The sequence below is a fragment of the Amycolatopsis sp. NPDC004079 genome (assembly GCF_040610415.1).
GTDB lineage: Bacteria > Actinomycetota > Actinomycetes > Mycobacteriales > Pseudonocardiaceae > Amycolatopsis > Amycolatopsis halotolerans.
This window is the reverse complement of the sequence record NZ_JBEXMH010000003.1, coordinates 114,522-172,192: the sequence shown is the minus strand read 5'-3', so window position 1 is coordinate 172,192 and position 57,671 is coordinate 114,522. Positions and strand designations below refer to the sequence as shown.

Genomic DNA, 57,671 nt, shown 5'->3' with positions numbered 1-57,671 from the left:
CCTCGCGCTGCGCCGGCTGCTTCGCTGCGGCCCGTGGACCCCGCCCGGCCGCGACCCGGTGCCCGAGAAGTTCTCGTGGCGACACCGCACGCCTGAAACACCGATCGAGGAGTAGCTCAGTGCTCGATTTCATCTACTACCCCGTGTCCTTCATCTTGTGGTGTTGGCACAAGGTCTTCGGGTTCGTCTTCGGGGAAGCGACCGCGATCTCGTGGATCCTCGGCATCATCTTCCTGACGTTCACCGTCCGCGGCATCATGTTCAAGCCGTTCGTGAACCAGGTCCGGTCGATGAAGAAGATGCAAGACTTCGCGCCGGAAATGAAGAAGATCCAGAAGAAGTACGCGAACGACCGGCAGCGCCAGGCGCAGGAGATGCAGAAGCTCCAGCGCGAGCACGGCGTCAACCCGCTCGGCAGCTGCCTTCCGATGATCCTTCAGATCCCGGTCTTCATCGGCCTGAACCACGTGCTGCGCGCGTTCACCATGCCGCCCGCCGGCGGCGGCGCGAAGACCGAGAACTACTTCTTCAACGCGCAGGACGTGTTGTCGTACACGAGCGCCAAGCTCTTCGGCGTCAACATGGGCGAGGCGGTCAACAACGGCGTCGGCGCCGTCGCGGGCCACGTCGCGAACGGCGGGTGGCACTGGGAGGTCCTCCCGGTCGCGCTGCCGCTGATGATCATCGCCTCGATCGCCACGCACCTCACCGCGCGCCACTCGGTCTCCCGGCAGAACGCGTCGGCCGCGGGCACCGCGCAGACCGCGATCATGAACAAGCTCACCATGTACGTCTTCCCGCTCGGCGTGCTCGTGTTCGGTGCGTTCTTCCCGCTCGGCCTTCTCTTCTACTGGCTGGCGAACAACGGCTGGACGCTCATGCAGCAGCGCCTCGTCTACACGAAGATCGACAAGGAAGAGGCGGCTCGCAAGGAGGAGGCGGCGGAGAAGCGCGCGTCGCTCGGCCCGAAGCCGGGCCAGAAGCCGACCGCGCCGAAGGTCGGGCAGAAGCCGGTGCAGCAGAAGAAGAACCAGCAGCAGGGTCAGCAGGGCAAGGTGACCAAGGCGGGTTCGGCGCACGGTTTCGCGCAGACCTCCACCGGCGGCAAGTCGGGCAACGCGAAGTCCGACAGCGCCGCGTCGTCCGAGACGAAGGCAGCCGAACCGGCGGAGAGCGCGCCGGAGCAGACGTCGAACCAGAACGGATCGAAGGAGAACGGCACCGGAGTGCCCGGGCTCCTCAAGGACTCGAACAGGAAGTCGGGCCGGAAGCGTCGCTGACGCTTCGGGTTCGGAGAGGAGACTAAAGATGTCGGAGACGGTCGACACGATCGACGCCGATCAGGAAGAGACGAGCGCACCGGCCGAGCCGAAAGCGGGCGGTGACGACGCTCTCGTGCAAGAGGGCGACATCGCCGGCGACTACCTCGAGCGCCTGCTGGACCTGCTCGACTACGACGGCGACATCGACCTGGACGTCGAGGCGGGCCGCGCGATCGTCAGCATCGACGGCGGTGACGACCTGGAGAAGCTGGTCGGCCCCCGCGGCACGGTGCTCGAAGCGCTGCAGGAGCTGACCCGCCTCGCGGTCCAGCAGGAGACCGGTTCGCGCAGTCGGCTGATGCTGGACATCGCCGGCTGGCGCGCGGACCGCCGTGAGGAGCTCCGCGAGCTCGGCCGGTCCACCGCCGAGTCCGTGCTGTCGAGCGGCGAGCGGGTGCGCCTGCAGCCGATGAGCCCGTTCGAGCGCAAGGTCGTCCACGACGCGGTCGCGACGGTCAAGGGCGTCACGAGCGAGAGCGAGGGCGAAGACCCCAAGCGGCGCGTGGTGATCTTCCCCGAGGACTGAGCCTCTCGGACGCGTTGAACCGCGCAGAGCACTGAGCCGAAGCGGCCCACCGGAGTGATTCCGGTGGGCCGCTTCTTTTGTGCCTGCTTCGCGCTCCGGTTCCGGAGGCGAGTCACGCCGAGTTTCTCGACTGCCGCGATCGGTCCCTCGACGAGCACCGGCATGGTGCCTTCGCTGAGGAGAGTCTTCCCCGCCGCCGGAGTACGACCGGCCCCGGTTCGGCAGTCGACCGTCGCTCAGTTGCTTGGCTGCTGTTGCCGCCGCCTCGATGCCGCGGGATGCGAAGGCGAAGTTCTCGTCCTCATCCGGACGGCCGCCCGGGACGTCGTTGCGCCGGTGTCGCCCACCCCGACTCGCGCGCTTCGGCCCCACCGCCGAGATGCGGATCGTCGGCACGGTGGAGCGTCAGTAGTCCCTGTGTCTCTGATGAGATGTGCGGGCTGTTGGTGTGCCGGTCCTGCGGAGCGAATTACAAGCGTGGCGTTTCACGTGAAACTCGCCGCCCCTCTCACCCGGGTCGCCGGGTTTCACGTGAAACGACCTGTGGATCGCTCGGCGACTCGAGTGGAGTTGTCCACAGTTGCGGTCTGTCGACTCGATTTGGCGTCGGCATCAGGGACAATCAATCGAGCGCGTTTCACGTGAAACGCGCGGAGCGAGGAGTGGGAGTAGTGAGCTTGGACGGCGCCACCGGGACGGTCCGGACCGCGGCGGTGGAGGTGTTCGGGGAGCGCGTCGAGCAAGCCGCCGGGTACGTGGAGCTGCTGGCGACTCATGGGGTCGAGCGAGGGTTGATCGGTCCGCGAGAGGTGGACCGGCTGTGGGAGCGGCACGTGCTGAACTCCGCGGTGATCGGCGAGCAGGTCCCGTCCGAGGCGCGCGTGGTCGACGTTGGGTCGGGCGCCGGGCTTCCGGGAGTACCGCTGGCGATCGCTCGACCGGACCTCGATATCGTGCTCTTGGAACCCATGGCTCGCCGGGTTGACTGGTTGGCCGAGGTCGCCGAGAAGCTGGAACTCCCGATCACCATCGTCCGTGGACGCGCCGAGGAGCGGTCCGTACGCGAGCAGTTGAGTGGCGCAGACGTCGTCACCGCCCGCGCGGTTGCCCCTCTTGCTCGGCTCGCGGGCTGGTGCCTTCCCCTGGTTCGTCCCGAAGGTCGACTGGTTGCCCTCAAGGGTGCCAGCGCCGCTGAAGAGATCTCCCGTGACCGCGACGCGGTGCGCAAGGCCGGTGGTGCCGAACCACAGGTCGCTGAATGCGGGAAGGCAGTACTCGAAGTCCCCAGCACGGTGGTCCTGATCCGTCGCCTGCCGCCGAAGCCGACCCGGCCACGCGGCAGACGGAGTTAGCGAACGACAAGAGCCGCGCCGTTCCACGTGAAACATCGCGGTGTGAACGCCCCGAATCGTCTACCAGGAGGAGGTGTCGAGACCGGTGAATCCCCCGCCGTCCGACTCCGCGCAGGCCAGCCAGGAGATGGGCTGGACGCCGATCGCTGAAGAAGCCGTTCGCGCCGCGAGCGTGCTCCACCCCAAGGAAGGGGTGCTCCCCCGGCCGTCTCGCCGCCGGGTGCTGACCGTCGCCAACCAGAAGGGCGGGGTCGGCAAGACGACCAGCACCGTCAACCTGGCCGCGGCGCTCGCCGTGCACGGGCTGAAAACGTTGGTGATCGACCTCGACCCCCAGGGCAACGCCAGCACCGCGCTCGACATCGACCACCGCTCCGGGACGCCCTCGATCTACGAGGTGCTCATCGGCGAGGTCTCGATCGCTGAGGCAGCGCAGCAGAGCGAGCAGTCCCCCAACCTGTTCTGCGTGCCCGCGACGATCGACCTCGCCGGCGCCGAGATCGAACTCGTCTCCATGGCGAACCGCGAGACGCGGCTCAAGGAGGCGCTGTCGGCCGACGTGCTCGACCAGATCGGCGTCGACTACGTCTTCATCGACTGCCCGCCGTCGCTCGGTCTCCTGACCGTCAACGCGATGGTGGCGGCGCAGGAAGTGCTCATCCCGATCCAGTGCGAGTACTACGCACTCGAAGGTCTCGGGCAGCTCCTCAGCAACATCGAACTCGTGCAGCAGCACCTGAACCGCGAACTCAGCGTGTCGACGATTCTGCTCACCATGTACGACGGTCGCACCAAGCTGGCCGACCAGGTGACCAACGAGGTCCGGAACCACTTCGGCGACACGGTGCTGAAGACCGTCATCCCGCGCAGCGTGAAGGTGTCCGAGGCACCCGGCTACGGCCAGACCGTCCTCGCCTACGACCCCGGTTCACGTGGTGCCATGAGCTATCTCGACGCGGCGAAGGAGATCGCCGAGCGGGGTGTGAACGAGAGGAGCAGCACCACATGACTGAGCGCAGAGGAGGGCTCGGCCGCGGGCTGGCGGCCCTGATCCCGACCGGACCGGCGACGCCTCCTCCGAACGCGACCGAGGCCACGCCTTCGGAGCAAGCGGTGCGCGAGGACAAAGGCTGGTTCGCGGCGAACGGTGCCGCGGGCCAGCCGGTCGCGGGCGGCGAGGTCGCCGGCGCGGTGTACCGCGAAATCCCGGTCAGCTCGGTCAAGCCGAACCCGAAGCAGCCTCGCCAGGTTTTCGACGAGGAAGCGCTCGCCGAACTCGAGCATTCGATCCGCGAGTTCGGGCTCATGCAGCCGATCGTCGTCCGCGAACTCGGCGACGACGAGTACGAACTCGTCATGGGCGAGCGCCGGCTGCGCGCCTCGCAGCAGGCGGAACTCGAGGCGATCCCCGCGATCGTGCGGCAGACCGCCGACGAGTCGATGCTGCGGGACGCGTTGCTGGAGAACATCCACCGCGTGCAGCTGAACCCGCTCGAAGAGGCGGCCGCTTACCAGCAGCTGCTCGACGAGTTCGCGGTGACGCACGAGGAGCTGGCCAGCCGCATCGGCCGCAGCCGTCCGGTCATCACGAACACCATCCGGCTGCTCAAACTCCCCCTCGCCGTGCAGCGGCGGGTGGCCGCGGGCGTCCTGTCCGCCGGGCACGCGCGGGCGCTGCTGTCGCTGGAGGATCCGGAAAGCCAGGAGGAACTGGCGGCGCGGATCGTCGCGGAGGGCATGTCGGTGCGCGCCACCGAGGAAGCCGTCACGCTGAAGAAGAGCGAGAAGCCGGCCAAGCCGAAGGCCGCTCCCCGCAAGCCGATTCAGGCGCCCGGATTGCAGGAACTCGCGAACCGGCTGTCCGATCGGTTCGACACCCGGGTGAAGGTCGACCTCGGCCGGCGCAAGGGGCGCATCGTTCTCGAGTTCGGCTCGGTGGACGACCTCGAGCGGATCGTCGGGATCATCGACGCGAATTCCGGGGAAAAATCGGCGGATCAGACCGACGAAACCGATTAGGGATCACCCAGGGTCGTTTCGTCACGGTGATGATTGCGGATCGAGGCGGCCATGGTCACCCGGAGTGGCCGCCGGAATCGACCGGCGCGGGGAGGGGCGGCAGACCGCCGCCCGCCCCCGTCCGCCAGGTTTTAGTTCGCGCGAGCGACGGCGCGCGCGACGAGGTCCGCGAAAACTGAACCGAGGGTGGTGCCGGCGGCTTCGACGGCCATCGGCACTGTCGAGGTTTCGGTGAGACCCGGCGAGAGGTTCACTTCGAGGAAGTGGACTCCCCCGTCCGGCGTGATCACCGCGTCGGTGCGCGAGATGTCGCGCAGCCCGAGCCACCGGTGCGCACCAACGGCGAGTTCGCTGACCGCCTTCGCGGCTTCGTCGGAAATCCGCGCCGGGGTGAAGAAGTCAGTAAGACCGGCGGTGTAGCGCGCGGTGTAGTCGTAGACGCCGCTCTCCGGCACGATCTCCACCGCGGGCAAGGCCTCGGCCCCGTTCTCCCCTTCGATGACCGTGACGGCCACTTCAACGCCGTCTACGAACCGTTCCGCGAGCACGGTGTCGCCGTAGGCGAAGCAGCCGACCATCGCCGCGGGCAGCTCGGATGCCTCCCGAACCACCTGCGTGCCGAGCGCGGACCCGCCCTGATCCGGTTTGAGGATCAGCGGAAGACCGAGCCGCTCGACCATCGCGTCGAGCACCGACTGGGCACCCAGCTCGCGGAAAGTGCTGTGCGGCAACACAACCCAGTCGGGCGTGGAGAAACCGGCCTGCTGCACGAACGCCTTCGCGGTCGGCTTGTCCCAAGCCCGGCGGCAGCCCTGCGAATGGGTGCCGACGAACGGCACGTCGAGCATCTCCAGCACGGTCTGCACCGAGCCGTTCTCGCCCTCGCCGCCGTGCAGGGCGACGACAACCGCGTCCGGACGCTGCGTGCGCAGCCGTTCCAGCAGTCCGGCGTCGGTGTCCCACTCCTCCACCGTGAGGCCCTCGGCCCGCAGCGCGGCGGACAGCCTGCGCCCGGAACGGAGCGAAACGTCGCGTTCGTGGGAAAGCCCGCCGGCGAGCACGGCAACGGTACGGTCGACCACCGTGGGAACTCCTTAGTGTCGCAGGGCCGGTCAGACCGTGTCCGGAGACGGGGTCTCGGGCCCCGGGATGGTGCGCGCCTTCACGCTACCGAAGGTGCGGCTGAGGTCCATTTCGGACTCGAGCACCGCGGCGAGGCGGCGCACGCCTTCCCGGATGCGCTCCGGCGTCGGGTAGCAGTACGACAACCGCATCTGGCGGGAGCCGAAACCGTCGGCGTAGAAACCGGTGCCGGACGCGTACGCCACCCGAGCGGTGACCGCACGCGGCAACATCGCTTTGGTGTCAACGCCTTCCGGCACGGTGACCCAGACGTAGAAGCCGCCGTCGGGGTTGGTCCAGGAGCAGCCGGGCGGCAGATACTGTTGCAGCGCCGACAACATCGCGTCGCGGCGTTCGCGGTAGTTTTCCCGGAACTTCTTGATCTGGCCCTTCCAGTCGTGCGTCGCGAGATAGCGCGAGACGATCATCTGGTTGAAGGTCGGCGGGCACAGCGTCGCGGATTCCGCTGCCAGCACAAGCTTTTCGCGCACCGCGTGCGGCGCGAGCACCCAGCCGACGCGCAGCCCGGAGGCGAACGTCTTCGAGAAGGAGCCGAGGTACACGACGTTGTCCGGGTCGAGCGAGCGCAGCGCCGGGTAGGCCTGGCCGTCGAAACCGAGCAGGCCATACGGGTTGTCCTCGATGATCAGCACGCCGTGCTCGCGGCAGATCTCGACGATCTCCGGACGCCGTTCGACGGACAGGGTCACGCCAGCCGGGTTGTGGAAATTCGGGATCGTGTAAAGGAATTTGACCCGCTGTCCGGCCTTTTCGGCCTGACGCAAGGCTTCCCGCAACCCTTCGGGCACGAGACCGTGCTCGTCCATCGCGACGTGCACGACGTTCGCCTGGTACGCGGAGAACGATCCGAGCGCGCCGACGTACGACGGGCCTTCGGCGATCACGACGTCGCCGGGGTCGCAGAAGAGCCGGGTCACCATGTCGAGGCCCATCTGGGAACCGACGGTGACCACGACGTCGTCGGGGTGCGCCTTGATGCCCTCGAGAGCCATGATTTCGCAGATCTGGTCACGCAGCGCCGGAACTCCGTGCGCGGACCCGTACTGCAGGGCGACGAGCCCCTCCTCGGCGATGATCTCGCCGACCTGAGCCGAGAGCGTGTCGAGCGGCAGCGCGGCGAGGTTCGGCATGCCGCCGGCGAGCGAGACGACCTCCGGCCGGCTTGCCACTGCGAAAAGCGCGCGGATCTCGGATGCGGTCATCCCCGCGGTACGGGCTGCGTACCGGTCGAGATGCGGGTCGAGATTGTGGCGGCCGGTCTGCGGCTTGGCTGGGCGGTTCTCGGTCATCGGACACCTGAGGGCTCGGTGGGTACCTGCTGGTAGATCCATCGAGTGTAACCGCGGCCTCTTCCGGCTCCCCGCTCTTCCGGCGCTTGTCACATCGGCCTATCCTCGGTGAGGTTCTTCCGGTGCTGCCTGCGCTCTTGCGGGCGCTGAGGCCGGAGTTGCGGGGTCCAGGGAGGTTTCAGGTGTCACGTCGCGTGGTGGGCGTCACCCTGGACAATCTCGAGCACCTGCCCAAGAACTGCCGGCAGTGCGTGTACTGGGAGCTCGCGCCGCACCTGAAGGCGCAGGCCGAGGAATACGGCTCCACCGAGGTCGAGAAGGAAGCCTGGGTGTCCAGCGTGCTGCTGGAATGGGGTTCCTGCGGCCGCATCGTCTACAGCGACACGCTGCCGGTCGGGTTCGTGCTCTACGCCCCGCCGAACGCGGTGCCCCGCTCGCTCGCCTTCCCGACGTCGCCGCCCAGCGCCGACGCCGTCCTGCTCACCGCGGCCCAGATCCTGCCGGAATTCCGCGGCGGCGGCCTCGGCCGGATGCTGGTGCAGGCCGTGGCGAAGGACCTGACCAAACGCGGCGTCCGCGCGATCGAATCCTTCGGCGACGCCACTCCTGACGAACAGGACCCGCTTGGCCAGCACTCGTGCGTGCTGCCCGCGGCGTTCCTGCAGAGCGTGGGCTTCAAAACGGTGCGTCCGCACCCGAAGTACCCGCGACTGCGCCTGGAACTGCGCTCGGCGATCACCTGGAAGGAAGACGTCGAAGCGGCCCTGGAACGGCTGCTCGGCCAGGTGACGATCACGACCGCGGAGCCGAGCCTCGGCCGCGCTTGACCCTTCGCCTCGCTGCTTACGCCATTCCAGGTCTGTTCAGATCAGCCAGAATGACCTTGCTGGCACCCACCATGAACAACCCGCCTGACTCGCTCGCCGCGATCCGTAACCCCCGGCCCCGCTCTGGCTCCACGGTCACTCTCCGTGCCGATCGCCCGGTGTCCTCGGCTTCCCGCCGAACTTCCCAGGGGCTCCCACCCCTCGCTACGAGCGCCGCGATCAGCCCTCCCTGACCCGCCTCGCAGCCGCCTGAACAGCATCGACCGAGGTCAGCCCGCGCCCGATCCCCCGCCGGTTCGCTCCGCATCCGGACGTGGCCTGCCGGTGCTCGACGCACCCCATACCACCTCCGGATCGCCGCGAAAACACCCACTCCCGGTACCTGTGCACAACTGTGGAAGAACCCCCGAGTTATCCACAGATTGCAGATAGAGGCCGTGGAAAAGCTGTGGATGGATAGAATGGATCTGGGGACGCCCCCCGGTGAGGGTGGGGGCTGCCCCCAGGGGTGGTGGCGGCTGGAGCGGCTGGGCGCAAGTTCTTGTGGCGCCGGTTAAGCGGTGGGGTGGCTCCGGTTGTTAGGTGCTGGGGCCGCGGTTGGTGGCGTGTGGGGTGGGGTGCAAGACGTGGGGTGGGGCTGGGGAGTGCTGGTCCGGGGGTGCGCCGGGCGGTGGTGACTGTGGGTAGTGGGTGGCTGAGGTGAGGTCGGGTCAGCACGGGTAAACGGGAGGGGGCGCGGAGGGCTGAGACGGGCACGAGCCGGTTGGGGCGTGCCGAGTGGGGCCCTGGCGGTCTTCGGCGGGGAAAGTCCGGTTCAGGGCGACTCAGGGCTCAGGCAGGGGTCAATGACGAAAGGCCGAGGTCTCGCGAAGGAGCGCTATTCAGCCTTCGCGAGTTCGTGGGCCAGGACGTCGGCGAAGGTGAAGGTGCCGGTCGGCTGGTCGCCCTCGCCCAGGAGGTAGAGGCGCTTCACGGCGATGAGGATGCCTTCGGCCACGACGTCGCGGAAGGCGGGGTCGCCCAGGCGGGCGGCGTCGTCCGGGTTGGTCAGGTAGCCGATTTCCACTCGGACGGCTGGGCAGCGCGTGCGGGTGAAGATTTCCCACGTCTTGTAGTGCGTGCGGCAGTCCAGCAGACCGGTGCGGGCGGCGACCTCGCGCTGGATGAAGCCGGCCAGCAGTTCGCCGACGGTGGACGTCGTGCCGTTGCCGGTGCCGAAGTGGAAGCTCGCCACGCCCTGGGCGCGCGGGGACGGGTTGCCGTCGCTGTGCAGCGACAGGAACAGGTCCGCGCCGGCGTCGTTGGCGAAACGGGCGCGTTCGAAGTCCGTCGGGCTGTGGTTCGGGCCTCGGCTGATCAAGGCTTCCATGCCGGTGGCCTGCATGCGGCCTTCGAGCCGGCGCGCCAGGTCCCAGGCGATGTCCGCTTCGCGCAGGCCGCCGGCGACGACGCCAAGGTCCTCGCCGCCGTGGCCCGGGTCGATCACGATGCGCTTGCCGCGCAGCCGCGGGCCTGCCTGGCGCACCTGCTCCTGCTCGCGCAGGAAGACCGGGCGGCCGCCGCGGGCGCGCGGGGACGACAGGCGGTGCAGTTCGCGGATGGTGGCCGGGCCGCAGATGCCGTCCGACGTCAGGCGCATGTCGCGCTGGAACGTGCGCAGGGCGCGCTCGGTCTGGGGGCCGAAGTAGCCGTCCGGGCGGCCCGCGTCGAAGCCCAGCTCGGTGAGCCGCTCCTGAAGAGTGAAAACGTCGTCGCCGTTCACCGGCGCCGACAAAAGGTACTGGAGCGGGCGGCTCCCGAGGTGATAGCTGGCGCCCTTGAGCGCCTGGTACGTCGCCTGGCCCACTACGCCGTCGGTGATGAGCCCGCGGCGCTGCTGGAACGCGCGCACGGCCTGCTCCACCGCGACGTCGAACGTGTTGTACCGCTCGGTCCCCGCCACCGGCGGGAGCAGATCCATCCCGGCAAGGATCGACCTGATCTCGGCGACGTCGGGACCGGCGTCACCGCGGCGGAGTACCCGCATGCACTCCTCGCTCTTCCTCAGGCACCGAAACCGGCTCGATGCGAAACAGAAACCTGGGTAGGGGTGTACCCAGGCACCTATTGTGCCCTGTGAACTCTCGGTGAGTACGCAGGCCCGGTCGGTGCGCCCCCGGAGGGGTGCGCGGTCCCCCGGCGGACACGCCGAGTGCACCTGCGCGCACACCCCCGTGCGGGTGGTTCCCGAACGTGCGAGAACCCGGACCGGCGAGTCGATCGTCGCTGGCCCGGGTTCTCAGCAGGCGGACCGGCTCAGAGCACGTCGGCGAGATCGGACAGCAGCGCGGCCTTCGGCTTCGCGCCCACGATCTGCTTCACCGGCTTGCCGCCCTGGAACAGGATCAGCGTCGGAATCGACATCACCTGGTAGTCACGCGCCGTGTTCGGGTTCTCGTCGATGTCGAGCTTCGCGACGGTGATCTTGTCGCCGTTTTCCTTGGCGATCTCCTCGAGCACCGGGGCGACCATCTTGCACGGCCCGCACCAGGTCGCCCAGAAGTCGACGAGAACGGGCTTCTCGCTGGTGAGGACGTCGTCCACGAACGACTTGTCGGTCACCTTCACGGGTTCGGACATCGCTTGCTCCTTCAACTCGGTGGGAAAGTCAGTGCTCGCCGGCGCCGTAACCGCCGCCGACCAGTTCCGGTGCCTCGTGCGCCTCGGATTCGCCGTGCTCCGCGAGCCATCGTTCCGCGTCGATCGCCGCGCTGCAGCCGGAACCGGCGGCGGTGATCGCCTGCCGGTAGGTGCGGTCCACCAAGTCGCCGGCGGCGAACACGCCGGGCACGTTCGTGTAGGACGTGCGGCCCTGGGTGAGCACGTAGCCGTCCTCGTCCACGTCCACCTGTCCACGCACCAGTTCGCTGCGCGGGTCGTGGCCGATCGCGACGAAGAACCCGGTCACGTCGAGCGTCTTCTCGTCGCCGGACCGCGTGTCGCGCACCTTCAGGCCGGACACCGTCCCGTCGCCCTCGACGCCGGTGATCTGCGAGTTCAGCTGCCACTTGATCTTCTCGTTCGCGCGGGCGCGCTCGAGCATGATCTTCGACGCCCGGAACTCGTCGCGGCGGTGCACGATCGTCACGGACTTGGCGAACTTCGTCAGGAAGGTCGCCTCCTCCATCGCCGAGTCGCCGCCGCCCGCGACCGCGATGTCGTGGTCGCGGAAGAAGAAGCCGTCGCAGGTCGCACAGGCGGACACGCCGCGGCCGAGCAGCTCCTGCTCGCCCGGCACCTTCAGGTACCGCGCGGCGGCGCCCATGGCCAGCACGACCGCGCGCGCGGCGTAGCGCTTGCCGTTCGCGACGACGTACTTCACGTCGCCGGTCAGCTCAACCGACTCGACGTCCTCCGCGCGCAGTTCGGCGCCGAAACGCTCGGCCTGCTTGCGCATCTCCTCCATCAGGTCCGGACCCTGGATCCCGTCGCGGAAGCCCGGGAAGTTCTCGACCTCGGTGGTCGTCATCAGCGCCCCGCCGAACTGCGTGCCCTCGAACACCAGCGGTTCGAGCTGTGCGCGCGCCGCGTAGACCGCTGCGGTGTAACCGGCAGGACCCGACCCGACGACGATCAGGTTCCTGATTTCCTCGGCAGCCACCCGTCAACCCTCCGCTCGTCATGACCTGTGCTCCAGGCTCAACACGATCGTAGGTGGAGGTGTTCCCGGCGGTGACGCCCGCTACGTCCGGGCCGCTACTTCTTGCCGACCACCTTGTCGAACAGCTTGTCCGCGTTCCCCGGCCCGCAGTCCGCGCCGAACGCGACCAGCCGGAACTGCGCGAGCTTGCCGGTGGTGTAAATCGCCACCACGCCCGGCTTGCCCCCGACGGTCACCGGCCGCACGCCTTCCGGCCGCACGTTCGGGTCCATGCCCGCCGCGGTGACACACGCGTCGAACCGCTTCGAGTCCTGCAGCGGGCCGTAGTTCCGCACGCCAAGACCGCCGCCCAGCAGTGATTCCGCACCGCTGCCGTCGCTGCCGACGGACGGGCCGCCCACCGCGGACGGTGCGGGCGCGGCGACGCCGGACGTGTCCGTCTTGGTCGCCCCGGGAACGGTCAGCGTGATGGCCACCGCGGCGGCTGCGGCGGCGGTCAGGATCCCCGCGCCCCAGCCGAGCTGCCGGTTCCGCCGTTTCCGCGCCGCCGACAGGTCCACCACCGGCGCGACCGGCGGCTCAGCGGGCTCGGGTGCGGGCTGCGGTGCGGCCGCCGGAAACGTGGCCTCCTGCCGGGCCGTCGACTCCGCGGCGAGCGCGGCGTCGAGCCTGGCCGCGAACTCCGCGGGCATCGGCGGGGCCGGTTCCGCGGCGAGCGCGGACAGGTCCGCGGTGGTCGCTTCGAGGGCCTCGAGGATCGCGCGCGCCTCCGGATCCGCGTTCACCCGCGGCCAGAGTCGCTCCGCCTCCTGGTCGTCGAGGACCCCGGCGTGGAGGTCGGCGAGCAGGTCGACAGACCAGGGCGGCCCGATGGTTCCGCCTGCCCCCCGGCTCTCGTCCGTCATCGTCCCTCCCCGTTCCCCGGCGAGCGCTGGGCTCGCCCGGCACTCCGGGACCCCTCCGAAGTGGCGTGCTTGCGTTTGCTTTCGTTAGTTGGGACGTCGCCACCCCCGTCCGGGTTCCGCAGATGCCCGAGAACCTTCGCGAGTTTTCCCCGCCCGCGCGCGCATCGGCTCTTGACCGTGCCCTCGGCGATGCCGAGCATTTTCGCCGTCTCGGCCACGGAATAGCCCTCGACGTCGACGAGCAGGATCGGCGCGCGCTGGTCTTCGGGCAGCTCGTCGAGCGCCTTGCGGACCAGCAGGCTGGTTTCCTTCTCCGCCATCGAATCGCCGGGCGCGGCCGGTTCGTTGAACTCCCCGGTCTCCGGAAGCGGAACGGTCGGGCGGGCCTGCCTTCGCCGGATCCGGTCGAGGCACGCGTTCACCACGATCCGGTGCAGCCAGGTCGTGACCTGCGACTCCGCGCGGAACTTGCCCGCCGCGCGGAACGCCGAGATGAACGCCTCCTGCAGCGCGTCCGCCGCCTCTTCCGGATCGCGCAGCGTGCGCAGCGCCACCGCCCACAAGCGGTCTCGATGCCGCCGGACCAGTTCACTGAACGCATGCGGATCGCCCGCGGCGTGTGCCGCGATCAGATCCGCATCCGTGGGAGCTGCAGCCGTCACCCGGCAGAGCCTACTGAGTCGTGCTCGCAGCTCACGCCGCAGGCAGGAAGCTCAGTTCTCCGATCTGGCTCACGAAGCCGTTGCCGCCGTTGTCGCCCAGCTGGGTGATCCAGACGATGAAGTACTGGCTTTGCGTCGGCTGCTGCAGGGTGATCGTCGTGTCCGGCCCGTTCAGGTCGCCGCTTCCGACCACCTTGGTGTCGTCGAGCTGCGGATTCTTGCTGTCCGCCGACCGGATCTCGACCTTCGTGCCCGGGCTGTCCGCGCTGATCTTCACCTGCGCGAGGTTCACCGGGTTGTCGAATTGGACCGCGATCCCGACGCCGGGCTTCAGCGTCGGCAGCTGCTGCTGGTACTGGTCGGTCTTCCAGACCGTGCCCGGGTCGCCGTCGATCGTGTTCTTCGCCCGGCCCGGGTTGTCGCCGGAGCCCTGCGGGTTGTAGAGCGACGCCGACTTCGGGGCCACCGGGTCGCCGATCTTCGGCGCCGCGGGCGGCTGGTTCGCCGGCGGCGGGGCCTGGTTGCCCGGTTTCGCCGGAGCACTGCTCGGCGGGGCCGCGACGTTGATCGCGGGACCGGTGGGCTTGCCGTCGCCCTGGAACAGGTTGATCAGCATCAGCCCGCCCCACGCGAGGATCACCACGGTGGCGACCACCAGCACGGTGACGCCGAAGGCCAGCTTCCGCCGCCGCGCGACGTCCTTCACCGGCTTCTTCGTGGTCCAGATCGTGCCGTCGGTCTCCGCCGCCGCCTCGTCCTTGCCGACCGCGTTGATCAGCTGGGTGCGTTCCTCCTGATCGGCGACCTGGCCGAGCACGCGCAGGATGGCCGAGCTGGTGCGGATCCCGCCGCTGCCGCCGTCCTCGATCGTGCGCACGGCCAGCGAAGACAGCTCCGGCGGCACCGCGGGCACCAGCGACCGCGGCGGCACGACGTGCCCCTGCGGGGTGAGCGGGGCCGCGGGGATCGCGGGCGGTCCGCCTGGCAGCGCCCAGCGTCCGGTGAGCAGCAGATACAGCACCGCGCCGAGCGCCTTGACGTCGTCGCGGAGAGTGGCTTCCGGCAGCGGGCCGGGGAACGCGAGCTTGAGCGCGCCGCCCGGGGTGAGCCGCAGCCGCTGCGGGTGGTCGAGGCCGAGGACGAGACCGTTCTGATGGGCGTGGTCGACCGCTTCGGCGAGCGCCTGCACCATCCGCGCGGCCGCGGCGGGGGCCACCGGGCGCTGCGCGACCAGGTCCACCAGGTCGCTGCCCTTGGTCCACTCCGCCACCACGACGCCGAGCAAGCCCTCGCTCGAGGTGACGCCGCTGCCGAGGCTGAGCACGTCCAGCACCCGTGCGACGCCGCCGTGCCCGAACTTCGACGCGTGCGCGGCCCGCTCCAGCGTGCGCCGGGCCTGCCGGGCCGCCTCCGGATCCGCCGGATCGCCGACCAGCAAGGTCAGTGCGACATCCCGCTTGAGCTGCCCGTCTCGCGCCCGCCACAGGTGCGCGGCGGCTCGTTCGTCCACCCCGAACTGGGCAAGCAGGCGATACCGGCCGTCGCCTACGACGCGTCCGGGCGCGAGCGATCCGCCCCGGGCGCGAATGCCCGCGGCGTCCCCCGCCTGCTCGCTTCGTCTCGTGTCCACGCTCTCTCCCGCTTCGCTCCCGGCACCGAGGGTACCCGGATCATCAGCCGTAGAAGCGTCGTGAGTCGTGAATCAATCGTTACCCGCGCTTGATCAATCGGGTGAACCTCGATGTTACGGGCCTCAGCTCCTCGACCTTCAGCGCCATGAGCACCCCGAACGAGACCACGATCCCGACGATTCCCTGCAGGACGAGCTTGATCCAGGCATGCGGAACCGGGCTCAGCGACGAGGGCACGATCAGCCCGACGACCCACGCGGCCCCGACCCCGAGGACGCTCGCCACGACGGTGAACAGGATCACCCCGATCACCCGCTTGCTGCGGAGGTTGCCGAGCGTCACCCACAGCCACACCTGGCCGAGCATCGCGCCGATCACATACGTCAGCGCGTTGACCATCATCACGCCGAGCACGACGTTCTCCGCGTTCAGCAGCACCGGGCACAGGAACAGCAGCGGCACCTTGACGACGGTCATCACGATCATGATCAACGTCGGCGTGCGGGCGTCCTTCATCGCGTAGAAGACGCGCATCTGGAGCATCACCAGCGCGTACGGCAGCAGCGCGAACGCCGTGATCGCCAGCGCCTGGCCCATCCGCTCGGCGTCCTCGAGCCGCCCCTTGCCCATCGCGAACAGCGCGATGCCCATTGAGGTGCCGACGATCGTCATCACCGCGGAAATCGGCACGAGGGTGACCGTCGAGATCCGCGAGGCGTAGGAAAGGTCGCTGACCAGCTTCTTCGTGTCGCCGTCGGCGGCCGCGCGGCTCAATCGCGGCATGATCGCGGTCAGCAGCGAGACGCCGAGCACGCCGTAGGGCAGCTGGAACAGCAGCCACGCGTAGTTGTAAGCGGTGACGCCGCCCGAGGTGCCCTTGGTGAGCACACGGGTGGTGATCGTGAGGCCGACCTGGCTGACCGCGACGTAGCCGACGACCCACAGGGCCAGCCCGCCGAACTCCTTCATCCGGCTGTCCAGGCCCCAGCGCCAGCGCGGGCGGAAGCCCGACCGCAGCAGCGGCGGGATCAGCATGAGCGCCTGCGCGGCGATGCCGCCGGTGACGCCGAGGCCCAGCGTGAGCACCTTCGGATCGGTGATCGCCGGATGGTCGGTGTCGATCGAACCCGGCATCAGCCACACCACGAGGATGGTGAAGATGACCACCAGGTTGTTGATCACCGGCGCCCACGCGGTCGGCCCGAACACGTGCTTGGCGTTCAGCATCGCCGAGACCAGCGCGAACACGCCGTAGAAGAAGATCTCCGGCAGCAGCAGGTAGGCGAACGCCGTGGTCAGGCCCGCGCTCGCGTGGCCGGACGAATCGATGTAGAGCGACGTGAACGCCGGCGCCGCGATCACCGCGATCACGGTGCCGATGAACAGCACGGTGACGCCGGTGGTCAGCAGCCGCTGCGCGTAGGCCTGCCCGTGGTCCGGGTCGTCCTGCGAACGCACCAGCAGCGGCACCACCACACTGGTGAGCACGCCGCCGAGCAGCAGTTCGAAGATGATGTTCGGCATCGTGTTCGCGACGTTGAACGAGTCGGTCGCGATCCCGGAACCGATCGCCGCGACCAGCAGCACCTTCCACAGGAAGCCGGTGATGCGGCTGATCAGCGACGCGATCGCCATCCGGCCGGACGCCTTGGCGACCGAGGGACCCTCGTCCTTCGGCTGCTGCGGAGCCTCGCTCGGACGCGCGAGCGGCGCGTCCTTGATCCGCGGCATGACCTGGGTGGCCAGCGCGTCGTACGGGCGCAGCACGTCCGGGTCGGCGGTTGGCCAGCGCGAAGGAGCCGCGAGCGGGACGCCCGCGGTGCGCGGGATGAACCGGGTGGCGTCCGGGTCCCGCATCGCCTCTTCCTGCCACGGCCGGACCGGCGCGCCGGGACGCGGACCGCGGCCGCGATGCACCGGCGGCTGCGGGCCCGGCGCGTTCGCGGGCGGCGGGGTCGGCTGCGGAAGCGTGCCGCGGTTGGGCGGCTGGTTCGTCGGCGGAAGCGGTTGCGGACCCGACGGCGGGAGTTGCTGCGGGCCCGACGGCGGCCCGGACGGCCGCGGCGGGGGCGGCCTGCGCACCGGCGGCATGGCGGCCCTGGTCGGGGCCGGGCGCTGGCCGTTCGGCGGAGGCGGCGGCGGGACGCGGCGCGGCGCGCGGTCCCGTGGTTCGCGGGGCTCCCGGGGTTCGCCGCCGCGCGGGTCGATCCGGCGCGGCTGAGCCCGGTCGGAAGGGGCGGGCGGACGGTCTTCGGGCAGCGGCATCCGGCGGGTGCCGTTGGGCGGCGGCTGCCTGCGGTCGGCGGGCGGCGGCGGAGGGGGCGGCTGGCGGCGCGCGTCCCGCACCGCGCGGCGAGGAGGCTGGTCGTCCCGCCTCGGCGGCGCGCCGTCCCGCCGAGGACGACCCGCACGCTCGGGCGGTTGACCCGGCTCTTTGTCCAACGCGTGCCCAATCCTCTGCGGTCCCCTGGTCCCTGCCATTGTGGCAGCGCCGACCCAGGGTAATCGGGAACGGGCGCGCGCACCCGGCCCCTTGGGATGTCAGGGCGTGCCGCCTCGGCTTTCCTTGATCCGCCGGTAGATCCGCCGGGACGCCAGCAGCAACAGCGCGCAACCAGCGGCGACGGTGACGATGATGGTGATCGGGCCGTATTCGGTCGAGGTCAGCTCGAACCGGGCGGTCGCGCCGAGATCGGTGCCCGACGGGGTGGTCAACGACACATCGACCGACAGGTGCCCGGCCCGCAGCGCCTCGATCTGCACGTATCGGGTCTGCCCGCCCTTCGCCGGGAAAAGCAGGTCCTTGGCCTTCTCCGGCCGGATGCCCATGTTGTTCTTGAGCGCGATCTGCGCGGTGACGCCGACCGGCAGGTCGTTGTGCACGTACACCGGCAGCGGCGAGGACCCGGACGCGAGCGCAATCGTTTGCTTCGGCTGTTCGACGGTCACCTGGTCGCGGATCGCGGCGAGTTCGGCGGTCGCGTTCGCCGAGGCGGACGAGGACGTCCCCGACGGCCCGAACGCGGTCGAACTGCCGCGGACCAGCGCGTCGCGCACCGGCCCGACGATCGCCTTCGGCTCGACCCGGTTCCGCTGGTCTATCTGCATCGCCGACAGCAGGCCGGAGCTGTCCTGGTCGAGACTGGACAGCTGGTCGGCGACCGCGGCGCCGCCGTCCGAACGGGTGCCCGTGACCAGCGAAGCGCTGCCTTCGGGAGTGCTGCTCAGCAGGTCGGTGAGCGTCGACCCGGCCGTCACGCCCGCGGTGGTGAGCTTGCCGAGCCCGGACAGGAAGGCGTTCAGCTCGTCGGTGGTGGCGTCCCAGCGGCGCGGCGGAGCGATGAGCATCGGGCCGCCGGTCGAGCCGTCGGTACGGCCGAGCCCGGCTTCGAACGCGATCGCGGCGAGCCCGTTCTGCGTGGAGACCGCGCGCTGCGACGCTCCGCTGAAGGTGGTCGGCGTCTGCGGGCTCGGCGCGAATCCGGTGAGACCGGTGGTGGCCATCGAGTTGGTCGGCTGCGCGCGCAGGCCGTCGGAAAGCGTGGCCGCGCCGGTGACGGTTTCGTCGTCACCGCCTGCCTTCAGCTTCGCGCTGTCGGTGAGGACGGTCTGGAAGCCGCCCGCCGAAATCGCCGCCAGTGCCTTGTCGTCCGGCGTCCCGCCCGGCCACAGCACGCCGCTTTGCGATTCGACGCCGAGCACCTGGCGGATCGTCGCGGTGCCGTTCAGCGCCGTGGTCATGAGGCTGGCGTCCGGGTTGCCGTCAGCGCCGCGGATCTTGCCCAGCGTGGTGAGGTCGGCGTCGGCGAACGGCAACGGGATCACACAGCGGCCGGTGACCAGCGCGCGCAGCGACGCCAGCCAGTTCGACGCGGCGTCCGCGCCCTTGCCCGTCGCCCCGCCGCTGACCCGGTAGCCGCCGCGCATCGCGTCGACGGTGCGCAGCAGGTCGGGATCGAGGGCGAAGCACAGCGAACCGCCGATCTTCTGGTTGTTCTCCTGCGCTGCCCGCGCCGCCGAGACCAGGGAGTACAGCCGTCCGCCCGGGCCCAGCTCGTCGGCCAGCGAATCGTCGGTGAGCGTCATCGGCACGCCGAACGGCGCGGACTGGATGTGCGGCGTGCTGTCGGTGATCGGCCACAGCACGGCCAGCTTCGAATGCCGCTGCGTCGCCTGGTTGTTCGCGTGGCCCGGAGTCGACAGCACCGGCATGAGCAAGCTCACCGCGGCGAGCCGGGCCGGGCCGCCGTACTCCGGCGTGCCGTTCACGTTCACCAGCAGCGGGTACACGCCCGGCCGCAGCGCCGCGCCGCGCGGCCCGGTGAGCGGCACCGTGATGGTCAGCGGGGCGCTCTGCCCCGGCTCCAGGTCCTCGGCGAGCGGAGCGAAATCGGTGAGCGGGGTGTCCTGCACCGGGTTGCCGGCGAGCACCGAGTCCATCGCGCGCGGGCTGGCCAGCCGTTCCCCGATCTGCAGCCGGGCCATCGGCTTGACGATCCGCCGGGACCCGGTGTTGGTGACCGTCCCGGTCACCGTGATCGCCTGGTCCGAGCTGGTGATCAGGCGCGGGGCCAATTGGCCGAGGTCGAGCCGCAGCCGGGCGGGTTCCGGCGACGGATTCTCCTGCGCGCCCGCCGGCGCACCGAACAACGCGGTGGCGGCGACGATCAGCAAGGACAGCAAGAAGGCGGCGGGCCGCTTCACTCGGGTGCTCCCTCTCAGCCGCGCTCGTCGGGCGCGAAAAGTTCTGCTGCCCCGCGAACCAGCTTGCGCTCGTCCGCGTAGGCGAGGGTGGTCTCCAGCTCGGCCAGCGGAACCCAGGCGACCTCGGTCACCTCGACGTCCTCGTCCGACAGTTCGCCGCCGGTGGCCTCGAGCAGGAAATGGTGCACGGTCTTGTGCACCCGGCGCTGCTGCGCGACGAACCAGTAGTCGATGGCGCCAAGCGGGTGCAGCACGCGCGCGGAGATGCCGGTTTCCTCCTTCACCTCGCGCACCGCGGTCTGCTCCACCGTCTCCCCGTCCTCGATGTGGCCCTTCGGCAACGACCACAGCAGTCTGCCGTGTCGGTCGAGCCGCCCGATCAGCACCGCGCGTTCCCGCTCCGGGTCGACGACCAGTCCGCCCGCCGAGGTCTCGTCGACCGTGGTCAGCCGCCTGCCGCGGTGGCGCCGTCGCCGCCGGCGCGGCGTCGGCGGTCCGGCGCGACCGGCAGATCCAGACATGCTGCGATGCTAGAGCAAACGGCCGCCCGGGTACTCTGGCTCTCCGTGTCCGTGTCCGGCGGCGTCCGCGGTGGCGGCGCCATTTTCGTGGTGGGATTCGAGTGAACAACCTGGTCGCCCAGCAGAACGCGGTGACGGAACTGATGCGAGTGTCCCCGCTTGCCGACGAGCTGGCCGAGCGCTTCGCGCGCGCCGGCCACAGCTTGTACCTGGTGGGCGGCAGCGTGCGCGACGCGCTGCTCGGAAGGCTGTCGAACGATCTCGACTTCACCACGGACGCGCGCCCGGACCGGGTGCTGCAGATCGTGAGCGAGTGGGGCGACGCGGTCTGGGACGTCGGCATCGCGTTCGGCACCGTCGGCGTCACCAAGAACGGCACGACGCTCGAGATCACCACGTTCCGCGCGGACAGCTACGACCGCGTCGGCCGCAACCCCGAGGTCACCTTCGGCGACACCATCGAGGGCGATCTGCTGCGCCGCGACTTCACGGTCAACGCGATGGCGATCGACCTGGTCGGGAAGACGTTCATCGACCCGCACGACGGGATGGACGCGCTGCGGCTGAAGGTGCTCGACACTCCGGCGCTGCCGCAGGAGTCGTTCGCCGACGACCCGCTGCGGATGATGCGCGCCGCCCGGTTCTCCGCGCAGCTCGGCTTCACCGCCGCGCCGCGCGTGGTCGAGGCGATGACGTCGATGGCCGAGGAGATCGACCGGATCACCGCCGAGCGGGTCCAGACCGAGCTGTCGAAGCTGATGCTCGCCCCGGACCCGCGGCCGGGTCTGGAGCTGCTGGTCGACACCGGGCTGGCCGACCGCGTGCTGCCCGAACTGCCCGGCATGCGGCTGGCGATCGACGAGCACCACCAGCACAAGGACGTCTACCAGCATTCGCTCACCGTGCTCGCGCAGGCGATCGCGCTGGAGAAATCGCACGAGCCGACGAGCGAGCCGGACCTGGTGCTGCGGCTGGCCGCGCTGCTGCACGACATCGGCAAGCCGGCCACGCGCGAGTTCGCTCCCGGCGGCGGCGTGAGCTTCCACCACCACGAGGTGGTCGGCGCGCGAATGGCCCGCAAACGTTTGCGGGCGCTGAAGTACTCGAAGGAGATCATCGAGCAGGTCTCCCAGCTCGTGTTCCTCCACCTGCGGTTTCACGGGTACGGCGGCGGCGAGTGGACCGATTCGGCGGTCCGCCGCTACGTCACCGACGCCGGCGACCTGCTGACCCGCCTGCACAAGCTCGTCCGCGCCGATTCGACCACGCGCAACAAGCGCAAGGCGGCCGCGCTGCAGGCGACGTATGACGACCTCGAGGCCCGCATCGCGCGGATCAAGGAGCAGGAGGACCTCGACCGCGTCCGGCCGGACCTCGACGGCAACGAGATCATGCGGCTGCTCGGCCTCCCGCCCGGCCCGCAGGTCGGGCAGGCCTGGAAGTTCCTCAAGGAGCTGCGCCTCGACCGCGGTCCGCTGGAGCACGACGAGGCGGTCGCCGAGCTCAAGAAGTGGGCCAAGGCGGAGGGCCTCGGTTCGGGCGAATAGTCCCAAGAAGTGAATTCGGGATCGCGGGTTCGCCACGATCCCCCTTTGGCCTCTGGATCATCGACCGGGCAGCCGAGATACTCCCTTTCTTGAATCGAACAGGGGGATCGATGACGCGGCAGCACGACGGGGACCGGCGAAGCGCCAGCTTTCTCGTCATGTTGCTGCGTCGCGGCACGCCCGCGCTGGCCACGGCGACGACCGGACTGACCGACGAGATCGCCGATCCGACCCCGGTGCGCGCGCTGCAGCGGATCTCGCGGATGGCCGGTCCGGTCGACGAACGGAACCGCGACGGGTTGCTGCTGCGGGCGGCCCGCTACGTGGTGCTGGTCCCGCTCGTCTACCGGGTGCTGGTGGTGCCCGCGACGTTCGCCTCGTACGCGGTCAAGCACGGATCGGCCGGGCTGGGGTCGGTCGCGGTGGTCGCCGCGTACTCGATGGCGCTGAGCGTGTTCGGCATCTTCTGGATGATGCGCCGGGCCCCGTTCCGCAGTGACCTCGCGGCGCGGCTGTTGTTGATCGATCTCGCGTCCACGGTCCTGTTCGAGCTGTTCATCGGCGCGACGGTGTCTCCCGCGGTGTTCCACGACGCGGTCGGTGTCGCCGACAAACACCTGCTCGGCAGCGTCGCCCTGCTCACGCTCGCCGTCGGCATCCCGTCCGGGATCGGGCTGGCGGTGCTCAGCCTGCCGGTGCGGCTGCTGTCGGATCTGCTCAACCACGGCACGTTCGATTTCGAGCAGGCCGCGTCGCTGTACCCGACGCTGTTCGGCGTCCTGTTCACCGCTGTCGGCGCGCTGGTCCTGCTCGGGCTCGGGATCCGGCTGGCGCTGGCGTACGGGATCCGCAACGGGCGGCTCGCCGAACGCGCGCGGCAGCACCGGATGCTGCACGACACGGTGTTGCAGACGCTGGAGGCGATCGCGCTCGGCGGTCCGGGCGATTCGGATCAGCGGCTGGTCGAGGTGCAGCGGCTGGCCCGCGCGCAGGCGATCGAGCTGCGGCAGACGATCGAGACCGCCGCCGCGCAGCGGGCCGAGGAGGGCGCACGGCCGCTCGGCGAGAAGCTCGCGGCGCTGGCCGCTGAGATGGCGCGCGACGGTCTGCGCGCGCAGTTGGTGATCGCGGAGCTGGACAACGACACGCTGTCCGAGGTCCGGCAGATCGCGATCCGCGACGCGGTGCGGGAAGCGATGCGCAACACGATGAAGCACGCGGAGACCGACAAAGTCGTGGTACGCGTGGAGGAACGCAACGGCGGGATCGCGGTGATCACGCGGGACCACGGCACCGGCTTCAGTCCGCAGGATCGGCCTGCCGGGTTCGGGATCAGCGAGTCGATCACCGCGCGGTTGTCCGAGGTCGGCGGGACTTCGCTGGTCGAATCGAGTCCCGGGAGCGGAACGAGGGTGACGTTGTGGGTGCCGCTGTGAGCGGGGTGGCCGGTGCGCTGGCGGCGTATCGGGACGGCGATGCCGAGCGGGCGGGTGCGCTTGCCTCGGCTTCCGGGACCCCGTTGGGCGCTGAGCTGGCGACGTATCTCGCGGACGGGTCGAGCGGTCCGGTTTATGACCGGCCCGCCGCGTTCACGGCGTTCATTCGCGGGGGCGGGAACGTCGGGTTGTACCGGCGGTTGAGCGAGGAACTCGCTGCGCGGTACGACTCCTGGCGTCCGGCCGCGTTGCTGGATCTCGGCTGCGGCGACGGGTTGGCGATCGAACCGGCGTTGGCGCGGGCCTCGTTCCGGCCGGAGCGGATCGACCTCGTGGAGCCGTCGGAGGCGCTGCTCGCGGACGTCGAAGTCGCTGGTGCGCGCCGGTTTTCGTTGACCGCGCAGGACTTTCTCGCCACGGACGGTTCCACGTGGAACCTCACGCAGTCGACGTTCGCGCTGCAGTCGATCGAACCTTCCGCCCGGGCCGAGGTGCTGAGCGCGTTGCGGCCGCGGACGGAACGGTTGGTGCTGGCCGAATTCGACGTGCCGGACACCGCCGACCTGGAGTCGCTCGCGCGGCGGTACGAACGCGGCGTTGCCGAATACGGCGAGCAGGCTTCCCTGGTGGCGCAAGGGTTTCTGCTGCCCGTGCTGCTCGGCGTCGCCGCCGGGAAGGCGCGGACGAACTGGGAGCATCCGGCCGCGCAGTGGACCCGGCAGCTCGAAGCCGCCGGGTTCGCCGACGTGACCGTGGAACCGCTCGCGGACTACTGGTGGTCGCCCGCCGTGCTGATCACGGCTTCACAGCCGGGATAGCGTTCCCTGCTCCAGGTGCTGCGCGATCGGCCGCGGCAGCAGGTACGCCGTCGCTCCGCCGGGCTGCTGGCCCCACGGTGTCGTGACGCCGGTCAGCACCCGGATCGTGCGCTGCACGCGGTATTCGTGCCGATCGCGTTCGCGGTCCGGCGTCAGCGAGGTTTCGAGGAACCGCACCGAATTCGCGTGCACCAGGTTTCCGGCCTCCGGGCCGAACCGGACGACTGTCGTGCCGGCGGGCAGCGCGACGATCCGCTTGCCGCGGAAGAACGACAGCGGCGGCTCGCCGCGCATCGGCAGGATCGGCCAGTCCGCGGGCTGATCGGATTCCTCCGGGGCCTGCGGCGGCAGCATCAGCAGCGTGCCGAGGAGGAACCGGGCCGCGTCGGCGAGATTGGCGAACGCCACCGGCTCCACTGCGGGCGGACGCGAAACCTCCCAGCGGTTTTCCGCGCGGCGCAACGTCCACACACCCTCGGCGGGCACCTCGTCCGCGCCGATCCGGTACGCCGACGACGGCACCCCGTGCTCGACGAGCCGTTGCTGCAGCAGCGCCAAGGTCTCGGCCCCGCGCAGGGCGTGGGTCTGTTCGCCGCGGGCCGCGCGGGCGAGCGAGCTGTCGTCCGGGAGATCGGCCTCGGTACGCCCCGGGCGCGGTTTGCCGAGCACGTCGGCCTCGGCGGTCGCGCGCACCAGATCGCGCACGATCGGCGGCCGAAACCCGGCGGCGCGGATGTGCTCGACCAGCTCCGGCTCCGGCGGGACGCCGTATTTGCGCAGGTAGTGCGGCACGGCCGCGGGCCAGATCCAGGTGCCGTCGGTGTGGAAGGCCTGCGGCACGTCCGGCGGCGCGCCGGGCGCGAAGATGTCCGGCTGCGGGACCGGCCGGTGCAGCACGACCGGCGAGCGGAACAGGTAGTCGAGCACGCCGCGGACCTGGTCCGGCGGCACCGGCGGACGGTTCACCACGGGCCGTTCGCCCTCGTTGTGCACGTCGACCGGCCGCGCCTGGCGGAACCCGACGGTCAGCGGCAGCCCGGCCTTCGCGCCGAGCCAGTCCGGCAGGTGCTTGTCCGGGCGCGGGAAGCGGGTCAGCTCGACGAGGTAGGACTCGCGGGCGGGCTCGCCGCCGTCGTTGGGCGGCAGCCGCCAGTCCGGCTCCTGGTCGGCGTCGAAGTCGAAATCGAACTGCGAATCGGCGTCGAGCGTGAAGGTGCCTTGGAACCAGGTGCCGCTTTCCGGCTGGTACATCGACGCGCGCAGCTGGGTGAACAGCGTGCTCAGCTGCGGCGTGCCGGGCAGCGACACCGAAACCGGGCCGTTCTCGTCGCCGACCGCGCGGACCTCCAGCTCGGAGTAGTCGCCGACCTGCCGGAACTGCGCCGCGACCCGCGACCACCCGCCGGGCACCTGGCGCAGCGTGCGGCCGATCCCGCGCAGGATCCGCGTCTGGTCGCCGCCCTCGGTCTCGGCCTTCGGCTCGCCGTAGTCGTGCCGGGTCAGCCACAGCCCGGTGAGCTGCTTGCCCGGGACGGTCACCGAGAAATCGGTGAGCCCGAGCTGCGCCGCGCGCGCCGGATCGTGCCGCGTCCAGCGCAAGGTCAGATTCGCCTGGTCGCCCGGCGCGACCTCGAACAGCTCGTCGTCGTATTCGACATAGGTGCGCAGGTCGAACGTCGCGGGCACCTCGTTCGCGAGTACGACTCTGGCCGGCTTGCCCTCGTGCTCGCGGTCGAAGCCCTCGGGCGCTTCCTCGTCACCGATGACGGTCAGCAGCAGCGTGCCGTCGGTGGTGGAGCGTTGTGCCGCGAAAGTGCGATCGTCGAGCGTCGCGTACAGGCCGTCTGGGCGTTCTCCCGATTCCACCCGGTACCGCACGTCTGGTTCCTCCCCGAAGTCCCCCGTGTAGCCGCAACGAACCTATCTGACCGTGTCACGACCCGACCATCGGTCACCGGAGACGGGAGAATATGCGCCCACAAATACCTGCTCGGGTGACCGATCAGTGCCGTGGGTAGCGCTGAACCCAGGCGTCGCCGAGTGCGTTCCGAGCCGAATGGCGGTCGAAATGCCACAGCGCGTCGGTCGCCACCTGTTCGATCAGGTGGTGCAGTTCAAGCTGCTCGACCCACTTTCGGGGCAGTCCGGGAACGCCCACCCGCGCGCCGAGCAGCGCACCGGTCAACGCGCCGCTGAGCGCGCTGCGGCCGGAATGGTTCACCGCGCGCAGCATCGCCTGCTCCGGGTAGTTCTCGAACCCGGACAGCGCGGCGAACGAACGGCCGAGGACGGACAGCGTGCTGTGCCCGTCGCCGATCAGCTCCGGCATCCGCAGGTCCGGCAGGCCGTGCTCGCCGAAGAACGGCACCGCCTCGGCGACCAGGTCGCGCACCGGACCCCACTCCGGACCGTCGTGCTCGTCCAGGACTTCGCGGGACAGGTTCCACACCGGATAGCTGAACGAATCCTTCGTGAGCGCCTTTTCGAACACCCACGCCAGGTACGTAGAGGCAGCCACGTCGTCCGGCTGGTGCGTCACGCCGGCCAGATCGCGCACGACCTGGCCGATGCCGCCGCTGAACCCGGTGCCCGGACCGGCCGCGGTCAGCACCGCGGGCAGCGCGCCGACCAGCGCGGCCGGGCCTGACAGCGGCGCGGCTTGCGGATCGCCGGTGACCAGCGCGTGGTACGCGTTGAGCTCGGCGTCGTCGATGGCGCGGCGGGCGTGCAGTTCGGGCACCTTGACCAGGAAACCGTCGGCGTTCTGGATCGCCGCGCCCTGCGTGTGCAGCCAGCGGCCGAGCGCGCCGCGGACCACGCTGGGGAACAGCTTCTCGACGTCGCGCGACTCCGGCTGTTCGCGATGCGGGCTGCGGATCACCGCTTCGGTGAGGAACAGCAGCCGCTGCGTCATCGAGCCGATCCGGCCCGGCTGGTCGAACGCGAGCGGCAGTTCGCGGACGCCGTCCGGACCGTAGGTCGAGACGATCTCGTCCAGCCGCATCCGGTCGACGGCCGATCCGAGCGCCTCGCCGAGCGCGAACCCGACCCACGCGCCGACGACCCGCTGCCAGCCGTAGCGGAAGTTCTCCAGGCTCGTCTCGGGGTACTTGCCGAAGGTGTCGAGCCTCGGGACGACCCGGCCGTCGTTGTCCCAGGACGGCACGAGACCGTTGGCGCGCAGGTCGTTCGGCCGCGAGCGGCTCGGCTCCGGCTGTTCGAACCGGCGCAGCCACGACCGGCCGAGGACGGTCTTGCGGCATTCGTCGGCGGTCAGCTCGAAACCGTGCCGCCGCGCGCGTTCCGCGGCTGCCTTCGGCACGTCGACCGGCTTCTCCAGCCCGATCCGGGCAGCGGTTTCGACGGCGAACTTCTCCAGGTTTTCTTCGATCTCCGGGCAGCGGCCGTTCTCGTCGACCCGCGGCTCGTGCCGCGGGAACCGTTTCGCGATCGTGGTCAGCTCGGCGCCCGCGACGTCCTCGAACGTCGCCGGTCCGCCGTTGATCACCAGGTTCGGCGGGTGCTCGAACTCGGCGAGCGTCGCCAGATCGACGCGCCACCAGGCGTGCTCGCGGGAGGGCAGATGCCGGGTCGAGCTGAAGACGCGCAGCTCGTTGCGTTCCTCGGAGAAGTAGAAGCGGTCGGTCGCGCCGGTTTTGAGGTCGAACGGCACGAAGACCTCGCAGCGCAACAGGCCGATCAGCAGCTGCTCGCGCGAGAGCCAGCCGACGCTCGCGAAGGCGAGGAGAGTTTCCAGCGGGTTTTCCGGCTTCGGGTAGCCGCGGCGGATCGGACCGGCTTTGTACTCCGGGTTCTCGCGTTCGTCACCGGTCTGATGGCCGTCGTTGTCGACCTTCACCCAGCCCGCGACAGCGGGAAGCGGCACGCCGAGCTCGCCGAGCCCGGCTTTCGCGTATTCGGGGTCGACAACCTCGCGCCAGCTCTCCTGGCCCGGGTACGCGACCGGGGTGCTGAGCCCGCCCGGATGCGGATGCGCCTGGCGCAGCTCGCCGTCCGGCTCGCGCACGAGCACCGACGGAGCGGGGAAGAGTTCCTTGTCCGGACGGCCGTCGTCGAGGAACGCGACGGTGTTGTAGGGGATCGACCAGCCTTCGGGGACCCGCAGCACGCGGTCGTGGTCGACCCGGAGGCCGCCCGGCCCGGAGACCTCGGGGCCGTGCACGGCGCGCAACCACTTCCCGACCTTGTCTACCGCTTCCGCCGCTTCCACCTACTCGATCCTCTCCAGGCTTCCGTCGGACTCGTGCTCCGCGATCGGCTTGGGCAAGACGTACGCCACCGCCCCGCCGGGAAGGTTCGCCCAGGGCACCGTCACCCCGGTGATCACGTGGAGTGATCTTCGGAGGCGAAAAGTGCTGGTCATGCGCTCCCGTTCGAGTGGCAGGGACGTCGTCGCGAACCGTACCGCCTGGTGGTGGACCAGGTTGCCGGGTTCTTCGCCGAATCGCAGGACGACGGTACCTTCCGCCAACCGAGTGAGTCTCTTGTTCCGCAGCAGCGTGAGGGGAGGGTCACCCGGCATGGGCTGGACCGGCCAGTCGGCGACCTCCCGCGCGGTTTCCAGCGGAGTTTCGCGGCCGCCGGTCGTGCGGGCGGGATGCAGCAGCAGTGCGCCGAGCAGCTGTTGAGCGGCGTCTTCGAGGCGGGCGAAGGTCTGTTCGCGACCGTCCGGCGCGACCACTGCCCAATCGGCTTTGCCCTGGTAGAGGCTCCATTTTCCGGCTTCCCGGCCGCCGAGGCAGCGGACGTCGTGCCAGATGCCGAAGGAATCGAGCCGGTGGCCGAGGTGGTCCAGGAGTTCGGCGTCGGACAGGACCGGGTCCGGGTTGGTCTCCCGCTCGGCCGCGATGTCGCCCGCGGTCCGCTGGACGTCGTCCGGAGTCGGTCGCGGACGGGGCTTTCCGGCAAGGTCAGCTTCCGCTGTGCGGCGCACCAGGTGCTCGACGTACGGCGGGTGAAAGCCCATGTCACGGATGTGTTGGAGGAGTTCCGCCTCGGGCGCTGTGCCGTGTTCTCTTAAGCGCTCGGCCACCTCGACCGGCCAGATCCAGGTGCCGTCGGTGCGGTGTTTTTCGCCGACCTCGGCCTCGCGTTCGAGGTACCGCAGCACGAGCGGCAGCTCTTCTTCCGACAGCGGTTCGCCGGTTCCGGCTGCGGCGTGCCGGAACTTGACGCCGAGCGGGAGTCCGACGTGCAGCCGCCACCAGTCGGGAAGATGCTCGTCGTCGCGGGGGAAGGTGGTGAGTTCGGCGAGGTAGGCGGTCGAATCGGGCGGCGTGGTCCACGGGGGTTCGCCGTCGGTGAAGTACTCGAAGTCGAACGTGCCGTCCGGCGTGAGCACGTAGCGCGCCTGAACCCAGGTGCCGCGCCCCTCCTGATACATCTCAGCCCGCAACGCGGTGAGCCGCTGGACGACCTCCGTGCTGGCGACGGTATTGCGCGCCTGCACCTCGAAATGGTCGCCGAGCTGGGCGAACCCGATACCGGCCGCCGCGTCCGGATCGGCCCGGTGCGCCTTGATCAGCCGACCGAGCTCGACGAGCGCCTGCTGACCGGTACTCGTTGGTTCCACGTGAATCATTTCGTCCGGAGCGGACGACATCAGGACCCGCGACGGCGGTTCTGCGGAACGGTTCCGCGCGGACGGACGCGGCGCGGAGTCGGCCGCGGGGCAGGCATCGAGGACGTGTGCTGCGGTTCGGGTGCGTCGGCCAGGTGCTGCACGAGCGTCTGGACGGTCAGCGCGAGCTGCGCGGGCGTCGTCCGCTCGAAGGCGTCCGGGGCGAATTCGAGCCGGCCGAGCGTGCCTGCTGGTCCGGCGGTCGCGCGGACGAGCCCGTCGGGCGAGGTCAGGACAGCTGGAGCGGCGTCGAGACGGGCACGGTCGTCGCCGATGGTGCTCACGGTGGCCCCTCGTGTCGGTTGCGCGTGCCGAGATTAACTCGACCGGGTCACAAGTCACCCTAATGCCAGACGGTGAGTTACTACCCCCGTTTGGCTTCAACGGTTTGCGGCAGCGAATCGCCGCGGCGTCGGCGGGCCAGCAGATATCCGGCCCCGCCCAGCAGATAGAGCACGGTCGCGACGACCATCAGCTCCGGCGAGTACCCGTTGTCCTTGACGAACGCCGCCGCGATCGAGACCGCGACTACCTGGGTGATGTTGAACAGCGTGTCGTAGAGGGCGAAGACGCGCCCGCGAGCCTCGTCCGCGACGTCCAGCTGTACCGAGGAATCGACAGACAGCTTCAACACCTGACCGGTCCCCATGATCAGGAACGACGCGACCACCGCCAACGGCAGCAACATCGGCAACCCGAGCGCGGCCTGCGTGACCGCCGAGATGAGCAGCGACCCGAGAACCGTCCGAAGCCGCCCGACCGACCGGATCAGCCTCGCCGTCACCAGACCCGCGACGAGAATTCCTGCCCCCGCGCACGCGACCAGCTGCCCAAGCCCAGGCAATCCCGCGCGGAAAACCCCGTCGTCAGTGAAGTAATTGCGCATCAGCAACACGCTGACCAGCAACGAAATCCCGTACGCAGCGCGATGCGCGAACAACGCGACGAACCCAGCCGTGACACTGGGCGCCCGCCACGCGTGCCGGGCGCCGTCCGCGAGCCCCCGCGCAACCGCCACCACGGGATTAGGCGGCTCGTCCACCACCGTCGGCCCCAGCACTCCCTTCGCGAACCGACGCGCGAGAAAGGCCGACAACAACGCCCCGACCGCCGCGAACGCCGTGGTCTCCGCCGACCCGACGTCGCCAGACCCGAACACCGCGCGCAACCCAATCGCGCACCCGCCCCCGACGACCGCGATCGCCGACCCGAGCGTCGCCGCCACCGCGTTCGCGGAAACGACTGCCTTGGGCTCCACGATGTGCGGCAACGCAGCCGACAACCCAGACCCGATGAACCGGCTGACCCCCTCGGCGAGCAACGCGAGCGAAAACAACCCGATCCCGCCGACCCCGGCCCCCACCGCGAAGACCGACGCCACGATCGCCAGAGCCCGCACGAGATTCGCGAACACGAGCACCCGCCGCCGGTCCCACCGATCGAGCAACGCCCCCGCGAACGGCCCCACCAGCGAATACGGGAGCAGCAGGGCCGCAAACCCCTCCGCGATGGCCAACGGATCCGTCGCCCGCTCCGGATTGAACAAAACGGCCCCAGCCAACCCGGCCCGGAAAACGCCGTCCCCCCACTGCGCCGCGAACCGCGTGCACAGCAACCGCCGAAACAACGGATCCCGAACCAATTGCCAACCCAGCCGCCGCTCCCCCACCTTCACCCCGCAACCCTACCGAGACCCCCCGACAAAACCCGAAAAATGAGACACCCCAACCACTCCCCACCCCACAGACAGACCAGGGTGGGAACGGCCCGCCAAGCCAGCCAGAGAAGAGAAACGGCCGAGCAACACGCGGAGACCGAGCAGACCGACGCGACAGCCCGATGAGAAACGCCGTCCGGACCGAGCTCTGCGGCCACCGAACGAACCGAGCCCTGCGAGCACCAAACGCTCCAGCACTCCCAACAGAAAACAGCACAAAAGCCGACAAACCTTCAGCGATCCACCCCACCGCCAACAAACCGGCCAAAACCCCAACCGCACCCCTCACCGAAACCCAGCCACCCCGGAAGCCAAAGGGGGCCCCGCCCCGACCACCCCGAAAACCGCACCGAAGGCACCGCGGGGGTCCGGGGGGCTCGGCCCCCCGGGTACTCGGCGCCGGTGGCGGAGGGAAGGTGCGAAGCACCGAACAGGAGGAGAGAACACCGGCGCACTCGTTTCGCCTCTCGGCGGCTTGGCGCAGTGTGGCTCCGGCCGGACCGGTATTCCACAAAGGCGGTTCTTCAGTGAGCCCGGGGGACACGAGTGCGCCGGCTCATTGTTCTCAACGGGGCGCGTGGTGCTGGTGTTCCCGTGCCGGGAGGATTTCCCGTGGCGGGTGATGGGATCATGGGTGGCGTGCCAGCGGACGCCGAGGTTGAACCGGGAACGCTCCTGGTCGCCGCACCCACGATGTTCGACCCGAACTTCAAGCGGACCGTGGTGTTCGTGATCGATCATCGGGCGGAGGGCACGCTCGGGGTGGTCTTGAACCGGCCGTCCGATGTTCCGGTGAATGACGTCCTGCCGGGGTGGGGCGCGCACGTCGCCGAACCGCAGTCTGTCTTCGTCGGCGGGCCGGTCGACAAGAAGACCGCGCTTTGTCTCGCCGCGTTGCGGACTGGGGAGTCCGCTTCCAGCGTTCCGGGCGTGGTCGCGGTGCGAGGGCCGGTCGCGCTCGTCGATCTGGACAGCGATCCCGAAGTCCTGGTGCCCAAGGTTCGCGGTGTGCGGGTGTTCGCGGGCTACGCCGGGTGGGATTCAGGGCAGCTCGCGGGCGAGATCGAGCGCGAGGACTGGGTGATCGTTCCCGCCTTGCCCAGCGACATTCTCGCGCCGCCCAGCCGTGATCTGTGGGGGCAGGTGCTGCGCCGCCAGGGGGTGCCGCTCGCGTTGCTGGCCACCCACCCCGGCGATTTGCAGCGGAATTAGGCCTCGCTGGACTTCTGCAGGACTCCGCAGCCGCCCGCGCCGCACGCGCAGCCGCTGCAGCCAGCGGGAACCGGCGACGGGGCGGGCACGGTCAGGGCGGCTCGGGCGCCCATGCGGGCTCCGGCGACCACCATGACCAGCAAACCAAGCAGTCCGACGGTCGCGGCGGCCACCAGGCCGGCCGTGGTGGGGATGGCGAGGCCGGCGAGTCCGCAGACGACCCCGGCCGCGCCGCCGGCCAGGGTCGGGATTCCGGCGACCCGGTTGGCGAGCTTGAAGGCCTCTTCGCTGCGCATCGAGGCTTCGGTCCGGACTCCGGCACCGCCTGCTCGGGTCAGCCGTCCGCGCACGCCGAGGAAACCACCCCAGCCGACGACGACACCAAGGACGATCGGGACGAGCGCGATAGCGAACACCTCTTGAGGATAAGCGTGACCTCGCGGCCATGTCCCGGATACCCTCGTCGGCTGTGCTACGGGCCATGTCTTCGTCCACGCGACACCGGCTGCTCGCCGCCGCCGGGATCGTCACGCTGTCCTTGCTCATTCCAGGAACCAGCGACGCCGCTGCCGCCGCGCCGCGGCCGGTCCGGCTGCTCGCCGAGCAGCGGGTGCCGCATAACCTGCAGTTCCAGGGCACCACGGTCGGCGGATTGTCGTCGATCGACTTCGATCCGCGCACCGGCGGTTACGTCTTCATCAGCGACGACCGGTCCGCGATCAATCCGGCCCGCTTCTACACCGCGAAGTTCGACGTCAGCGCGAAGGGCGTGGGGCCGGTCACCTTCACCGGCACCCATCCGCTGCTGCGCCCCGACGACACGCCGTACCCGCCGCTCGCGAAGAACGATCCGGCCGCTCCGCAGAACGAGCAGACGATCGACCCCGAGGAGTTGCGCGTCGACCCGTGGACCGGGCATTACACCTGGTCGCAGGAAGGCGACCGGCTCGCTGATCAGCACCTGATCCAGCCGTCGATCCGCGAGGCCGCCCGCGACGGGCATTACGTCCGTGACCTGCCGCTGCCCGCCAACGAGCGGATGACGCCGGACGCCGGTCCGCGCCGGAACTACGTTCTCGAAGGCCTCGCCTACACCGGGTTCGGCACCCTGCTGGCCAGCGAGGTCGAGGCCCCGCTGCTGCAGGACGGCCCGCCGCCCACGCCGACGTCGGGCGCGTTGTCGCGGATCACCCTGCAGAGCCGGTTCGGGCACGTGCTGGCGCAGTACGCGTACCCGCAGGAGAAGCTCTTCGCCGAGCCGAAGCCCGCGACCGGGTTCGCCGACACCGGGGTGTCCTCGATGCTCGCGGTGAACCAGGCCGATCCGACGAAATTCCTGATGATGGAGCGGTCCTTCGTCACCGGCGTCGGCAACAAGGTGCGCATTTTCGAGATCGACACCACCGGCGCGACGAACGTCCTGAACACCCCGTCGCTGACGGCGGCGAAGCACGTGAAGCCGGTGAAGAAGCGGCTGCTCGCCGACCTTTCCGATCTCCCGCTGTCCACTGTGGACAACATCGAGGGGATGACCTGGGGTCCGGCGCTGCCGTCCGGGGAGCGCAGTCTCCTGCTCGTGAGCGACAACAACTTCTCCGCGTCCCAGGTGACCCAGGTCGTCGCTTTGGCGGTCCCGTCGGAACGGCTTTGACCAGCGCGTTACGATGAGTGCATGAACACGGCTCGGCTGCTCCTTGGCCTGCCGCGCTGACCTGGTCCGATGACCGGCTCGGCGCGGCGACCCCTCATGCCTTCTGGCTTGGGGGGTCGAGTTGTTTCTGGGAGTGGCTCGACACGGAGGAAGACGGCGATGACAGGGTCTGACGAGGCCACCGGGGCCGCGGCGAAGAGTGCCGCGGACGCTGAGCACGCCCCGCCGTTCCGCTACACCGCGGAGCTGGCCGGGCAGATCGAGCAGCGCTGGCAGGACCACTGGTCCGACCACGGCACCTACCACGCGCCGAACCCGGTCGGCCCGCTCGCCGAGGCGGGCGAGCCGGTGCCCTCGGACAAGCTGTTCGTGCAGGACATGTTCCCGTACCCGTCCGGCTCCGGCCTGCACGTCGGGCACCCGCTGGGCTACATCGGCACCGACGTCTACGCGCGCTACCACCGGATGATCGGCCGGAACGTGCTGCACACGCTGGGTTACGACGCGTTCGGCCTGCCCGCCGAGCAGTACGCGGTGCAGACCGGCACGCACCCGCGCACCACGACCGAGCAGAACATCGCCACGATGCGCCGCCAGCTGAAGCGGCTGGGCCTGGGCCACGACGAGCGCCGGTCGATCGAGACGATCGACCCGGACTACTACAAGTGGACCCAGTGGATCTTCCTGCAGATCTTCAACTCCTACTACGACGAGGACGCCCGCAAGGCGCGGCCGATCGAGGAGCTGGAGAAGGCGTACGCCGCGGGTGAGCGCGCGACGCCGGACGGCCGTCCGTGGGTCGAGCTGAGCAGCGTCGAGCAGCGCAAGATCATCGACGACCACCGGCTGGTCTACATCTCCGAGGCCCCGGTGAACTGGGCCCCGGGCCTGGGCACCGTCGTCGCGAACGAGGAGGTGACCGCGGACGGCCGCAGCGACCGCGGCAACTTCCCGGTGTTCCGCAAGAGCCTGCGCCAGTGGATGATGCGGATCACCGCGTACGCCGACCGCCTGGTCGACGACCTGGACCTGCTGGACTGGCCGGACAAGGTCAAGTCCATGCAGCGCAACTGGGTCGGCCGCTCGCAGGGCGCGCGGGTCTCCTTCGCCGCGGGCGACGAGAAGATCGAGGTCTTCACAACCCGTCCGGACACCCTGTTCGGCGCCACCTACATGGTGATCGCGCCGGAACACCCGCTGGTCGGGAAGCTGACCGCGGCGCAGTGGCCGGGCGAGCACCCGGAGAGCTGGACCGGCGGCGCGAAGACGCCGGCCGAGGCCATCGCCGCCTACCGGGCCGCCGCCTCCCGCAAGTCCGATCTGGACCGGCAGGAGAACAAGGAGAAGACCGGCGTCTTCACCGGCACCTACGCGGTGAACCCGGTCAACGGCAAGGAAATCCCGGTCTTCGTCGGCGATTACGTGCTGATGGGCTACGGCACCGGCGCGATCATGGCGGTGCCCGCACAGGACCAGCGCGACTACGACTTCGCCAAGAAGTTCGAGCTGGAGATCGTCCGCACGGTCGACCCCGGCGAGGGCTTCGAGGGCGAGGCCTTCACCGGCGACGGCCCGGCGATCAACTCCGCCAACGACACCGTCGACCTGAACGGCATGGGCGTCGCCGACGCCAAGAAGACGATCATCGCCTGGCTGGAGGACCGCGGCGCGGGCGAGGGCACCGTGCAGTACAAGCTGCGCGACTGGCTGTTCGCCCGCCAGCGTTACTGGGGCGAGCCGTTCCCGATCGTCTACGACGAGAACAACCTGCCGATCGCCCTGCCCGAGGACCAGCTGCCGGTCGTCCTGCCGGACATCGACGACTACAAGCCGAGGACCTTCGACCCGGACGACGCCGACTCCGAGCCGTCGCCGCCGCTGTCGCGCGCGACCGACTGGGTCGAGGTCACCCTGGACCTGGGCGACGGGCCGAAGAAGTACCGCCGCGACACCAACGTCATGCCGCAGTGGGCCGGTTCCTGCTGGTACCAGCTGCGCTACGTCGACCCGACGAGCCAGGACGTGTTCTGCGCGCCGGAGAACGAGGCGTACTGGCTGGGCCCGCGTCCGGCCGAGCACGGCGGGGACGACCCGGGCGGCGTCGACCTGTACGTCGGCGGCGTCGAGCACGCGGTGCTGCACCTGCTGTACTCGCGGTTCTGGCACAAGGTGCTGTACGACTTGGGCCACGTCTCGTCGAAGGAGCCGTACCGCCGCCTGTTCAACCAGGGCTACATCGAGGCGTTCGCCTACACCGACAAGCGCGGTGTGTACGTGCCTGCTGAGGACGTCGTCGAGCGCGACGGCAAATTCTTCTTCGGCGACGAAGAGGTCAAGCAGGAATACGGCAAGATGGGCAAGAGCCTGAAGAACGCCGTGACGCCGGACGAAATGTCGGACACCTACGGCGCGGACACCTTCCGCCTGTACGAGATGTCGATGGGCCCGCTGGACATGTCGCGGCCGTGGGCGACCAAGGACGTCGTCGGCGCGCACCGGTTCCTGCAGCGGCTGTGGCGGCTGCTGGTCGACGAGCAGACCGGCGAGCTGCGGGTCTCGGCGGACGAGGCGACCGAGGCGGACCGGAAACTGGTGCACCGCACCATCGCCGGGGTTCGCGAGGACTACGCGGAGATGCGGTTCAACACCGCCGGCGCGAAGCTGATCGAGCTGAACAACCACCTGACCAAGGCGTACGGCTCGGCCGCGGGAACCCCGCGCGAGGTGGCCGAACCGCTGGTGCTGCTGCTGGCTCCGCTGGCCCCGCACGTGGCCGAGGAACTGTGGCACCGGATGGGCCACGCGGACTCGCTGGTGCACGGGCCGTTCCCGGTCGTGGACGAGAAGTACCTGGTCGAGGACTCGGTCGAGTACCCGATCCAGGTCAACGGCAAGGTCCGTTCGCGGATCACCGTGCCCGCGGCCGCGAAGAACGACGCGGTGCAGGCGACCGCGCTGGCGGACGAGAAGATCGCCGCGCTGGTCGGCGACAAGACGCCGCGCAAGGTGATCGTGGTGCCGGGCCGGCTGGTCAACATCGTGCTCTGAAAAAGCTCGTTCCGGCCCGGGAGCCGATCCCGGGCCGGTACTGTGCTTTCCGTGCGTAACCGAGCGATCACCGCGGTAACTGTCGCAGTGGCGGCAGTGCTTTCCGGGTGCGCCGTCGCGCCTGCTCAGCCACCGGGGAAACCCGCGCCGAGCCTGCCGGCGGATTCGATCGCTTACGACACGCTGCCGGTCATCACGAGCAGGCCGAAGCTGTTCCCTGGCGACTGTTCACAGCTCGAAAAGAACCCGCAGTTGCTGGCCTCCCTCGGCGGCAGTTCGCCGATGTACAACCCGTATGCCAAGGCCTGCGTCCTGAAGCGGTCGGCGGGCACGCAGGTCGAGATCGGCTCGATGGACCCGGACCAGCGCATCCCGGAGCCGTGGCCCGGCTGGTGGAAGGTCTACGACTACAGCGTCCACCACTTCCGCCGGATGCTGGTGCTGGACCGCTACTACGCGGTTTCCCAGCTCCAGGGATACGGCTGCGTGGTCGCGGTGAACACCGGCTCGCTGCAGGTCGTCACGGTCCGGGTCGGCACCGAAGCGGGCCGCGGACCGGTCCCCGGCGACAATCTCGACGTCGACCGCCAGACTGCTCAGCAGTTCTGCCCGGACGCGCAGAAGGCCGCCGAGGACTACCTGAACACGGTCGACCCCGGCGGCGGCTCGCTGGCCGGCTGACCCGCGGTCACGCCGCTTCTCGCGTGCCCGCCCGCCAGATCGCGACCCCGGCCAGGCCGATCCAGACCACCAGCGACGTCGCCAGCGCGACCGGTCCGTGCTTGGCGATCCCCGCGAGCTGCCGCGCGGGTTCGGCCGGATCGACCCATCCCGCGTAGTCGATGCCGCTCTGCAGGAACACGAACAGCAGCGACAGCAGGACGTAAGCGGTGATCGATCCGGCGGTGTTGGGGATCAGCCAGCCGATGGCCACCGCGAGCAGGGTCATGCAGAACCCGCCGAGCAGAATCGTCGCGACCATCGCGCCCGGCCGGGCGTCGAGCAGGAACTGCGTGTCGTATCCGTCGAGCTGGCTGCGGTAGTAGGTGAAGGTCATCAGCAGGTTCAGCCCGGAGGTGACCAGCCAGACCCCGATCGCGATGGTGGCCTGCGCGAGCACGTAGCGCAGCCGCGACGGTTGGGCGAGCAGAGTCGGCTGCGCGCTGCGGTAATGCCATTCCGCGGCGATCAGTTTCACGAGCACGACGTTCATCAGCACCGCGCCGAGCCGGATCGTGAGGAACACCGGCAGCAGCTGCTTGTCGAGCGTGTAGTCGCGCAGTCCGCCCTGCAAGAACAGCAGCGACAGCGCCACCAGCAGGATCGGCGCGGCGATCACCAGGATCTTGTCCGCCACCGTCGCGGTCATCTTCCGCAGTTCGACGCCCACCACGGTGCCGAACGACGCGCGCCGCTGAGCCGGGGCCTGCCACGCGGGCGCCTGCGCCGGGATCATCGGGCTCCTCCGGTGAGCCGGAAGAAAAGCTCTTCCAGGTTCTGCTGTTCCTCGCGCAGCTCCAGCACCTGCACGCGGGCGCCGAACGCGAGGTCGGACACCTGTTTCATCGGGGCGGCGACGGACACCCCGTCCACGCTGGTCTGGCGCAGTTCGAGCCTGGCCTGGCTCAGCGCGGAGGTCAGCCGGGGCAGATCGGCGGTGCGGATGAGCGTGCGGGCCGGTCCGGCGAAGCTCTCCAGCGGACCGTCGGCGACGACGCGGCCCTGGCCGATCATCACCACGCGGTCCGCGGTCTGGTCCACTTCGGACAGCACGTGGCTGGACAGCAGCACGGTGCCGCCGCGCTGGGCGTACCCGCGCAGCAACTGCCTGGTGGAGCGGATGCCGTCCGGGTCGAGGCCGTTGATCGGTTCGTCGAGGATCAGCACCGGCGGATCGCACAACAGCGCCTGCGCGATGCCGAGCCGCTGCCGCATGCCGAGGCTGTACTTGCCGATCCGCCGGTTCGCCGCGTCGGAGAGGCCGACCTGCCCGAGCACCTGGTCCACCCGGGCGGCGGGCAGCCGCATCAGTTTCGCGGCGTTGCGCAGGTGATGCCTGCCGGTGCGGCCGGGGTGCACGGCGGACGCGTCGAGCAGCACGCCCGCGACGTGCGCCGGGTTGGGCCACTCGCCGAAGCGGCGGCCGGCGATGGTCGCGGTGCCGGACGTCGGCGTGGTCAGGCCGCAGATCATCCGCAGCGTGGTCGATTTCCCGGCGCCGTTCGGTCCGAGGAACGCGGTCACCGTGCCCGGCCGCAGGCTGAACGACACGGTGTCGACCACGCGGCGTTGGCTGTAGACCTTCACCAGCTCTTGGACGTGCAGCAACCCGTCCCCCTCCCCGTTCTCCCGCTGGCAGGAGTTTGTCACACGCTGTGGCCGCCCGGGTGCGGAATCGAACCGCCACGGCCGAAAGACGCCAGCTTCGCCCGTCGTCCGGCGCTTCGATGGTTGAAAGCGAAACAAACGGAAAGGACGGACATGAACCTCGACGGCAAAGTGGCGCTGGTGACTGGTGGGAGCCGCGGAATCGGTGCGGCGACGGCACTGCGGCTCGCCGAGGCTGGGGCGGATGTGGTGCTCACCTACGCGGTGAATGCCGAGCAGGCGGCGGAAGTGGTCGACCGGATCAAGGCACTCGGCCGGCGTGCGCTCGCGGTCGGCGCGGACAACGCGGATTCAGCGGCGGTCGAAGCAGCGGTGGAAGCGGCGGTCGCCGAGTTCGGGCGATTGGACGTGCTGGTCAACAACGCGGGCGTCGGTTTCGTCGGGCCCCTCGAGCAGACCGGGATGGACGACGTCGACCGCGTGCTCGCGGTGAACGTGCGCGGGGTTCTGGCCGCGACGAAGGCGGCGGCCAAGCACCTCGGCGAGGGCGGCCGGGTGATCACGATCGGCAGCTGCGTGACCGATCGCGTGCCGGGGCCGGGAATGGTGCTGTACGCGGTCAGCAAGTCCGCGATGGTCGGGCTGACCAAGGCGCTGGCCCGCGAACTGGCCGCGAACGGCGTGACGGTGAACCTGGTGCACCCGGGACCCACCGACACCGAAATGAACCCGGCCGACGGCCCGTACGCCGCGGACCAGGCGTCGATGACCGCGGCCGGCCGGTACGGCAAGCCCGCGGAAGTGGCCGACACGGTGGCGTTCCTCGCCTCGCCGGCCAGCGCGTACGTGACCGGCTCGACCATCTCGGTCGACGGCGGCCACGCGGCCTAACCGCTGTAGAGGCCGACGTCGCGGGCGAGGTCGGTGAGCATGGCCTCGAACAGCACGTCCGGCTTGGACACCGGGATCGGGTAGTTGCCGAACACCTCGAGGGTCACGTGGCCGTAGAGCCGCGCCCAGAAGGTGATCATCAGGTAGGTGAGCCCGAGGTCCAGCTTCTCCGGCGGGATCTCCCGCCCGGACTCCTTGAGCACCGTCAGCAGGTCCTGCTGGAACGCGGTGAGGTCGTCGCGGAGTTCGGGCGGGACCACGTCGTTCGGCGGCATGACCAGGTCGTGCTGGGCGAGCACGTGGCCCGCCGCGGCGAGGAAGATCTTGCCGAACGGCTCGTCCAGCCTGCGCAGCGCGCTGCCGGTCGCGGTGCCGGTGGCCCCGGTCGGCGACGCGAACACCAGCGTGAATTCCTTGGTGTGGGTCAGCGCCCAGCGGCGGAATCCTTTGCAGATCTGGAACAGCTGCAGCAGGCCCTCGTCCTTCAGCTCCGCGATGTCCTCGGCGATTTCGGCGGCGAGGTCGGTGCAGACGTCGAGGCGGAGGTTCTCCAGCAGGTCGTCGCGGGATTCGTAGTAGCGGTACAGGGCCGGTGCGGTGATCCCCAGCTCCCGGGCGATGGCCCGCAGCGTCACGGCTTCCGGGCCCTGGCCTACCAGCAGTTTCCGCGCGGTCCGGCGGATGTCCGATTCGGTAGCCGCTCGCGCGCGACCCCTGCGTGTGGGGCTGCTCATTTGGGCAGTCTAGGTGGTCTGGACACCGATTTAGGCGCTGGCGCGCGAATCGGGTCGGTGCCGACGCCGATCACTCGGGGGGCTACGTGATCGGCGCCGGCGACCCGATGCCCTCTCCGGTGCGCTTCCGGTCGGGGCAACGTCATCGGCTCAAGGCCAGTGACGCTCGAAGAAGAGCGAAGGCCGCCGCAGAAGTGACGCCTGGGGGATACGGATCCCCCGATCGAGTGACGGCCGGACGCTGTTCCGCCTGATTGTCGCACTGAGCGCCAAGAAAGTTACAAACGCTTTCACTTTCGGGCACGGATGGCGGAAAGGACGGGTCGTGGCAGAGTAGCGGTATGAGTGCTGCGGTACTGGTAGTCGGGTCCGCGAATGCCGATTTGGTGGTGCCGGTCGACCGTCGCCCCGGCGGCGGCGAGACGGTGCTGGGCGGCGACACCGCGTTGTCGCCGGGCGGCAAGGGCGCGAATACCGCGGTCGCGGCGGGAAAACTCGGCGCGGACGTCGCGTTGCTCGGCGCGGTCGGCGACGATCCGTACGGTCGAATGCTGCGGGATTCGTTGTCGAATGCAGGTGTCGATACGCAATTCGTTCGGACTGTTGATCGGCCCACCGGAATCGCCTACATCACCGTGACTCCGGACGGGGAAAACTCAATCCTCGTCTCCCCTGGCGCGAACTCCGCGCTGGAACCCGGGGACATCGCCGACGAGGCGCTGGAGGGTGCCGGTGTGCTCGTCGCCTCGCTGGAAGTGCCGCTGCCGACGATCGAACGCGCGGTGGTGCGGGCACGCGAAAAGGGCGTGCGGGTGCTGCTGAACCTCTCCCCGGCGGCCGAGGTTTCGCCGGAAACGCTGGCCGCGCTGGACGTTTTGCTGGTCAACGAGCACGAGGCGGCCTACCTGCTCGGCTCGGCGGACGTTGACCCGCGCAAATTGCTCGAACTCGGCCCGCGGGCAGCCGTGGTCACGCTCGGGGCCAAAGGCGCGGCGGTGATCGAGGGCGACAAGTCGACAACGGTCGAGTCGCCCAAGGTGGCAGCGGTCGACACGACGGGCGCGGGCGACGCGTTCGCCGGTGCGCTGGCCTCGGCCCTCGCCGACGGCGCTGACCTGGTCGAAGCCGCCGAGCGAGCGGTGAAAGTCGCCGCGGTGACCGTGACGAGGCATGGTGCTCAGCCGTCGTATCCGACGGCCGCCGAGCTGGAATGAGCCGCGCCCGGGCCGTGTTGTGGCTCACGTGGGCGATTCGTTCGGTTCGGCGTGGTGGCAGGGGTACGCGACCCGGTTGCGGAGGATTGCGGCAGCGCGTGATCCGCTCGCGTTGATGCCGCTCGACGAGACGCTCGCCGCGCTGGGGCGGACGGCGGAAACCTATGAGGGGCTCCGCAAGGTCCCGGTTGACGGCGTAGTGGGGTCTCTCGCGCGTGCCGAGGATTTCGACCGGTTGTTCCGGCCCCGCAACCGCGCACTGCGGGAGCGCTGGCGGGCGATCGCCGACGCCGTCGGGGAGCTTCCGCCGGTGCGGCTCGTGCGGCTGGGCGACATGTACTTCGTGGAGGACGGGCACCACCGGATCGCGCTGGCCAGGGTGCGCGGCGCGGAGACTGTCCTCGCCGAGGTGCGGTCGGTCTGCACGGTCGCGTTCGCGATGCGCTGCCTGACGCTGGCGGATCTGCCGTCGAAGCGGGCCGAACGGATGTTCCTGGAACGGGTCCCGCTCGCCGACGCCGACCGGACCGACCTGTGGCTCGACGACCCGGCTGACTGGTTCCGGCTCGCGGACTCGGCGGAGGCGTGGGGTTTCCGGCAGACTTTGCGGGGCCGGGTGCTCCGCGACCGCGCGGAACTGGCAGGCGCCTGGTGGCACGAGGAGGTGCGTCCGGTGGTCGAACGGGTGCGAAATCGGGAAACGGGTGCGGCGCCCCGGGAGATCGCCGTCTACGTGAGCTATGGTCTAGACCATGTCTGAGAGTGCCGCCGCTCCGGCCGAGTCCGCTGTCGCTTCCTCGCTGACCGGGGTCGCGGTGAGCCCCGGACGCGCGAGCGGACCCGTCGTGCGGGTCGCCGAGCCGCTCGGGGAACCCGCCAGCACGCCCGCGCCGGACGACCCGGCGGCGGAGGCGGCCCGGATCGAACCCGCCGCGCAGGCGGTCGCCGCGCGGCTGGAAGCGCAGGCCGAGGCCGCGACCGGCGAGGCCGCGACGATCCTCATCACCACCGCCGCGATGGCCGCCGACCCGGCGCTCGCCGCTCAGGCTCAACAGCTGGTGACGGCGCGGAACCTACCCGCGGCCCGCGCCGTCTACCAGGCCGCCGAAGGGTTCGCCGACGCACTGGCGGCCGCCGGCGGGTACATGGCCGAGCGGGTCCGCGACGTCCGCGACGTGCGCGACCGGCTCGTCGCCGAACTGCTCGGCGTCGCCCCGCCCGGGGTGCCCGAGCTGTCGTCGCCGAGCGTGCTCGTCGCCCGCGACCTCGCGCCCGCCGACACCGCGGGGCTCGACCCGGCGAAGGTGCTCGCGCTGGTCACCGAGGAGGGCGGCCCGACAAGCCACACCGCGATTCTCGCGCGGGCGCTGGGAATTCCGGCGGTCGTCGCGGTGCGCGGCCTGCTGGCCTCCGACGCGAAGGCGCTGTCGGTCGACGGCGACACCGGCGTGCTCGAGGCAGTCGACCCGTCCGCGCCGATCGTCACGGCCGCCGCTTCGGGCCCGGCTGAGTGGAACGGCGTCGGCGAGCTGTCCGACGGGCACCGGGTGAAGGTGTACGGCAACGTCGGCTCCCCAGCCGACGCGCAGGCCGCCGCGGACGCGGGCGCCGAGGGCGTCGGGCTGTTCCGCACCGAGTTCTGCTACCTCGACGCGCCGGCCGAGCCGTCCGTCGAAGAGCAGCGAAAAGCTTATGCCGCAGTGCTTTCGCCGTTCCGCGGCAAGCCGGTCATCGTGCGCACGCTGGACGCGGGCGCGGACAAGCCGCTCGCGTTCCTGTCGCCGGACGACGAGCCGAACCCGGCGCTCGGCGTACGCGGCCTGCGGATCGCGTTCGACCGGCCTGAGGTGCTCGACCGGCAGCTGGAAGCCATCGCGGGCGCGGCGGAGGATTCCGGCGCGGAGGTTTCGGTGATGGCCCCGATGGTCGGCACCGTCGAGGAAGCCGCGTGGTTCGCCGAGCGCGTGCGCGCCGCCGGGATCGCGCGGGCGGGCGTGATGATCGAGATTCCCGCCGCCGCGGTGTTGGCGCAGGAGATTCTCGGCGTGGTCGATTTCGTGTCCGTCGGCACCAACGACCTGGCCCAGTACACCTTCGCCGCGGACCGTCAGCTCGGCGCGGTGGCGAAGCTGAACGACCCATGGCAGCCCGGGTTGCTGCGCCTGCTGAAGCTGATCGGCGACGCGGCGGAAGCGACCGGCAAACCGGCGGGCGTGTGCGGCGAGGCGGCGGCCGACCCGCGGCTCGCGCTGGTGCTGGCCGGGCTCGGCCTGACCAGTCTGTCGATGAACGCCCCGGCGGTCCGCGCGGTCGGCGCGAGCCTGGCGACGGTGTCTCGCGAGAAGGCCCGCGAGATCGCGGCGGCGGCGCTCGCGACCGCCGATCCGGCCTCCGCGCGCAAGGCGGTCGCGGACGCCGTTTCCTAGCAGGGGGACGCCGGACCCGGGAGAGAGATGGGGTACCGGATCCGGCGCCGGACGCTGGTCAGCCGAAGATGCCCCGCCGAGGGTGGCGGATGACCAGCGAGCCTCCGTGGATGCGGCCGGTCAGCACGTAGCGCGGGGTGCCCGCGCGGCCGTTGCTGCCGGTCTTGTCGTCGAGCGAACCGAACTTGATCTCGGTGATCGAGTTGTAGTCCACCGCCGCGTGCTGCGGGATGATCAGCTCGACCGAACCCCACTTCGAGTCGAGTTCGATCTGTACCACCGGGGTGGCGACGCGGGCCTCGGTGAAATCGAGTTTGGTGCTGCCGTACTTGTTGCGCACCACCATCGCGGCCGGGACCTGCCACGGGCCGCTGCGCTGCAGTGACGAGTACTTGGCGTTGAGCTCGAGCCGCCTGCCGAGCCCGTAGTTCGGGCCGTAGCCGGGCGGTTCGGGCAGCGGCGCGTACTGCGGCGCCGCGCCGGGGTGGACCAGCCCGGGCAGGTCGGCGAGAACGGCGTTGAGGTCGCCCCTGGTGCGGGCCGCGAGCGCCTGGTCGGTGCGTTCGGTGAACTCGTCGAGGGTGAGCATCCCCTGCCCGATCGCCTTCTGCAGCACTCCGACCACGTGTTCGCGCTCGTCGTCGGACACCCGGATGTCGCGCTCGGTCAACGGCTTGGTCTCGGTCGCGGGCTGCGCGGCGATCGTCTCTTCCTCGGCCATGGCTTCGATGGTAGAACTCGATTTCCGCTGGCAGATCGGGGAAAAACCCTGAACGGACCCGTACTCCGCGCGACGGTCGCCCTGGCCGCGGCCTGCTGCCTGCTGACCGCCTGCACGAGCGGCGCCCCGGTACCGGCTCCGGTCACCTCGTCGGCGCGTCCGACCCCGACCACACCCCCGCCGACCGGCCTCGACGGCGGCGTCGCCACCGGCGGCATCGGCGTGGAGTTGGTGCTGGCCACGTCGCCGCCGACGGTGTTCGACGCCGATTCGGGCCTGCGCGGCACGCTGCCCGGCGTTCCCGGCGGGCAGCGGGTGGTGTCGGTGCTGCGCGTCGGCCACACCCCCGTCGTGCTGACCGGGCCGATCTGCGCGCAGGGTGCCTGCGACCCGGCCGAGGTGTACGTCTACCTGGGACTTTCGACCCCGCGGTCCCTCGGTAAAGCGGTGAGCGCGGCCCCGGGCGCGGACGGTGCCAGCGTGTGGCTGATCCGCCAGGACGGCCCGGACCTCTGCCGGTTGGAACACGTCGCGCTCACCGGTACCTCGTTCGGAAGGGGGTCCGTGGCGTCGTGCCACACGCTCGTCCGGGTGGAGACGCCGCACGGGTTGCTGATCACCGTCGGCGGCGGCACCGCGGAGACCGTCGACGTCCTGATCGACCCGGCCACCGGGCGCACCGTGCAGCAGTCGCCGCGCATCCTCGCCGCGGCAGGCGACCGGCTCGTCCTGGGCGGCCTCACCGATCTGACCGTGCTCGACCTGCGCGGCGGAGCGCGGAAACCGGTGACCCTGCCGGTGCCGCAGGCCAATCCGTACGTGCTGCCCAGCCGGGACGGCACCGTCGCCGCGGTGGATTTCGGCACCCCGTCGTTCGCCGGAACCGGCACGCAGACCCGCGATCTGTGGCTGTTGAACCTGACCGACGGCACCTGGCAGCAGGCTCCGTCGATGCCGTACACGACGGAAAACCTGAAGCATTCCGGCCTGGAATGGACGGAGGCGGGCGACCTGGTCCTCGACGACGGGGTGATCGCGGCGTGGCATCCCGGCGAACCGGCCTGGCGGCTGGGGAAGGCGAAACTCGCTGCGGCGCAGCAGGAAGCCGGGGTCGCGACCTCTTGACTCAGTCCTCGTCCAGCCCGTGTTCGATCGCGTATCGGGCCAGCTCAACCCGGTTGTGCAGCTGGAGCTTCCGCAACGTCGACTGCACGTGGTTCTCCACCGTCCGGTGTGACAGGACCAGCCGTTCCGCGATCTGCCGCGCGGTCAGCCCCTTCGCGACCAGTCGGAGCACGTCGGTCTCCCGATCGGTGAGCCGCGGCGGTTCCGGCGCGCCGTCCGGAACGTCGGCCATCCGCCGGTACTCGCCGAGTACCAGGCCCGCCAGCCCGGCGGTGAACACCGGATCGCCGTCGGCCGTGCGGCGCACCGCGTCCACCAGCTCCGTCGCGGACGCAGATTTCACCAGGTAGCCCGACGCGCCCGCCTTCACCGCTTCCAGCACGTCGCTGTGCTCGCCGCTGGCCGAGAGCACCAGTACGCGCGTGTCCGGCGCCGCCGCGGTGATCTCGCGGGTCGCCTCGACGCCGGACGTGCCGCCGAGGTTCAGGTCCATCAGCACGACGTCAGGACGTACCGCGCGTGCGATCCGGATCGCCGCCGGGGCGTCCGGGGCGGTCGCGGCCACCTCGAACCCGTTCTCGCTGAGGTCGCGGGCCACGCCGTCGCGCCACATCGGGTGGTCGTCGACCACCATCACCGAGATCGTCCGTTCCGTCATCGCCCGTCCCTCATCGTGGCTGGCACCCGCACTTCCCATTCCGTGCCCCGGCCGGGAGCGCTGTCCAGCTCCGCGGTCCCGCCGAGGTCGGCCACCCGGCCGCGAATCGACTTCACTACCCCGAGCCGGCCCTCGGCCGCCGCTCGTTCCAGCCTGCCGCCCTCGATGCCCGGTCCGTCGTCGCGGACGCTCACCACGACCTCGCCGCCGAGGTCTTCCAGCAGTACCCAGGCGTGTGCGTCCGGACCAGCGTGTTTCTCCACGTTGGCCAGCGCTTCCCGGGTGATGGCGACGAGTTCCTCGGTGACGTGCGCGGGCAGGTCCACCGTTCCGGCCGGCGTCGAGACCTGCACCGATGTGGTCGCCAGCAGCTGCAACGCCGAACGGAGGTCCGCGGTGTCGCCGGACCGCGTCGGTTCGCTGGTCACCAACGCACGCAACGCGATCTCCTGCTCCCCCGCGAGCCGCGCCAGCTCCGCTGCTTCGCCGCCTACTTCGAGACCGCGACGCCGTACGCGCGCGAGAACCTGAAGCACACCGTCGTGAATCGAGCGCGCAAGCCGTTCGCGCTCGGCCGTCGCTGCTTCGGTGCGAAGGGCACGCGCGAGTGTCTCGGCGGAGCTACGCGCGAGCGTCGCCGCCATACCGACAAGGAGACCGCTCGCGCACAACAGCACACCGTCACGGATGACGTCGATGTCGACGTGCCAGCGTGCGACACCAGTACTTACCGCCACGACGAGGCCCGCCGATACGCCGCAGCGCGCGCCGAAGCGCGTTGCCACCGCGATCGGCGCTACCGCTGCCCAGACCGTGGTGATCAACGGCGTAGTCGCGTTGGCGAACTGCGCGTCCGACAGGATCCACGGCGACGTGAGCAGGAGCGCTGTGGTGAGTACGAGGTCGAAGATCACCAGCCAGCGGTGCCGCCCGTTCTCGCGCATGTACGCCAGACTCGACACGACAGACCACACGGCCATCACTCCGATGACGAGCCACGCCAGCCACGCCCGCTGGAAGCCCGGGTGGTGTGCGATCGCCACTGCCAGCGCGAACAACCACGTCACGACGCGCAGCACCACGACACCGCGCCACAGCGGTGCCGCCGGATCCCGGATGGAACGAACGGTCACTTCTCGTCTTCGCCGGAGCCGGCGTCCTCGTCTTTCTTGTCCTTGCTGGACTTTTTGCCTTCGGCCTTGTCCGGCGCGTCGTTCGGGTACGCGGCCTTGCTGTGCAGCGCGTCGACCGTCGCCGGATCGGGATCGTGTTCGTGCAGCAGCGACCGGACCCCGGCGTTGAGCACGGCCAGCAGCGGCACCGCGAGCAGCGCGCCCGCGATGCCCGCGGCGACCAGGCCGGTGGCGATCGCGAGCACCACCGCGAGCGGGTGCAGCCGCACCGCGCGGCCGAGCAGCAGCGGCTGCAGCACATGGCTTTCCAGCTGCATCACGCCGATCACGATGGCCAGCACGACCACCGCGCCGATGACGCCCTTCGACACGAGCGCGATCAGCACCGCGACGCCGCCGGTGATCAGCGCGCCGATGATCGGGATGAACGCGCCGAGGAACACCAGCGTCGCCAGCGGGATCACCAGCGGCACGCCGACGATCCACAGCCCGATGCCGATGCCGACCGCGTCGACCACGGCCACCGCGGCCGTCGCGCGGATGTAGCTGACCAGCGACGCGAACCCGCGCCGTCCCGCCACGTCCACCCGCGAGCGCACCCGCGTCGGCACGCCGCGCACCAGGAACGACCAGATGCCGTCGCCGCCGGCGAGGAAGAAGATCGTGACGAAGAGCGTCAGCACGAAGCCGGTGAGGATCTCGCCGACGGTGCCCGCGGTGGTCAGCGCGGTGGTGGTGATCGACGCCTGGTTGTTCTGCAGGAAGCCGATCGCCTGGTTGATGAAGTCCTGGATCTGCTCCTGGCGCAAGTGCAGCGGACCGTTGATGAGCCAGTCCTTGATCTGGTTGAGGCTCGTGGTCAGCTGCTGCTGCAGTTCGGGGAGGCCGCTGGAGAACTGGGTGATCACGAACGTCAGCAGCCCGCCGAGCACCGCGAGCCCGGCCACGAGCACGATCGCCGTGGCGAGGCCGCGCGGGAAGCGGATCCGCACGAGCCGCGACACCGCGGGGGCCAGCAGCGCCGAAAGCAGCAGCGCGATCGACACCGGCACCACGACCGACGCGAGATAGCCCAGCAGCCACACCACCGCGTACAGCGCGGCGATCACCACGATGAACCGCCACGACAGCGCGGCGGACACGCGCAGGCCGCGCGGGATGAAACCGGTGACGTCGGTGACTGGTTCGGAAAGGGACGGTTGTTCGCGTTGTCCGCGCCCTGGCTGGCTCACGGGGTCAACCGTATCGGCCCTGTCGACGAAAACCGGGCGGATCGCCCAGCCGGCGGCGCGAATCACCGCTTCGCCGGTGCCGCGCGAACCGACTCGGGAGTAACCCGCCGTCTTCTCCGGGGATGACCCATCGTGAGACCCGGCCACACTCTGTGTTGTTCACACGATGGTGGCATCAAGCCGTGTCAAGGATGCGCGACGGGTCGGAAATTTGGTTGTCTCGGTTTTGCACCACCGCGGAACTGTGCCGTTCCGCCCGAAAACCGAAATCATTTTTTACTCTCGAGGAGAAATCACCTGTGACGAACGACGCTGTGCACGAGAGGCGGGGCGCGACGCGCTTCGGCCGTCTCGCGTCTCGTGCGTTGTTCGTCGTCGGCGGCGCGCTCGCGGCCACCGCGGCAGCGTGGGCCGTCTCCTCTTCCGCCGCTTCGGCCGACACGGTCGACGCGAACGTCACGCCGGTCACCGACGCGACGGCCGCCGGAATCGGCGACGTCACCGACGGCGCGGCCCGTTTCGCGGGCGACGTCACCGGTGCGGCGCAAGGGCTTTCGTCGTGCGGCCAGGGCGCCACCACGTGGTCTGAACCAGGCACGTCGCGGCCCACCTGCTCGCTCGGCCAGCTCGCCAGTCCGCACCGCGATGATCTCGCCAGCGGCCAGGAGGCCGCCGGAAAGGTCAGCACCGCGGTCAGCGACCTCGGCCAGCACGCGGTCGTCAAGCCGGTGGAGCGCACGCTCGGCTCGCTCGAGCACATCGCGCGCAAGCCGCAGGACGCGCGCCAGGTGATCGCCGACGCGACCACCCCGCCGCCCGCGGCGCAGGATTTCGGCCGGAAGCTGTGGGACCTGCTCGACCCGAGCGCTCCCTCGAACCTGGTCGACCTGCCGAAACTGCCTTCCGCTCCGGCCCCCGGGTCCGAGCAGCAGGTGCCCGCGCCCGGCATTCCCGAGCAGCCCGCCGAGGCGGACCAGAACCTCGGTGCCGCCGCGATGACCACGTCCGACGCACTGCAGTCGGTCTTCCCGTCGATGGACGCGCAGTCCGCCGACCCGGTGCAGGGCGTCGAACTGCCGTCGCGGCACCACGGCGGCGACCGGGGCCTGCCCGGCGCGCCGTTCTCCCCGGCGCAGCTTCCCGCCGCGCCGCTTTCCATCCCGAACTCCCCGGCCGGTGGCAGCACCGCGCCCGGCGGACACCTCGACGGCCTGAACTTCGGCGTCCCCTCCTGGGTCACCGCCGCCGTCGACAACGCCGTGGCGGGTTCGACCCGCACCGGCCTCGCGCACACGCCGCGCACCCCGGGCACGCAGCCCGGCGTCACTCCTGACTGATCCACTTCACCCGCGGGGTCTTTGACGCACCCTCGGACACCTTTGTGTGCCGTTGCCGTCATCGACAGATATCCCGCGGGTTTTTCGCGCGCTGCGCAATTTCCGCGCACGCATTCCCGGTGCATTCCCTGAGAGACAGGGCGCACCGCCACGAACCCGCAAGGGACCCCGATATGAAGGAGAAAAATCCCATGCAGACCTGGGCAAAGCGCGGACTCCAGACCGCGTTGGTCACGGGTGGGTTGCTGATGCTGGGCACCGGCATCGCCTCGGCCGACGAGAACGTGAACCCGGACACCCCGGCCTCCCCGCTTGATCTCAACGTCACCGTCCCGATCGCTGAAGCGAACAACGCGATCGGCACCCCGCTCGGACAGGTTGACCTCCCGTCCCACCAGAGCGAGATCAGCACCAAGCCCGTGACCTCGGCCGCGAAGGAGGCGCTCGCTTCGGCGAAGACGCCCGCCGGCTCCGCGGGCAGCCTGACCGACAGCCTCCCGAAGGCCAACGCGCCGCGGCAGCAGTTCGAGCCGACCCACGACGCGTTCAAGGGCAACAAGGTCAACGGCGACGTGGTCGTCCCGATCCAGATCGTGGACAACGCGGTCGGCGTCATCGGCGACGCGCACGTGCAGGGCGGCGACCACGACCAGACCTACAGCCACAACCAGGACGTCGCGACCGACGGCAAGTACTCGGGCATCGCGGGCAACGTCGTGGCGCTCGACTACGCGCTCCCGGTGCAGATCGCGGGCAACGGCGTCGGCCTGGCCGGCGGCAGCGGCGCGGTGCACGGCGGTTCGGCGCACCAGAGCACCACCGAGACCGGCAACGTCGACACCACCGGCAAGGGCTCCGGCCTGTCCGGCAACGTCGTCGGCGGCCAGTTCGCGACCCCGGTCCAGGTGACCGGCAACGCCGCGTCCTGGATCCTCGGCAACGCCTACAGCGGCGGGTACAACGCCGACACCACCGCCGCCTCCGGCGGTTCGATGAAGTCCAACGGCAAGGGCGCCGCGGGCAGCGGCAACGTGGTCGGCGCGCCGATCGCGCTTCCGGTCAAGTTCAACGGCAACGCCGGCGGCGTGTGGGGCTCGGACGCGGACTCGACCTCCAACTCCTCGGCCGACGCCAAGGCGGGCGACACCCGTCCGGGCAGCCTGAACGGCACCCCGACCTACCTCGAGACCGACGGGGACCAGTCGTTCCTGTCCGGCAACGCCGCCGCCGCGCAGGCCAGCCCGGTCGCGAACGTCGCGTCGGTCGCCGGTTCGTGGATCGGCAACGCCACCACCGGCCAGGCGCTCGACCGCCAGGCCTCGTCCTCCACCCACGAGACCACCGCCACCTCCGGCGGCTTCGTGAAGACGAGCGGCAACGACGCCGCCGGTTCGGCCAACGTGGTCGACCCGGCAGTGGCGCTCCCGGTCGAGGCGTGCGGCGTCGGCGGCACCTACATCGGCCGCGCGGTCGCCAACTGCGACAACACCACCACCGCGACGTCCGGCGACGGCAGCTACACCCGCGGCAACGGCTCGACGCTGACCGGCAACATCGTCAACACCCAGGTGGCGGGCGCCCCCGAGGTGCACGGCATCGGCGGCAGCCACATCGGCAACGCCTCGGGCACCTCGACCGAGACCAAGACGGTCACCGCGGGCAACTACGACGGCAGCCAGGGCAACGACTCGTCCGGCTCGGGCAACATCGTGCAGGTCCCGGTGGCCGCGCCGGCCGAGGTCTTCGGCGTGGGCGGCTCGTTCATCGGGCAGGGCTCGGCCGACGGCTCCGAGACCAAGGTCGTGAAGGCAGGCGGCGGCGGCAACACCGCTGACGACAACGGCTTCCTCAGCTCGAACCTCGCCACCGCGCCGCTGTCCACCCCGGTGCAGCTGTTCGGCATCGGCGGCTCGTTCGTCGGCCAGGGCCACGGCAAGTCCAGCAACGACACCACCTCCACCGCGGGCAACGACGTGCACGCGACCGGTGCGAAGGGCGCGGGCGCGGGCAACCTCGTCGAGGCCCCGGTTTCGCTGCCGGTCCAGGGCCACGGCGTCGGCGGCTCGGTCGCCGGCATCGGCACCGGCATGTCGGACAACCTGACCGACTCGAAGGCGGGCGGCAACGCCAGCGCCGACGGCAAGGACGGCGCGCTCGCCGGCAACATCGTCAAGGCTCCGATCGCCGGCGCCGGCTCGATCTTCGGCGACGGCGTCGCCGGGGGTGCGATCGGCCACGGCACCGCCACCAACGACGTCACCTCGACGGCGGGCGGCGACGCCCTCACCGACGGTGACGCCGGTGCGGTCGCGGGCGACATCGTCGGCGCGGACGCCGAACCGGTCGCGCAGGTCTTCGGCGACGCGGTCTCCGCGGCGGGCGTGTCCTCGGGCGACGCCATGAACAACACCGTCTCCACCGACGCCGGCAAGGACACCACCTCGGGCACCGAGGGCTCGATCTCGGGCGACATCCTGGACCTCCCGGTCCCGGCTGTGGCGCAGGTCTTCGGCGACGGGGTCGCCGCGGGCGGCGTGGCGCACGGGGTCGGCGACAACGTCACCGACGTGACCGACGGCAACGACGCCACCAGCACCGACGGCACCGGCGAAGCCCTCTCCGGCTTCGACTTCTACCACCCGCTGGGTGCGCTGGTGCAGGTCTTCGGCGTGCCGCTGGAGGTGCTCGGCGTGGCCACCGCCGAGGCCCCCAACTCGACCGACGTCGAAGAGCCGCCTGCCATCGACGTGCCGGTCGGCGGCGAGATGGGCGCCGGCGAGCTCCCCGCGATGCCCGCCGTGCCGGGTCTGCCGGGCGGTTCCGCTCCGTCGCTGCCGTCGGCCCCGGCGCTGCCGGGCCTGGGCAGCCTGCCCACCGCCACCACGCTGCCCGCCCCGGCCCTGCCGGGCACCCAGCGTGCTGACGTGCCGCAGGTCAGCGGACTGTCCGCGCTGAACCAGCTCAACCAGCTGAAGGGTGCTTCGGCGCTGCCTTCGGTTTCCGGGCTGCAGAACGGCATCCACCTGCCGTCGGCTCCCGCGGTTCCGGCTCTGCCGGGCGTTCCGGCTCTGCCGGGTGCGGGTGCCGAGCGCGCGGACGTGCCGGCCGTTCCCGCTCAGCTGCCGGTGAAGACCTCGCTGCCGACGCTGGGCCAGCTGCCCTCCTTCGCCGCGGTGCCCGCCGTTCCGGGTGCCCCGACGACGCTGCCGACCGCCATGCCGACCGCTCCGGCCGTGCCGGCGATCGGTGACGCGACCGGCCCGCTGGGTGCGTTCCAGAAGCTGGCCGCGAAGGTGACCGGCATCTTCAAGAAGTGAACCGCTTCGCCTGAAGCGAACCGGGGATAACCCCGGGCGGGCCCGGAAGCCACGTGCTTCCGGGCCCGTTTTTTGTGTGCTGGGTCAGGAGAATTCGAGCGACCGCTTCGCCAGGCCGTGCCAGAAACCGTCGATCACCGTGCGGCCTTCGCCCTCGGCCGAGCTGGCGCCGAGCGACACGAACAGCGGCGCGAAGTGCTCGATGCGCGGGTGCGCCATCGCGGCGGCGGGGGCCTTGTGCTGGAAGTCGAGCAAGGCGTCGAGGTCGCGGGCGCGCAGCACCTCGTCGCCCCAGTGGTCGAATTCCGCGGACCATCCCGGCGGGTTTCCGTTGACGCCGTTGACTTCCCCCATCGCGCGGAGGTTGTGGGTGAAGAATCCGCTGCCGATGATCAGCACGCCCTCGTCGCGCAGCGGCGCGAGCTTGCGGCCGAGGTCGTAGAGCGCCCGCGGGTCGAGCGAGGGCATGGAAATCTGCAGCACCGGGACGTCGGCGTCGGGGAACATCTCCACCAGCGGGACGTACGCGCCGTGGTCGAGGCCGCGGTCCGGGGCGTCGTGCACCGGGGTTTCGGTCGAATGCAGCAGCTTGCGCACCCGCGCGGCCAGCTCCGGAGCACCCGGCGCGGCGTATTTGACCTGGTAGTAGTGCTCGGGGAAGCCCCAGAAGTCGTAGACGAGCGGGACCGTCGTGGTCGCCCCGAGTGTCAGCGGAGCTTCCTCCCAGTGCGCCGAAACGACCAGGATCGCGCGAGGTTTGGCCAGGTCAGCGGACCATTCGGCGAGCTGCCGGGTCCACGTCGCGTCGTCGGCGAGCGGCGGCGCACCGTGGCTCAGGTACAGGACCGGCGTGCGGTTCGCCATGACTGCCTCCGAGTGTTTGAAAGTTCAACTACTACCGTACGCCTGGTTCGCGGACTTGGCGAATTCGTCCTCGGCGGCCTGCTGGATGCGGGAGACTCCTCTGGTGAAGTTCTTCTGCTATCACCGCGACCGCCCCGGCTCCGCCGCGTTGCGCGCCGAGCTGATCGAAGAGCATTGGTCCTATATGGACGGTTTCGAGCTGATCGCGCGCGGCCCGACCCTGGACGGCGACATTCCGACCGGCAGCGTGCACATCGTCGACCTCCCGGACGCCGCCGCCGTCCGCGAATTCGCTTTCGCGGAACCGAATTACCAGGCTGGCGCCTACCGGGACGTCCTGATTCGCCGCTGGGACGACGCTCTAGGCCGCACCATGTGGGAATTCCCCGGTGATCCGGAGGCGGCCAACCTGTACTTGGTGCTGGGCTTGGGCTCCGGCCCCGCCGTCGACCTCGAGCCGTCCGCCGCAGAGTCCTTGATCTCCTACGGCCCGCTGTGGTCCGACGACGGCACCGCCTGGCTCGGCACCGCAGCGCTGGTGCAAGCCGCCGACGCCGACGCGGCCCGCGGAATCCTTACCGCGGAGCACTATGCCGCGATCGAGGTGCACTACTGGCAACCAGGCGGCCGTTCCTGACTGTCAGCGGGCCGACCGCCACACGATTCCGCCAGCAGTCAGTGCGGAAAGCGCGAGAACCGCAGCGAAAACCGTTGTCCCAGTGGTGATTCCGAGGGCGTCACTGAGATATCCGGTGCCGACCGGCAGCAACGCTGCCGGGAGGTAGCCGCCGAAGTTGAGCAAAGCGTTGGCCTCGGCGCGCCTCCGCTCAGGCACGTGAGTGCTGATCAGGGTGAGCCCGCCGAGTTGGCCGAGTCCCTGCGCGGCTCCCGCGAGCACAGCGGTCACGACGATGGCCGCGATCCACTGCGCGTGCACGGCGACCAGCAACGCGGCCATGCAGGCGACGCCCGCCGCCGCACCGGCGAGCAGGATGGCGCGGACCTCGAGCCGCTTCGCCGCGAACTGAACCGCAGTCGCCGCGCCGAACATGACGAACGCGGTCGCCCCGGCGAGCAGGCGATTGCTGGTGCCGAGCACGCTGGCCAGCAACGCCGGTCCGAGGGAAAGCACGAACGACGTCGACGTGATCCCCGGTGCGAAAACCGCGATCCCCAGCACGACGTACTTGCGCTGCTCCCGCGGCACTGCGGGAACCCGGACCCAACCGCCCGCACCGGAATCGACCGGACGCCGCAGCGGCAACCGGATCACCACGACGGCCGCACTGAGCAGAAGCACGGCCGCAACCGCAAAGATCGTCACCGTCGGCCCCGGCAGTGTCTCCGACAGCGCCCCGGCCAGCAGTGGCCCGAGCCCGGCCCCGAACACCATCGCGGTAGACGCCGCGAGCGTCGAGGTCCTCGCACGTTCGCGTCCGCCGACGTCAACCACCGCCGCCATCCCCGCCGACACCGTGATGCCGACCGCGATCCCCGCCAGCAACCGCGCGACCGCCAACGCGAGCACCGAGGTCGCGACCGCGAACAACCCGCAAGCGACGAGCGCGAGCAAAACCCCAGGCAGCACAACGGGTTTACGCCCGAGTCGATCCGACGCGCGCCCCGCCACGAGCAGCGCAGCCAGCAACCCGGCGATGTAGGCCGCGAAGATCACCGTGAGCGTGCCAGCGGAGAATCCAAGCCGGTGCTGCCACAGCACGTACAGCGGGGTCGGCGCGTTCGAAAGCACGAACACCGCGGTGACCGGCCAAGCGGCAAGCCAAGGACTGCCGACCCGCGAGGGTGCGACGACGGCCATGGGTCCTCCAGTACGAGATTAGTCGAACTACTCCTCGAACCTAGCAGTAGTTCGACTAATCTCGTACTGGAGTGGTTGAATGAAGACATGCGCTCGTCCTCGGTGACCGACCCGGATGCCCCGCCCGCCGAACTCCCGCCGGCCCTCCCTGAACCGGCGCGAGAAGACCTGCGGCTGGAAACCGTCCTAGCCGCACTGAGCGACCCGCTGCGGCTGACGATCGTGCGAAAACTCCTGCTGGAACGCGAGGCCTACGACCAT

The 57,671-nt window shown here is 70.1% G+C and carries 49 protein-coding genes (2 of these 49 cut by a window edge); 23 read left to right on the top strand and 26 right to left on the bottom strand.

Annotation, left to right across the window (positions count from 1 at the left end):
• From yidD to ABZX37_RS04380, 6 genes are all read left to right on the top strand, one after another.
• Positions 1–115, top strand: partial view of a membrane protein insertion efficiency factor YidD gene (yidD, locus tag ABZX37_RS04405; RefSeq protein WP_116205228.1) — the end only. 212 nt of this gene lie to the left of the window's left edge; 115 of the gene's 327 nt are visible here — the last part of the coding sequence; its start codon lies off the left edge, out of view; the stop codon is at positions 113–115.
• Positions 116–119: 4 nt separating this feature from the next.
• A complete protein-coding gene (yidC, locus tag ABZX37_RS04400; RefSeq protein WP_354735888.1) occupies positions 120–1,280 on the top strand; it encodes a membrane protein insertase YidC in 1,161 nt (386 codons plus the stop codon).
• 28 nt (positions 1,281–1,308) lie between these two features.
• A complete protein-coding gene (locus tag ABZX37_RS04395; protein ID WP_067578310.1) occupies positions 1,309–1,848 on the top strand; it encodes a R3H domain-containing nucleic acid-binding protein in 540 nt (179 codons plus the stop codon).
• 671 nt (positions 1,849–2,519) lie between these two features.
• Positions 2,520–3,200 carry a 16S rRNA (guanine(527)-N(7))-methyltransferase RsmG gene (gene rsmG / locus ABZX37_RS04390; RefSeq protein WP_354735886.1) on the top strand — a complete coding sequence of 227 codons (681 nt, stop codon included), beginning with the start codon at positions 2,520–2,522 and terminating at the stop codon, positions 3,198–3,200.
• 85 nt (positions 3,201–3,285) lie between these two features.
• Positions 3,286–4,209 carry a ParA family protein gene (locus ABZX37_RS04385; RefSeq protein ID WP_354736203.1) on the top strand — a complete coding sequence of 308 codons (924 nt, stop codon included), beginning with the start codon at positions 3,286–3,288 and terminating at the stop codon, positions 4,207–4,209.
• Positions 4,206–5,219: a ParB/RepB/Spo0J family partition protein gene (locus tag ABZX37_RS04380; RefSeq protein WP_354735884.1), complete on the top strand. Its 1,014-nt coding sequence runs from the start codon at positions 4,206–4,208 to the stop codon at positions 5,217–5,219. Before ABZX37_RS04385 ends, ABZX37_RS04380 begins: the two co-directional genes overlap by 4 nt.
• A 131-nt stretch (positions 5,220–5,350) precedes the next feature.
• Here ABZX37_RS04380 and ABZX37_RS04375 read toward each other — a convergent pair whose 3' ends face one another.
• Positions 5,351–6,301: a D-alanine--D-alanine ligase gene (locus ABZX37_RS04375; protein WP_354735882.1), complete on the bottom strand. Its 951-nt coding sequence runs from the start codon at positions 6,299–6,301 to the stop codon at positions 5,351–5,353.
• Between the two features lie 30 nt (positions 6,302–6,331).
• Positions 6,332–7,651 carry a PLP-dependent aminotransferase family protein gene (locus tag ABZX37_RS04370; RefSeq protein ID WP_344282443.1) on the bottom strand — a complete coding sequence of 440 codons (1,320 nt, stop codon included), beginning with the start codon at positions 7,649–7,651 and terminating at the stop codon, positions 6,332–6,334.
• Positions 7,652–7,833: 182 nt separating this feature from the next.
• On the opposite strand from ABZX37_RS04370, the gene ABZX37_RS04365 reads away from it, so the two are divergent.
• Positions 7,834–8,478, top strand: a complete 645-nt coding sequence (locus ABZX37_RS04365; protein ID WP_354735879.1) for a GNAT family N-acetyltransferase — start codon at positions 7,834–7,836, stop codon at positions 8,476–8,478.
• Positions 8,479–9,355: 877 nt separating this feature from the next.
• Here the strand turns inward: ABZX37_RS04365 and ABZX37_RS04360 are convergent.
• From ABZX37_RS04360 to ABZX37_RS04320, 9 genes are all read right to left on the bottom strand, one after another.
• A complete protein-coding gene (locus ABZX37_RS04360; protein WP_354735877.1) occupies positions 9,356–10,504 on the bottom strand; it encodes an N-acetylmuramoyl-L-alanine amidase in 1,149 nt (382 codons plus the stop codon).
• A 269-nt stretch (positions 10,505–10,773) separates the two neighbouring features.
• A complete protein-coding gene (trxA, locus tag ABZX37_RS04355; RefSeq protein WP_009085330.1) occupies positions 10,774–11,097 on the bottom strand; it encodes a thioredoxin in 324 nt (107 codons plus the stop codon).
• A 28-nt stretch (positions 11,098–11,125) separates the two neighbouring features.
• Positions 11,126–12,118, bottom strand: coding sequence for a thioredoxin-disulfide reductase (gene trxB / locus ABZX37_RS04350; protein ID WP_354735875.1), 993 nt, complete (start codon positions 12,116–12,118; stop codon positions 11,126–11,128).
• Positions 12,119–12,213: 95 nt separating this feature from the next.
• Positions 12,214–13,023: a hypothetical protein gene (locus ABZX37_RS04345; protein ID WP_354735873.1), complete on the bottom strand. Its 810-nt coding sequence runs from the start codon at positions 13,021–13,023 to the stop codon at positions 12,214–12,216.
• Positions 13,020–13,685 carry an RNA polymerase sigma factor SigM gene (gene sigM, locus ABZX37_RS04340; protein WP_354735871.1) on the bottom strand — a complete coding sequence of 222 codons (666 nt, stop codon included), beginning with the start codon at positions 13,683–13,685 and terminating at the stop codon, positions 13,020–13,022. Before sigM ends, ABZX37_RS04345 begins: the two co-directional genes overlap by 4 nt.
• Positions 13,686–13,716: 31 nt before the next feature.
• The gene (locus tag ABZX37_RS04335; RefSeq protein WP_354735869.1) at positions 13,717–15,315 is read right to left on the bottom strand and encodes a protein kinase family protein; all 1,599 of its coding nucleotides are present in this window, start codon (positions 15,313–15,315) and stop codon (positions 13,717–13,719) included.
• Between the two features lie 79 nt (positions 15,316–15,394).
• Complete coding sequence (gene murJ, locus ABZX37_RS04330) at positions 15,395–17,662, bottom strand: murein biosynthesis integral membrane protein MurJ (protein WP_354735867.1); 2,268 nt, start codon at positions 17,660–17,662, stop codon at positions 15,395–15,397.
• A gap of 195 nt (positions 17,663–17,857) precedes the next feature.
• Positions 17,858–20,020 (bottom strand): DUF6049 family protein, encoded by a 2,163-nt coding sequence (locus ABZX37_RS04325; RefSeq protein WP_354735865.1) that lies wholly within the window; start codon positions 20,018–20,020, stop codon positions 17,858–17,860.
• Positions 20,021–20,034: 14 nt separating this feature from the next.
• A complete protein-coding gene (locus ABZX37_RS04320) occupies positions 20,035–20,541 on the bottom strand; it encodes an NUDIX hydrolase (RefSeq protein WP_354735864.1) in 507 nt (168 codons plus the stop codon).
• 101 nt (positions 20,542–20,642) lie between these two features.
• On the opposite strand from ABZX37_RS04320, the gene ABZX37_RS04315 reads away from it, so the two are divergent.
• From ABZX37_RS04315 to ABZX37_RS04305, 3 genes are all read left to right on the top strand, one after another.
• A complete protein-coding gene (locus tag ABZX37_RS04315) occupies positions 20,643–22,088 on the top strand; it encodes a CCA tRNA nucleotidyltransferase (protein WP_354735862.1) in 1,446 nt (481 codons plus the stop codon).
• Positions 22,089–22,198: 110 nt separating this feature from the next.
• Positions 22,199–23,524, top strand: coding sequence for an ATP-binding protein (locus ABZX37_RS04310; RefSeq protein ID WP_354735860.1), 1,326 nt, complete (start codon positions 22,199–22,201; stop codon positions 23,522–23,524).
• On the top strand, positions 23,509–24,342 hold the full coding sequence (locus tag ABZX37_RS04305; RefSeq protein ID WP_354735858.1) for a class I SAM-dependent methyltransferase: 834 nt from the start codon (positions 23,509–23,511) through the stop codon (positions 24,340–24,342). Before ABZX37_RS04310 ends, ABZX37_RS04305 begins: the two co-directional genes overlap by 16 nt.
• Here the strand turns inward: ABZX37_RS04305 and ABZX37_RS04300 are convergent.
• The 5 genes from ABZX37_RS04300 to ABZX37_RS04280 form a co-directional block, all read right to left on the bottom strand.
• Positions 24,328–26,220 (bottom strand): TNT domain-containing protein, encoded by a 1,893-nt coding sequence (locus ABZX37_RS04300; RefSeq protein ID WP_354735857.1) that lies wholly within the window; start codon positions 26,218–26,220, stop codon positions 24,328–24,330. The two genes, ABZX37_RS04305 and ABZX37_RS04300, sit on opposite strands and share 15 nt — an antisense overlap.
• Positions 26,221–26,344: 124 nt before the next feature.
• Complete coding sequence (locus ABZX37_RS04295; RefSeq protein WP_354735855.1) at positions 26,345–28,573, bottom strand: ADP-ribosylglycohydrolase family protein; 2,229 nt, start codon at positions 28,571–28,573, stop codon at positions 26,345–26,347.
• Complete coding sequence (locus ABZX37_RS04290; protein ID WP_354735853.1) at positions 28,574–29,965, bottom strand: glycohydrolase toxin TNT-related protein; 1,392 nt, start codon at positions 29,963–29,965, stop codon at positions 28,574–28,576.
• Positions 29,965–30,267 (bottom strand): hypothetical protein, encoded by a 303-nt coding sequence (locus ABZX37_RS04285; RefSeq protein ID WP_354735851.1) that lies wholly within the window; start codon positions 30,265–30,267, stop codon positions 29,965–29,967. The genes ABZX37_RS04290 and ABZX37_RS04285 overlap by 1 nt, the downstream gene beginning before the upstream one ends.
• 80 nt (positions 30,268–30,347) lie before the next feature.
• Entirely contained in the window at positions 30,348–31,658 is a 1,311-nt protein-coding gene (locus ABZX37_RS04280) for an MFS transporter (protein WP_354735849.1), read from the bottom strand.
• A 672-nt stretch (positions 31,659–32,330) separates the two neighbouring features.
• On the opposite strand from ABZX37_RS04280, the gene ABZX37_RS04275 reads away from it, so the two are divergent.
• Complete coding sequence (locus tag ABZX37_RS04275) at positions 32,331–32,912, top strand: YqgE/AlgH family protein (RefSeq protein WP_354735848.1); 582 nt, start codon at positions 32,331–32,333, stop codon at positions 32,910–32,912.
• Here ABZX37_RS04275 and ABZX37_RS04270 read toward each other — a convergent pair.
• On the bottom strand, positions 32,909–33,328 hold the full coding sequence (locus tag ABZX37_RS04270; RefSeq protein ID WP_354735846.1) for an SdpI family protein: 420 nt from the start codon (positions 33,326–33,328) through the stop codon (positions 32,909–32,911). The two genes, ABZX37_RS04275 and ABZX37_RS04270, sit on opposite strands and share 4 nt — an antisense overlap.
• 65 nt (positions 33,329–33,393) lie before the next feature.
• On the opposite strand from ABZX37_RS04270, the gene ABZX37_RS04265 reads away from it, so the two are divergent.
• The 3 genes from ABZX37_RS04265 (at position 33,394) to ABZX37_RS04255 (ending at position 38,292) form a co-directional block, all read left to right on the top strand.
• On the top strand, positions 33,394–34,563 hold the full coding sequence (locus ABZX37_RS04265) for an esterase-like activity of phytase family protein (protein WP_354735844.1): 1,170 nt from the start codon (positions 33,394–33,396) through the stop codon (positions 34,561–34,563).
• Positions 34,564–34,722: 159 nt separating this feature from the next.
• The gene (gene leuS, locus ABZX37_RS04260; RefSeq protein ID WP_354735842.1) at positions 34,723–37,611 is read left to right on the top strand and encodes a leucine--tRNA ligase; all 2,889 of its coding nucleotides are present in this window, start codon (positions 34,723–34,725) and stop codon (positions 37,609–37,611) included.
• Positions 37,612–37,662: 51 nt separating this feature from the next.
• Complete coding sequence (locus tag ABZX37_RS04255) at positions 37,663–38,292, top strand: hypothetical protein (RefSeq protein ID WP_354735840.1); 630 nt, start codon at positions 37,663–37,665, stop codon at positions 38,290–38,292.
• A 7-nt stretch (positions 38,293–38,299) separates the two neighbouring features.
• On the opposite strand, the gene ABZX37_RS04250 is transcribed toward ABZX37_RS04255, so the two are convergent.
• Positions 38,300–39,067, bottom strand: coding sequence for a hypothetical protein (locus ABZX37_RS04250; RefSeq protein ID WP_354735838.1), 768 nt, complete (start codon positions 39,065–39,067; stop codon positions 38,300–38,302).
• Positions 39,064–39,939: an ABC transporter ATP-binding protein gene (locus ABZX37_RS04245; protein ID WP_354735836.1), complete on the bottom strand. Its 876-nt coding sequence runs from the start codon at positions 39,937–39,939 to the stop codon at positions 39,064–39,066. The genes ABZX37_RS04250 and ABZX37_RS04245 overlap by 4 nt, the downstream gene beginning before the upstream one ends.
• Positions 39,940–40,092: 153 nt before the next feature.
• On the opposite strand from ABZX37_RS04245, the gene ABZX37_RS04240 reads away from it, so the two are divergent.
• Positions 40,093–40,830, top strand: a complete 738-nt coding sequence (locus ABZX37_RS04240) for a 3-oxoacyl-ACP reductase family protein (protein ID WP_354735834.1) — start codon at positions 40,093–40,095, stop codon at positions 40,828–40,830.
• Here the strand turns inward: ABZX37_RS04240 and ABZX37_RS04235 are convergent.
• Positions 40,827–41,564 (bottom strand): TetR/AcrR family transcriptional regulator, encoded by a 738-nt coding sequence (locus ABZX37_RS04235; protein WP_354735832.1) that lies wholly within the window; start codon positions 41,562–41,564, stop codon positions 40,827–40,829. The genes ABZX37_RS04240 and ABZX37_RS04235 overlap by 4 nt on opposite strands.
• A 341-nt stretch (positions 41,565–41,905) precedes the next feature.
• Here ABZX37_RS04235 and ABZX37_RS04230 point away from each other — a divergent pair, with 341 nt between their 5' ends.
• Genes ABZX37_RS04230 through ptsP form a run of 3 tightly spaced genes read left to right on the top strand, consistent with a single transcriptional unit; the run spans position 41,906 to position 45,204 of the window.
• A complete protein-coding gene (locus ABZX37_RS04230; protein ID WP_354735830.1) occupies positions 41,906–42,778 on the top strand; it encodes a ribokinase in 873 nt (290 codons plus the stop codon).
• Positions 42,779–42,806: 28 nt separating this feature from the next.
• Entirely contained in the window at positions 42,807–43,538 is a 732-nt protein-coding gene (locus ABZX37_RS04225) for a hypothetical protein (RefSeq protein ID WP_354735828.1), read from the top strand.
• Positions 43,531–45,204, top strand: a complete 1,674-nt coding sequence (gene ptsP, locus ABZX37_RS04220; protein WP_354735826.1) for a phosphoenolpyruvate--protein phosphotransferase — start codon at positions 43,531–43,533, stop codon at positions 45,202–45,204. Before ABZX37_RS04225 ends, ptsP begins: the two co-directional genes overlap by 8 nt.
• Before the next feature lie 58 nt (positions 45,205–45,262).
• On the opposite strand, the gene ABZX37_RS04215 is transcribed toward ptsP, so the two are convergent.
• Entirely contained in the window at positions 45,263–45,925 is a 663-nt protein-coding gene (locus ABZX37_RS04215) for a DUF1707 domain-containing protein (RefSeq protein ID WP_354735825.1), read from the bottom strand.
• Positions 45,926–46,147: 222 nt separating this feature from the next.
• On the opposite strand from ABZX37_RS04215, the gene ABZX37_RS04210 reads away from it, so the two are divergent.
• The gene (locus ABZX37_RS04210) at positions 46,148–47,050 is read left to right on the top strand and encodes a hypothetical protein (protein ID WP_354735824.1); all 903 of its coding nucleotides are present in this window, start codon (positions 46,148–46,150) and stop codon (positions 47,048–47,050) included.
• A 1-nt stretch (position 47,051) separates the two neighbouring features.
• Here the strand turns inward: ABZX37_RS04210 and ABZX37_RS04205 are convergent, their stop codons facing one another.
• Genes ABZX37_RS04205 through ABZX37_RS04195 form a run of 3 tightly spaced genes read right to left on the bottom strand, consistent with a single transcriptional unit; the run spans position 47,052 to position 50,073 of the window.
• On the bottom strand, positions 47,052–47,708 hold the full coding sequence (locus ABZX37_RS04205) for a response regulator transcription factor (RefSeq protein WP_354735822.1): 657 nt from the start codon (positions 47,706–47,708) through the stop codon (positions 47,052–47,054).
• Positions 47,705–48,841 (bottom strand): DUF5931 domain-containing protein, encoded by a 1,137-nt coding sequence (locus ABZX37_RS04200; protein ID WP_354735820.1) that lies wholly within the window; start codon positions 48,839–48,841, stop codon positions 47,705–47,707. The genes ABZX37_RS04205 and ABZX37_RS04200 overlap by 4 nt, the downstream gene beginning before the upstream one ends.
• Positions 48,838–50,073 (bottom strand): AI-2E family transporter, encoded by a 1,236-nt coding sequence (locus ABZX37_RS04195; RefSeq protein ID WP_354735818.1) that lies wholly within the window; start codon positions 50,071–50,073, stop codon positions 48,838–48,840. Before ABZX37_RS04195 ends, ABZX37_RS04200 begins: the two co-directional genes overlap by 4 nt.
• 299 nt (positions 50,074–50,372) lie before the next feature.
• On the opposite strand from ABZX37_RS04195, the gene ABZX37_RS04190 reads away from it, so the two are divergent.
• Both ABZX37_RS04190 and ABZX37_RS04185 read left to right on the top strand, forming a co-directional pair.
• Positions 50,373–51,410, top strand: a complete 1,038-nt coding sequence (locus ABZX37_RS04190) for a hypothetical protein (RefSeq protein ID WP_354735816.1) — start codon at positions 50,373–50,375, stop codon at positions 51,408–51,410.
• A 191-nt stretch (positions 51,411–51,601) separates the two neighbouring features.
• Entirely contained in the window at positions 51,602–54,727 is a 3,126-nt protein-coding gene (locus ABZX37_RS04185) for a PE-PGRS family protein (RefSeq protein ID WP_354735814.1), read from the top strand.
• 84 nt (positions 54,728–54,811) lie between these two features.
• Here the strand turns inward: ABZX37_RS04185 and ABZX37_RS04180 are convergent, their stop codons facing one another.
• Entirely contained in the window at positions 54,812–55,591 is a 780-nt protein-coding gene (locus ABZX37_RS04180; protein WP_354735812.1) for a class III extradiol ring-cleavage dioxygenase, read from the bottom strand.
• A 103-nt stretch (positions 55,592–55,694) separates the two neighbouring features.
• Here ABZX37_RS04180 and ABZX37_RS04175 point away from each other — a divergent pair, with 103 nt between their 5' ends.
• Positions 55,695–56,228: a YciI family protein gene (locus ABZX37_RS04175; protein WP_354735810.1), complete on the top strand. Its 534-nt coding sequence runs from the start codon at positions 55,695–55,697 to the stop codon at positions 56,226–56,228.
• Between the two features lie 3 nt (positions 56,229–56,231).
• Here the strand turns inward: ABZX37_RS04175 and ABZX37_RS04170 are convergent, their stop codons facing one another.
• Entirely contained in the window at positions 56,232–57,410 is a 1,179-nt protein-coding gene (locus tag ABZX37_RS04170) for an MFS transporter (protein ID WP_354735808.1), read from the bottom strand.
• A gap of 87 nt (positions 57,411–57,497) precedes the next feature.
• On the opposite strand from ABZX37_RS04170, the gene ABZX37_RS04165 reads away from it, so the two are divergent.
• A protein-coding gene (locus tag ABZX37_RS04165; protein ID WP_354735807.1) for an ArsR family transcriptional regulator crosses the window boundary here: on the top strand, positions 57,498–57,671 show its beginning. 192 nt of this gene lie beyond the right edge of the window; 174 of the gene's 366 nt are visible here — the first part of the coding sequence; it begins with the start codon at positions 57,498–57,500; its stop codon lies beyond the right edge, outside the window.

Bases quoted from the DNA above. Each gene is read 5' to 3' on its own strand.
- ABZX37_RS04310 (WP_354735860.1), top strand. From the start codon at position 22,199: ATGACGCGGCAGCACGACGGGGACCGGCGAAGCGCCAGCTTTCTCGTC.
- ABZX37_RS04170 (WP_354735808.1), bottom strand. From the start codon at position 57,410: ATGGCCGTCGTCGCACCCTCGCGGGTCGGCAGTCCTTGGCTTGCCGCT.
- leuS (WP_354735842.1), top strand. From the start codon at position 34,723: ATGACAGGGTCTGACGAGGCCACCGGGGCCGCGGCGAAGAGTGCCGCG.
- ABZX37_RS04205 (WP_354735822.1), bottom strand. From the start codon at position 47,708: ATGACGGAACGGACGATCTCGGTGATGGTGGTCGACGACCACCCGATG.
- trxA (WP_009085330.1), bottom strand. From the start codon at position 11,097: ATGTCCGAACCCGTGAAGGTGACCGACAAGTCGTTCGTGGACGACGTC.
- ABZX37_RS04320 (WP_354735864.1), bottom strand. From the start codon at position 20,541: ATGTCTGGATCTGCCGGTCGCGCCGGACCGCCGACGCCGCGCCGGCGG.
- ABZX37_RS04240 (WP_354735834.1), top strand. From the start codon at position 40,093: ATGAACCTCGACGGCAAAGTGGCGCTGGTGACTGGTGGGAGCCGCGGA.
- ABZX37_RS04360 (WP_354735877.1), bottom strand. From the start codon at position 10,504: ATGCGGGTACTCCGCCGCGGTGACGCCGGTCCCGACGTCGCCGAGATC.
- ABZX37_RS04370 (WP_344282443.1), bottom strand. From the start codon at position 7,651: ATGACCGAGAACCGCCCAGCCAAGCCGCAGACCGGCCGCCACAATCTC.
- ABZX37_RS04180 (WP_354735812.1), bottom strand. From the start codon at position 55,591: ATGGCGAACCGCACGCCGGTCCTGTACCTGAGCCACGGTGCGCCGCCG.
- ABZX37_RS04230 (WP_354735830.1), top strand. From the start codon at position 41,906: ATGAGTGCTGCGGTACTGGTAGTCGGGTCCGCGAATGCCGATTTGGTG.
- ABZX37_RS04235 (WP_354735832.1), bottom strand. From the start codon at position 41,564: ATGAGCAGCCCCACACGCAGGGGTCGCGCGCGAGCGGCTACCGAATCG.
- ABZX37_RS04345 (WP_354735873.1), bottom strand. From the start codon at position 13,023: ATGACGGACGAGAGCCGGGGGGCAGGCGGAACCATCGGGCCGCCCTGG.
- ABZX37_RS04290 (WP_354735853.1), bottom strand. From the start codon at position 29,965: ATGTCGTCCGCTCCGGACGAAATGATTCACGTGGAACCAACGAGTACC.
- ABZX37_RS04185 (WP_354735814.1), top strand. From the start codon at position 51,602: ATGCAGACCTGGGCAAAGCGCGGACTCCAGACCGCGTTGGTCACGGGT.
- ABZX37_RS04250 (WP_354735838.1), bottom strand. From the start codon at position 39,067: ATGATCCCGGCGCAGGCGCCCGCGTGGCAGGCCCCGGCTCAGCGGCGC.
- ABZX37_RS04215 (WP_354735825.1), bottom strand. From the start codon at position 45,925: ATGGCCGAGGAAGAGACGATCGCCGCGCAGCCCGCGACCGAGACCAAG.
- ABZX37_RS04275 (WP_354735848.1), top strand. From the start codon at position 32,331: ATGGGTGGCGTGCCAGCGGACGCCGAGGTTGAACCGGGAACGCTCCTG.
- ptsP (WP_354735826.1), top strand. From the start codon at position 43,531: ATGTCTGAGAGTGCCGCCGCTCCGGCCGAGTCCGCTGTCGCTTCCTCG.
- ABZX37_RS04380 (WP_354735884.1), top strand. From the start codon at position 4,206: ATGACTGAGCGCAGAGGAGGGCTCGGCCGCGGGCTGGCGGCCCTGATC.
- ABZX37_RS04265 (WP_354735844.1), top strand. From the start codon at position 33,394: ATGTCTTCGTCCACGCGACACCGGCTGCTCGCCGCCGCCGGGATCGTC.
- ABZX37_RS04395 (WP_067578310.1), top strand. From the start codon at position 1,309: ATGTCGGAGACGGTCGACACGATCGACGCCGATCAGGAAGAGACGAGC.